Origin of the sequence: Bacillus tequilensis KCTC 13622, assembly GCF_000507145.1 — a bacterium.
GTDB classification, from domain to species: domain Bacteria; phylum Bacillota; class Bacilli; order Bacillales; family Bacillaceae; genus Bacillus; species Bacillus tequilensis.
In genome coordinates, this window is record NZ_AYTO01000034.1 from 173,015 (window position 1) to 230,685 (window position 57,671).

General features: G+C 40.3%; 56 protein-coding genes and 8 pseudogenes (2 of these 64 running past the window's edge). 38 read left to right on the top strand and 26 right to left on the bottom strand.

The genetic code is table 11. The annotated features are described in order from the left end of the window. Positions 1 to 2,492 carry the 5' portion of a formate dehydrogenase subunit alpha gene (fdhF, locus tag V756_RS0112345; RefSeq protein ID WP_081719877.1) on the bottom strand. It extends 451 nt beyond the left edge of the window, so only the first 2,492 of its 2,943 coding nucleotides appear in the window; the start codon lies at positions 2,490 to 2,492; the stop codon falls past the left edge of the window. A gap of 312 nt (positions 2,493 to 2,804) precedes the next feature. On the opposite strand from fdhF, the gene V756_RS0112350 reads away from it, so the two are divergent. The 7 genes from V756_RS0112350 (at position 2,805) to cypB (ending at position 9,810) form a co-directional block, all read left to right on the top strand. Then, the gene (locus tag V756_RS0112350; protein ID WP_024714924.1) at positions 2,805 to 3,173 is read left to right on the top strand and encodes a Na-translocating system protein MpsC family protein; all 369 of its coding nucleotides are present in this window, start codon (positions 2,805 to 2,807) and stop codon (positions 3,171 to 3,173) included. A gap of 261 nt (positions 3,174 to 3,434) precedes the next feature. Next, entirely contained in the window at positions 3,435 to 4,235 is an 801-nt protein-coding gene (locus V756_RS0112355; protein WP_024714925.1) for a formate/nitrite transporter family protein, read from the top strand. A gap of 388 nt (positions 4,236 to 4,623) precedes the next feature. Further along, on the top strand, positions 4,624 to 4,773 hold the full coding sequence (locus V756_RS01000000122320; protein ID WP_032682094.1) for a YrzI family small protein: 150 nt from the start codon (positions 4,624 to 4,626) through the stop codon (positions 4,771 to 4,773). Positions 4,774 to 4,930: 157 nt separating this feature from the next. After that, positions 4,931 to 5,089, top strand: a complete 159-nt coding sequence (locus V756_RS1000000123910) for a hypothetical protein (RefSeq protein WP_142675242.1) — start codon at positions 4,931 to 4,933, stop codon at positions 5,087 to 5,089. A gap of 188 nt (positions 5,090 to 5,277) precedes the next feature. Further along, positions 5,278 to 5,820: a class I SAM-dependent methyltransferase gene (locus tag V756_RS0112370; RefSeq protein WP_024714926.1), complete on the top strand. Its 543-nt coding sequence runs from the start codon at positions 5,278 to 5,280 to the stop codon at positions 5,818 to 5,820. A 222-nt stretch (positions 5,821 to 6,042) separates the two neighbouring features. Beyond that, positions 6,043 to 6,633 (top strand): transcriptional regulator FatR, encoded by a 591-nt coding sequence (fatR, locus tag V756_RS0112375; RefSeq protein WP_024714927.1) that lies wholly within the window; start codon positions 6,043 to 6,045, stop codon positions 6,631 to 6,633. 15 nt (positions 6,634 to 6,648) lie between these two features. Then, positions 6,649 to 9,810, top strand: a complete 3,162-nt coding sequence (gene cypB, locus V756_RS0112380) for a bifunctional cytochrome P450/NADPH--P450 reductase CypB (protein WP_024714928.1) — start codon at positions 6,649 to 6,651, stop codon at positions 9,808 to 9,810. Positions 9,811 to 10,032: 222 nt separating this feature from the next. On the opposite strand, the pseudogene V756_RS1000000124430 reads toward cypB, so the two are convergent. Together V756_RS1000000124430 and V756_RS0112385 are read right to left on the bottom strand one after the other, a co-directional pair. Further along, positions 10,033 to 10,313 (bottom strand): annotated as a pseudogene (locus tag V756_RS1000000124430) (YrhK family protein). 351 nt (positions 10,314 to 10,664) lie between these two features. Then, on the bottom strand, positions 10,665 to 11,492 hold the full coding sequence (locus V756_RS0112385) for a TrmB family transcriptional regulator (protein ID WP_024714929.1): 828 nt from the start codon (positions 11,490 to 11,492) through the stop codon (positions 10,665 to 10,667). Between the two features lie 134 nt (positions 11,493 to 11,626). Here V756_RS0112385 and V756_RS0112390 point away from each other — a divergent pair, with 134 nt between their 5' ends. Then, positions 11,627 to 12,259, top strand: a complete 633-nt coding sequence (locus tag V756_RS0112390; RefSeq protein WP_024714930.1) for a LysE family transporter — start codon at positions 11,627 to 11,629, stop codon at positions 12,257 to 12,259. A gap of 86 nt (positions 12,260 to 12,345) precedes the next feature. Here V756_RS0112390 and V756_RS0112395 read toward each other — a convergent pair whose 3' ends face one another. Next, positions 12,346 to 13,728, bottom strand: a complete 1,383-nt coding sequence (locus V756_RS0112395; RefSeq protein ID WP_024714931.1) for an amino acid permease — start codon at positions 13,726 to 13,728, stop codon at positions 12,346 to 12,348. Between the two features lie 255 nt (positions 13,729 to 13,983). On the opposite strand from V756_RS0112395, the gene V756_RS0112400 reads away from it, so the two are divergent. From V756_RS0112400 to sacC, 7 genes are all read left to right on the top strand, one after another. After that, positions 13,984 to 14,610 (top strand): hypothetical protein, encoded by a 627-nt coding sequence (locus V756_RS0112400; protein WP_024714932.1) that lies wholly within the window; start codon positions 13,984 to 13,986, stop codon positions 14,608 to 14,610. A 375-nt stretch (positions 14,611 to 14,985) separates the two neighbouring features. Beyond that, complete coding sequence (levR, locus tag V756_RS0112410) at positions 14,986 to 17,793, top strand: transcriptional regulator LevR (protein WP_024714933.1); 2,808 nt, start codon at positions 14,986 to 14,988, stop codon at positions 17,791 to 17,793. A 190-nt stretch (positions 17,794 to 17,983) separates the two neighbouring features. Beyond that, a complete protein-coding gene (gene levD / locus V756_RS0112415; protein WP_024714934.1) occupies positions 17,984 to 18,424 on the top strand; it encodes a PTS fructose transporter subunit IIA in 441 nt (146 codons plus the stop codon). After that, positions 18,424 to 18,912, top strand: coding sequence for a PTS fructose transporter subunit IIB (levE, locus tag V756_RS0112420; RefSeq protein WP_024714935.1), 489 nt, complete (start codon positions 18,424 to 18,426; stop codon positions 18,910 to 18,912). The genes levD and levE overlap by 1 nt, the downstream gene beginning before the upstream one ends. 16 nt (positions 18,913 to 18,928) lie before the next feature. Continuing rightward, positions 18,929 to 19,738, top strand: coding sequence for a PTS fructose transporter subunit IIC (levF, locus tag V756_RS0112425; protein WP_024714936.1), 810 nt, complete (start codon positions 18,929 to 18,931; stop codon positions 19,736 to 19,738). A 21-nt stretch (positions 19,739 to 19,759) separates the two neighbouring features. Further along, positions 19,760 to 20,587 (top strand): PTS fructose transporter subunit IID, encoded by an 828-nt coding sequence (gene levG, locus V756_RS0112430; RefSeq protein ID WP_024714937.1) that lies wholly within the window; start codon positions 19,760 to 19,762, stop codon positions 20,585 to 20,587. Positions 20,588 to 20,747: 160 nt separating this feature from the next. Further along, complete coding sequence (gene sacC, locus V756_RS0112435; RefSeq protein ID WP_024714938.1) at positions 20,748 to 22,781, top strand: levanase SacC; 2,034 nt, start codon at positions 20,748 to 20,750, stop codon at positions 22,779 to 22,781. Between the two features lie 41 nt (positions 22,782 to 22,822). Here the strand turns inward: sacC and yraA are convergent, their stop codons facing one another. The 3 genes and pseudogenes from yraA to V756_RS1000000123475 form a co-directional block, all read right to left on the bottom strand. Next, positions 22,823 to 23,332: a cysteine protease YraA gene (gene yraA, locus V756_RS0112440; RefSeq protein ID WP_024714939.1), complete on the bottom strand. Its 510-nt coding sequence runs from the start codon at positions 23,330 to 23,332 to the stop codon at positions 22,823 to 22,825. A 513-nt stretch (positions 23,333 to 23,845) separates the two neighbouring features. Next, a complete protein-coding gene (locus V756_RS1000000123470; RefSeq protein ID WP_024714940.1) occupies positions 23,846 to 23,938 on the bottom strand; it encodes a YjcZ family sporulation protein in 93 nt (30 codons plus the stop codon). Between the two features lie 38 nt (positions 23,939 to 23,976). Beyond that, positions 23,977 to 24,054, bottom strand: a pseudogene (locus V756_RS1000000123475) (YjcZ family sporulation protein); the annotation flags it as partial. A gap of 391 nt (positions 24,055 to 24,445) precedes the next feature. On the opposite strand from V756_RS1000000123475, the gene csn reads away from it, so the two are divergent. Beyond that, positions 24,446 to 25,282: a chitosanase gene (gene csn / locus V756_RS0112455; protein ID WP_024714941.1), complete on the top strand. Its 837-nt coding sequence runs from the start codon at positions 24,446 to 24,448 to the stop codon at positions 25,280 to 25,282. Between the two features lie 263 nt (positions 25,283 to 25,545). Here csn and V756_RS0112460 read toward each other — a convergent pair whose 3' ends face one another. Next, a complete protein-coding gene (locus V756_RS0112460) occupies positions 25,546 to 26,649 on the bottom strand; it encodes a 2-methylaconitate cis-trans isomerase PrpF family protein (protein WP_024714942.1) in 1,104 nt (367 codons plus the stop codon). Positions 26,650 to 26,790: 141 nt separating this feature from the next. On the opposite strand from V756_RS0112460, the gene V756_RS0112465 reads away from it, so the two are divergent. The 3 genes from V756_RS0112465 (at position 26,791) to aadK (ending at position 29,998) form a co-directional block, all read left to right on the top strand. After that, positions 26,791 to 27,660 (top strand): LysR family transcriptional regulator, encoded by an 870-nt coding sequence (locus V756_RS0112465; RefSeq protein ID WP_024714943.1) that lies wholly within the window; start codon positions 26,791 to 26,793, stop codon positions 27,658 to 27,660. 114 nt (positions 27,661 to 27,774) lie between these two features. Continuing rightward, the gene (locus V756_RS0112470) at positions 27,775 to 29,091 is read left to right on the top strand and encodes a citrate:proton symporter (protein ID WP_024714944.1); all 1,317 of its coding nucleotides are present in this window, start codon (positions 27,775 to 27,777) and stop codon (positions 29,089 to 29,091) included. Positions 29,092 to 29,143: 52 nt separating this feature from the next. Further along, the gene (gene aadK / locus V756_RS0112475) at positions 29,144 to 29,998 is read left to right on the top strand and encodes an aminoglycoside 6-adenylyltransferase AadK (RefSeq protein WP_024714945.1); all 855 of its coding nucleotides are present in this window, start codon (positions 29,144 to 29,146) and stop codon (positions 29,996 to 29,998) included. A gap of 326 nt (positions 29,999 to 30,324) precedes the next feature. Here aadK and V756_RS1000000123480 read toward each other — a convergent pair whose 3' ends face one another. Next, complete coding sequence (locus tag V756_RS1000000123480) at positions 30,325 to 30,411, bottom strand: YjcZ family sporulation protein (protein WP_081719797.1); 87 nt, start codon at positions 30,409 to 30,411, stop codon at positions 30,325 to 30,327. Positions 30,412 to 30,902: 491 nt separating this feature from the next. Between V756_RS1000000123480 and V756_RS0112480 the strand changes: the two genes are divergently transcribed. Beyond that, positions 30,903 to 31,400 (top strand): DinB family protein, encoded by a 498-nt coding sequence (locus V756_RS0112480; protein ID WP_024714946.1) that lies wholly within the window; start codon positions 30,903 to 30,905, stop codon positions 31,398 to 31,400. 482 nt (positions 31,401 to 31,882) lie between these two features. Continuing rightward, the gene (locus V756_RS0112490; protein WP_032682096.1) at positions 31,883 to 32,311 is read left to right on the top strand and encodes a hypothetical protein; all 429 of its coding nucleotides are present in this window, start codon (positions 31,883 to 31,885) and stop codon (positions 32,309 to 32,311) included. A gap of 393 nt (positions 32,312 to 32,704) precedes the next feature. Here V756_RS0112490 and V756_RS0112495 read toward each other — a convergent pair whose 3' ends face one another. From V756_RS0112495 to rapE, 3 genes are all read right to left on the bottom strand, one after another. Then, a complete protein-coding gene (locus V756_RS0112495; RefSeq protein WP_024714949.1) occupies positions 32,705 to 32,830 on the bottom strand; it encodes a YjcZ family sporulation protein in 126 nt (41 codons plus the stop codon). A 565-nt stretch (positions 32,831 to 33,395) separates the two neighbouring features. Next, complete coding sequence (gene phrE, locus V756_RS0112505) at positions 33,396 to 33,530, bottom strand: phosphatase RapE inhibitor PhrE (protein ID WP_024714950.1); 135 nt, start codon at positions 33,528 to 33,530, stop codon at positions 33,396 to 33,398. Continuing rightward, positions 33,520 to 34,647, bottom strand: a complete 1,128-nt coding sequence (gene rapE, locus V756_RS0112510; RefSeq protein WP_024714951.1) for a response regulator aspartate phosphatase RapE — start codon at positions 34,645 to 34,647, stop codon at positions 33,520 to 33,522. The genes phrE and rapE overlap by 11 nt, the downstream gene beginning before the upstream one ends. A 448-nt stretch (positions 34,648 to 35,095) precedes the next feature. Here rapE and V756_RS0112515 point away from each other — a divergent pair, with 448 nt between their 5' ends. The 11 genes and pseudogenes from V756_RS0112515 to V756_RS0112565 all read left to right on the top strand — a co-directional run bounded on the left by V756_RS0112515 (position 35,096) and on the right by V756_RS0112565 (position 44,460). Then, positions 35,096 to 36,031: a cation diffusion facilitator family transporter gene (locus V756_RS0112515; protein WP_024714952.1), complete on the top strand. Its 936-nt coding sequence runs from the start codon at positions 35,096 to 35,098 to the stop codon at positions 36,029 to 36,031. 56 nt (positions 36,032 to 36,087) lie between these two features. Beyond that, positions 36,088 to 36,193, top strand: a pseudogene (locus V756_RS1000000124820) (oxidoreductase); the annotation flags it as partial. Between the two features lie 265 nt (positions 36,194 to 36,458). After that, positions 36,459 to 37,475: an FUSC family protein gene (locus tag V756_RS0112520; RefSeq protein WP_024714953.1), complete on the top strand. Its 1,017-nt coding sequence runs from the start codon at positions 36,459 to 36,461 to the stop codon at positions 37,473 to 37,475. Between the two features lie 67 nt (positions 37,476 to 37,542). Further along, positions 37,543 to 38,559, top strand: a complete 1,017-nt coding sequence (locus V756_RS0112525) for an XdhC family protein (RefSeq protein ID WP_024714954.1) — start codon at positions 37,543 to 37,545, stop codon at positions 38,557 to 38,559. After that, entirely contained in the window at positions 38,556 to 39,176 is a 621-nt protein-coding gene (locus V756_RS0112530) for a nucleotidyltransferase family protein (protein WP_024714955.1), read from the top strand. Before V756_RS0112525 ends, V756_RS0112530 begins: the two co-directional genes overlap by 4 nt. A 5-nt stretch (positions 39,177 to 39,181) precedes the next feature. Beyond that, positions 39,182 to 41,512 carry a xanthine dehydrogenase family protein molybdopterin-binding subunit gene (locus V756_RS0112535; protein WP_024714956.1) on the top strand — a complete coding sequence of 777 codons (2,331 nt, stop codon included), beginning with the start codon at positions 39,182 to 39,184 and terminating at the stop codon, positions 41,510 to 41,512. Further along, entirely contained in the window at positions 41,499 to 42,341 is an 843-nt protein-coding gene (locus V756_RS0112540) for an FAD binding domain-containing protein (protein ID WP_024714957.1), read from the top strand. The genes V756_RS0112535 and V756_RS0112540 overlap by 14 nt, the downstream gene beginning before the upstream one ends. Continuing rightward, positions 42,334 to 42,798 carry a (2Fe-2S)-binding protein gene (locus tag V756_RS0112545; RefSeq protein WP_024714958.1) on the top strand — a complete coding sequence of 155 codons (465 nt, stop codon included), beginning with the start codon at positions 42,334 to 42,336 and terminating at the stop codon, positions 42,796 to 42,798. Before V756_RS0112540 ends, V756_RS0112545 begins: the two co-directional genes overlap by 8 nt. A 233-nt stretch (positions 42,799 to 43,031) precedes the next feature. Beyond that, on the top strand, positions 43,032 to 43,157 hold the full coding sequence (locus tag V756_RS1000000124435; protein ID WP_255210029.1) for a hypothetical protein: 126 nt from the start codon (positions 43,032 to 43,034) through the stop codon (positions 43,155 to 43,157). Positions 43,158 to 43,495: 338 nt separating this feature from the next. Continuing rightward, positions 43,496 to 43,750: an ASCH domain-containing protein gene (locus V756_RS1000000124440; protein WP_050585657.1), complete on the top strand. Its 255-nt coding sequence runs from the start codon at positions 43,496 to 43,498 to the stop codon at positions 43,748 to 43,750. A gap of 125 nt (positions 43,751 to 43,875) precedes the next feature. Then, a complete protein-coding gene (locus tag V756_RS0112565) occupies positions 43,876 to 44,460 on the top strand; it encodes a cupin domain-containing protein (RefSeq protein WP_024714959.1) in 585 nt (194 codons plus the stop codon). A 672-nt stretch (positions 44,461 to 45,132) separates the two neighbouring features. Here the strand turns inward: V756_RS0112565 and V756_RS01000000122345 are convergent. Next, positions 45,133 to 45,531 (bottom strand): annotated as a pseudogene (locus V756_RS01000000122345) (sigma-70 family RNA polymerase sigma factor); the annotation flags it as partial. A gap of 24 nt (positions 45,532 to 45,555) precedes the next feature. Next, positions 45,556 to 45,697 (bottom strand): annotated as a pseudogene (locus V756_RS1000000123495) (ImmA/IrrE family metallo-endopeptidase); the annotation flags it as partial. Between the two features lie 205 nt (positions 45,698 to 45,902). On the opposite strand from V756_RS1000000123495, the gene V756_RS0112575 reads away from it, so the two are divergent. Further along, positions 45,903 to 46,439, top strand: a complete 537-nt coding sequence (locus V756_RS0112575; RefSeq protein ID WP_024714960.1) for an ATP-binding protein — start codon at positions 45,903 to 45,905, stop codon at positions 46,437 to 46,439. A 355-nt stretch (positions 46,440 to 46,794) separates the two neighbouring features. After that, entirely contained in the window at positions 46,795 to 46,962 is a 168-nt protein-coding gene (gene ynzI, locus V756_RS01000000122355) for a small membrane protein YnzI (RefSeq protein WP_032682097.1), read from the top strand. Between the two features lie 259 nt (positions 46,963 to 47,221). On the opposite strand, the gene V756_RS0112585 is transcribed toward ynzI, so the two are convergent. Together V756_RS0112585 and V756_RS0112590 are read right to left on the bottom strand one after the other, a co-directional pair. Continuing rightward, a complete protein-coding gene (locus tag V756_RS0112585; protein WP_024714961.1) occupies positions 47,222 to 47,749 on the bottom strand; it encodes a PadR family transcriptional regulator in 528 nt (175 codons plus the stop codon). Then, a complete protein-coding gene (locus V756_RS0112590; protein ID WP_024714962.1) occupies positions 47,746 to 48,588 on the bottom strand; it encodes a sialate O-acetylesterase in 843 nt (280 codons plus the stop codon). The genes V756_RS0112585 and V756_RS0112590 overlap by 4 nt, the downstream gene beginning before the upstream one ends. 276 nt (positions 48,589 to 48,864) lie before the next feature. Here V756_RS0112590 and V756_RS1000000123500 point away from each other — a divergent pair. Both V756_RS1000000123500 and V756_RS0112595 read left to right on the top strand, forming a co-directional pair. Further along, positions 48,865 to 49,186, top strand: a pseudogene (locus V756_RS1000000123500) (ribonuclease domain-containing protein); the annotation flags it as partial. Positions 49,187 to 49,203: 17 nt separating this feature from the next. Next, positions 49,204 to 49,479 (top strand): barstar family protein, encoded by a 276-nt coding sequence (locus tag V756_RS0112595; RefSeq protein ID WP_024714963.1) that lies wholly within the window; start codon positions 49,204 to 49,206, stop codon positions 49,477 to 49,479. Between the two features lie 282 nt (positions 49,480 to 49,761). Here the strand turns inward: V756_RS0112595 and V756_RS01000000122360 are convergent. From V756_RS01000000122360 to V756_RS0112620, 5 genes and pseudogenes are all read right to left on the bottom strand, one after another. Further along, positions 49,762 to 50,337, bottom strand: a pseudogene (locus V756_RS01000000122360) (suppressor of fused domain protein). Positions 50,338 to 50,691: 354 nt separating this feature from the next. Next, the gene (gene cdiI / locus V756_RS0112605; protein WP_024714964.1) at positions 50,692 to 51,051 is read right to left on the bottom strand and encodes a ribonuclease toxin immunity protein CdiI; all 360 of its coding nucleotides are present in this window, start codon (positions 51,049 to 51,051) and stop codon (positions 50,692 to 50,694) included. A 130-nt stretch (positions 51,052 to 51,181) separates the two neighbouring features. Continuing rightward, complete coding sequence (locus V756_RS0112610; protein ID WP_024714965.1) at positions 51,182 to 51,622, bottom strand: SMI1/KNR4 family protein; 441 nt, start codon at positions 51,620 to 51,622, stop codon at positions 51,182 to 51,184. A 9-nt stretch (positions 51,623 to 51,631) separates the two neighbouring features. Further along, complete coding sequence (locus tag V756_RS0112615) at positions 51,632 to 52,024, bottom strand: immunity 50 family protein (protein ID WP_014477420.1); 393 nt, start codon at positions 52,022 to 52,024, stop codon at positions 51,632 to 51,634. A 20-nt stretch (positions 52,025 to 52,044) separates the two neighbouring features. Then, positions 52,045 to 53,655: a T7SS effector LXG polymorphic toxin gene (locus V756_RS0112620; RefSeq protein ID WP_024714966.1), complete on the bottom strand. Its 1,611-nt coding sequence runs from the start codon at positions 53,653 to 53,655 to the stop codon at positions 52,045 to 52,047. A gap of 586 nt (positions 53,656 to 54,241) precedes the next feature. On the opposite strand from V756_RS0112620, the gene V756_RS1000000124450 reads away from it, so the two are divergent. After that, positions 54,242 to 54,442: a hypothetical protein gene (locus V756_RS1000000124450; protein WP_024714967.1), complete on the top strand. Its 201-nt coding sequence runs from the start codon at positions 54,242 to 54,244 to the stop codon at positions 54,440 to 54,442. Positions 54,443 to 54,591: 149 nt separating this feature from the next. On the opposite strand, the gene V756_RS0112630 is transcribed toward V756_RS1000000124450, so the two are convergent. Beyond that, the gene (locus V756_RS0112630; RefSeq protein WP_024714968.1) at positions 54,592 to 55,035 is read right to left on the bottom strand and encodes a MerR family transcriptional regulator; all 444 of its coding nucleotides are present in this window, start codon (positions 55,033 to 55,035) and stop codon (positions 54,592 to 54,594) included. A gap of 171 nt (positions 55,036 to 55,206) precedes the next feature. On the opposite strand from V756_RS0112630, the gene V756_RS0112635 reads away from it, so the two are divergent. Continuing rightward, positions 55,207 to 56,058 (top strand): aldo/keto reductase, encoded by an 852-nt coding sequence (locus V756_RS0112635; protein ID WP_024714969.1) that lies wholly within the window; start codon positions 55,207 to 55,209, stop codon positions 56,056 to 56,058. Between the two features lie 198 nt (positions 56,059 to 56,256). Here V756_RS0112635 and V756_RS1000000123505 read toward each other — a convergent pair whose 3' ends face one another. The 4 genes and pseudogenes from V756_RS1000000123505 to V756_RS0112645 form a co-directional block, all read right to left on the bottom strand. Further along, positions 56,257 to 56,394 carry a hypothetical protein gene (locus tag V756_RS1000000123505; protein WP_081719879.1) on the bottom strand — a complete coding sequence of 46 codons (138 nt, stop codon included), beginning with the start codon at positions 56,392 to 56,394 and terminating at the stop codon, positions 56,257 to 56,259. 190 nt (positions 56,395 to 56,584) lie between these two features. Continuing rightward, complete coding sequence (locus V756_RS0112640; protein ID WP_024714970.1) at positions 56,585 to 57,142, bottom strand: GNAT family N-acetyltransferase; 558 nt, start codon at positions 57,140 to 57,142, stop codon at positions 56,585 to 56,587. A 239-nt stretch (positions 57,143 to 57,381) separates the two neighbouring features. Beyond that, positions 57,382 to 57,612: pseudogene (locus V756_RS1000000124825) on the bottom strand (hypothetical protein). Continuing rightward, positions 57,531 to 57,671: the end of a DUF418 domain-containing protein gene (locus tag V756_RS0112645; protein ID WP_024714971.1), read on the bottom strand. Its footprint extends 1,059 nt past the window's final position; only the last 141 of its 1,200 coding nucleotides appear in the window; its start codon lies beyond the right edge, outside the window; it ends in the stop codon at positions 57,531 to 57,533. The pseudogene V756_RS1000000124825 and the gene V756_RS0112645 overlap by 82 nt, the downstream one beginning before the upstream one ends.

Sequence of the window (57,671 nt, forward strand, 5' to 3'; positions counted from 1 at the left end):
CCGTTATTGATATGAAGGTCATATTCTTCCGGAAATGCCGCCGGCTCAGTCCAATCAGAAAGGGCAAAGCGGGCTTTTTTGTCAGGGAAATTAAACCCGTCTTCATACAGAAGCGGTGTGCTTTCACCTGTGAAACTGCCCCATAGGAAGCTGTTCCAGCCTTCAAGCACCTCATAGCTTGCTTTGCCAAACAGAGGAGAAAGGCTAGCCATTTCTGAGAAAATGTCACTCGGATGGCTGTAATTCCAGTTTGCTCCTAAGCGGTTCGCCACCTCTTGAATAATCCACCAGTCCGGTTTCGCATCACCAAGCGTTGGAAGCGCCTGATACAATCGCTGCACGCGGCGTTCTGTATTGGTAAATGTCCCGTCCTTCTCAAGAGAAGGAGTGGCAGGCAAGATGACATCGGCATATTGAGCTGTTCTTGACATGAAGATGTCCTGAACGACAAAGAAATCAAGGCTTGATAAAATATCATGCACACGGTTTGCGTTTGAATCGACAAGCGCCATATCTTCACCGACAAGGTACATTGCTTTCATATTGCCATCTTCAATGGAATGAAGCATTTGAATATTATCTAAACCAGGCTTACCGTCAATTGTGACACCATATGCCTCTTCAAATTTTGCACGGGCCATGTCATCCGTAATATGCTGATATCCCGGCAGCCAGCCTGGCAGTGTACCCATATCACAAGCGCCTTGGACGTTATTATGACCGCGCAAAGGATAAGCGCCTGCGCCAGGACGGCGATAGTTGCCTGTAGCGAGAAGCAGGTTTGAAATCGCTGCTGATGTATCAGAACCGCCTGTATTTTGTGTGACACCCATTCCCCAAAGGATACAAGTGCCGTCAGCGTCACGAATCATTTCAGCCATTTCAATCATGTTTTCTTTTGAAAGGCCTGTGACGCGCTCTGCATATTCAAGTGTATACGTTTTAAGCGTTTCTTTATAATCTTCAAAGTAATTCACGTTCTCATCAATAAATGCCTGATCGTGCCAGCCTTGGTCAATCATATATTTCGTTACAGCCATGAGCCAAACTTGGTCTGTGCCTTGTTTAGGGCTGATGAACAAATCAGACCGCTCAGCCATCTCGTTTTTACGCAGATCGGCCACAATCAGTTTTTGCCCGTGGAGCTTGTGAGCCCGTTTGACACGCGTTGCAAGCACTGGATGTCCTTCCGCCGGATTGGCGCCGACGATGATGACGAGGCCGGCTTTGGCAATATCTTTAATCGTGCCTGCGTCACCGCCCATGCCGACAGTGCGGAATAATCCGTCTGTAGCAGGAGACTGGCAGTAGCGTGAGCAGTTATCGACGTTATTCGTCTCAAATACCTGCCGCGCTAATTTTTGGATAACATAGTTTTCTTCATTCGTAATTTTAGAAGAAGAAATAAATCCGACAGAGCCATTGCCGTGCTGCTCTTTAATCGTTCCTAATCTGCTTGCGACAAGGTCAAGGGCTTCTTCCCAAGAAGATTCAACAAAAGCGCCGTTTTTACGAATTAAAGGTTTTGTGATCCGCTCTTCAGAATTGACAAAATCCCATCCGAATTTCCCTTTGACACATGTGGAAATTGCGTTTACTGGAGCATCAGAAACAGGCTGGATTTTTAAAATATCCCGTCCTTTTGTCCATACTTCAAAAGAGCATCCGACACCGCAGAACGTACATACCGTTTTTGTTTTCTTCGTTCTTGTTTCGCGCATTGCCGCTTCGACCTCAGAAATGGCAAAAATGCTGCTATACCCCGGTTCAACGTTTTTTACGAGGTCAATCATCGGCTCCATGACATCTTCTTTGATGCCTGTCATAAAGCCAGCCTGTCCGAGCATTGATTTTTCCATCAGCGCATTACATGGGCATACAGTGACACATTGGCCGCAGCTGACACAAGAAGACTCATTAATCGAAACTCCCTCATCCCAAATGACGCGCGGACGTTCGCGCTCCCAGTCAATTGAGAGTGTTTCATTTACCTGAAGGTTTTGACATACCTCAACACACTGGCCGCAGGCAATACATTGGTTTGGATCATAGCGGTAAAACGGGTGAGACATATCAACCGCGCAAGATGGATCTTCTTTTGGCGTATAAGGGTATTTTTGATGCTCGATTCCCATCATTTCCGCTGTATTATGCAGCGTACAGTTCCCGTTGTTATTATCGCAAACCGTGCAATATAGCAAATGATTTTCAAGAAGGCGGTCCATTGCTTCCGTTTGCGCTTCTTTTACCCGGTTGCCCGAAAGGTCAATTGACATTCCATTTTCTGCGACAGTAGAACATGAACGAACCAGTTTGCCGTCCGCTTCTACAATACAAGTATCACAAGTTTGAATTGGATCAACCTCTGGGACGTGGCAAATCTGCGGGTAATCAATCCCATTTTCATTTAAAATATCTAAAATTGTGGCCCCTGCCCGTGCTTGGATTTCTGTTCCGTCTACACGGACACTGATCGACTTAACGTCCATCATATTCATATTCCCCTCCATCTTTCTTCCAAGAAGTCAAAAAAGCCATGTATAGATACACCTGTCTTTTATTCTGAGAAGGTGTAAACACACATGGCGGAATAGTTCACTAGCAAGTCTTACTAACAGACCAATCCTTGATTTTTATAAAACGATAGACTCATAACAAGACCTATTACAAATCCATCAACACTGCTTTTATTATAAAGTGATATTTATTATAATACAATATGGCAGGAAAATTTTAACCAAGTGAAATGTCCTGAGGGGAACCGGGAAAAACCTTATGAGGCAATGTCGGAAGGGGTAACCAGCATGTCTAAAAAAATTCATGAGTTTAACGATATTATTCGAAAACTTCGCAAAGAACTGTTCGGAAAAGGACCTGAAAGGATTCATACTGTATTTGTAGAAAACATGGCTGTCTCCACACTATATGGAAATTTGAGTGCAAGCGAGCAATTTATCGCCCGCACACCAGAAGGAAGAGAAATGGTGCATGCGGCCCGGACAAGCCTGATTCAAGATCTTTATTCCAAACAAACGCCTGAAGGAATGGAGGAACTGATCGGGGCTAAGCTTGTCCATTTGTTTTCTGATATCAAAATTGAGGAAAATATCGCTGTATCTGTGTTTGTCTTTGATCAAAAAATAGATGATCAAAAAGAAGCTCTGCAAAGCTAGCATATTTGTCATTGACACAATTTTGTCACATTTGATATGATGTTTCTACAGTTATAGAAGGCTTAAAGCAATGGAATGTATGCACGAACTGTATATATTCTCTTTCAATATCTTACATTCTGCTTGATATTGTTGTATGGGTATGCATACAAGTTAGGCAGCATTCAAACGCCTGGATCGCACAGGCTATTTGAGTGCTGCCTTTTTTATTGCCTTTTTGCTGTAACTGGAGAATAGAAGAAATAATGGAGGCGTTTTAGTATGGCTTTTCGGAAACCGGATGAAATAGCAGATGCAGCAATTGAAGCAGGGATGAATAAAATAAAGCTCCCGCTGCCGTCCCTGCTTGTGCTGGGATTTTTAGGAGGCGCATTTATCGCGCTTGGGTACTTGCTTGATATCAGAGTCATTGGCGATCTTCCGAAAGAATGGGGAAGCCTGTCCAGCTTGATTGGAGCTGCGGTATTTCCCGTCGGTCTGATCCTTGTGGTTCTTGCTGGCGCTGAACTGATTACAGGAAATATGATGTCAGTTGCGATGGCTTTATTTTCGAGAAAAATATCAGTCAAAGAATTAGCGGTTAACTGGGGAATCGTCACGATTATGAACTTAATCGGCGCATTGTTTGTTGCTTACTTTTTCGGGCATTTGGTTGGATTGACTGAAACAGGCCCTTATTTAGAGAAAACAATTGCCATTGCGCAAGGAAAGCTTGATATGAGCTTCGGCAAGGTTCTCATTTCCGGCATCGGCTGTAACTGGCTTGTATGTCTTGGTGTGTGGCTTTCTTTCGGCGCTCAAGACGGAGCGGGAAAAATCCTTGGTATTTGGTTCCCGATTATGGCTTTTGTGGCAATCGGATTTCAGCACGTTGTCGCCAACATGTTTGTGATTCCCGCTGCGATTTTTGCAGGCTCATTCACGTGGGGGCAGTTTATCGGAAACATCATTCCGGCTTTTATCGGGAATGTCATCGGCGGAGCGGTGTTTGTCGGTTTTATTTATTTTATCGCATATCATAAGAAAAACAGCTCCAGAAAAGAAATGAAGCAGGTGTCATGACCAACGTGCAAATCCATTCGATGATTCGCACAATTTCTGTCCATTTTTAGAAAAAGATGTTTACAAAATGGAATTTCGTGGATATACTTACAAAGTAAGAAAAAGCAAAGGAGGCTGAACAAAATGACAATGAGACAACAACGTCAACCTGTACGTGATACACAAGTAACAGTTCATGATTCATTCAGCCTGTGGAAGAGTTTGTGTCCTTCCTTAACCGATGCTTATCGCACGCATTAAATTCGGAATAGTCGGACATACGCAACTCCCCGCAGGCAGCAGAGACATTTGTGTCTTCTTTTGTCTGCGGTTTTTATTTGCCCGCGGCAGAAAGAATGATGCCGCGGGCTATTTCGCTTGAAGCGGACTTTGAAAGGGGGTGAGCGATATGACGATAAACCTATTCTTTTTAACATTAACGATTAACAAACGGGTTAAAAGCCCGGATGAAATCGAACGAGAACAGCAGATTGAGCAGATTTATGATGAATTGAAAGAGTCTCAGCTAAAGCATCTTTATTTAACAAACTGGCGCTAAAAACAATGAAAAAAACTGAAGGAGGAGATGGCATATGTTTAGAATGGAATTATTGATGCATTATACGATGGAGAAGGACCAAGTTTAGCGAAACAGCTGTCAAGAAAATGACGGCCTGCATATGATAAATCAACGTTACGGTAAGGCAGGTGATGGCATGATGAACGATGATCAAAAAAGGCTGCCGTCGATAGGCCATGGTTATGCGTCCATCCCGCATTCCTTCAAACATGGTTATGGAAACCCATTCCGACAGCAGAGGCTGATGGCCATGCAGCAGCAAAGGCTGTATGTATCCCCTTATCATTGGTATTAGAACGAGGGCAGAAAACATGTTGTTTTCTGCTTTTTTTTTGCGAAAAAATGAAAAAGTTCAGTTCTATTGAAACATTTTTAAACACATTGCCGTCTAGTTGATACCTTCATTCGCTTTTAGAAAAGAAGGGAATATTTATTTTTTTAATATAATAAATAAACATAGGAAACCAAAAGCAGGTGTTTAAAATGCTAGAAAATAGACTCTATAAACGATCGGTTTTTTGGAAATTATTTTCTCGGAAATATAAGCAAGCTAAAACAATTGAGCATATGATGATTGACTCTATAGACATACAAGGAAATGACAGAATTTTAGAAATTGGAATCGGAAATGGCACTGTCTTTAAGAACATAACCGACAAACTGGATAAGGGAAGCCTAAAAAGCATTGATCCTTCAAAGCGAAAGGTAAGACAGATATCACGTGCGACTCGAAAAAACATGGGGAAAGGGGAAGTTTTTCATGGCTATCCAGAGAATATTCCCTTTGCTGACCGTACCTTTAATAAAGTGTTTTCTTTACATACGGTTCAGAGCTGCACTGATATTAAGCTTGCCTTAAGAGAAATTTACCGGGTGCTTCAAATTGACGGCCGGTTTTATATCAATATTGATGAAAACACCGGTGAGAAAGAGAAAATGTATATTCAATTGCTGAAAGACCAGCATTTCAGGGATCTTTCTGTCGTCAGACGTGATACTTGTCTTTGTGTTGTGGCCGTTAAATAAAATCATTTCTCGGGAAATATATCCAGATCGCCTCCTTTTGGGATTTGGGTATATTTTCTTAATTTTTTATTTTTTGCATATTCTTTATATTAAAAAAAGTTTTTTTCATATAAACTGATAACATAAGAACGGGCAAAGAGGTGATAGCGGACGATTAGACAGACATGATGAACGAGCGGAATGAATATTCATTCCGCAAGAAATCGGAGGTTGTAACATTACATGTTATCCGCATCCAGCAGTAAATACGACATGATTATGAAAGCGTCGGTCTCACTATTTACGGAAAGGGGATTTGACGCTACCACTATCCCAATGATAGCTGAACGAGCCCGTGTGGGGACTGGAACGATCTACCGCTATTTTGACAGCAAAGAAACACTTGTCAACGTATTGTTTCAAGAAAGCATCCAGCGCTTTACGGAAAAGCTAAAGCAAGATTTTTCGGAATTGCCTGTCAGAGAAGGCTTTCACCACGTATTTTGCTGTCTCGTTCAATTTACGAATGAGAGCGACTATGCGCTTTTTTTTCTTGAAATGAAGAAAGACGCTCATTATTTAAATGACACAAGCAGAAAAATGATTGAAAATCTGATGCACATGCTTGATGACTATTTTAACAAGGGAAAAGCGGAAGGCGTGATTCGCAGCCTGCCCTCTAATGTGTTAATAGCGATTGTGTTAGGGGCGTTTCTCAAAATATATCAGCTTGTTCAAACGGGCGATATACAGATGGACATGGATCTAATGACCGAATTGGAACAATGCTGCTGGGACGCCATTAAGCTTCATTCATTTACTTCACAAAAATAGGAAAGGAAGATGTTAATGAAACAGGCAAGCGCATTACCACAGCCCAAAACATACGGACCTTTAAAAAATCTTCCGCATCTGGAAAAAGAGCAGCTTTCGCAATCCTTATGGCGGATCGCTGATGAATTGGGGCCGATTTTCCGGTTTGATTTTCCAGGCGTATCCAGTGTTTTTGTATCCAGCCACGATCTTGTGGCGGAGGTGTGTGATGAAAGCCGCTTTGACAAAAACCTTGGCAAGGGCTTGTTAAAGGTGCGCGAGTTTGGAGGAGACGGCTTATTTACAAGCTGGACCCACGAACCAAATTGGCAAAAAGCCCACCGCATTTTGCTGCCGAGCTTCAGCCAAAAAGCGATGAAAGGCTATCATTCTATGATGCTGGATATCGCGACCCAGCTGATTCAAAAATGGAGCCGGCTTAATCCCAATGAGGAAATAGACGTAGCGGATGACATGACCCGTCTGACGCTTGATACGATCGGGCTATGCGGGTTTAATTATCGCTTCAACAGCTTTTATCGTGATTCTCAGCATCCGTTTATCACCAGCATGCTTCGTGCTTTAAAAGAGGCAATGAATCAATCGAAAAGATTGGGCCTGCAAGATAAGATGATGGTGAAAACGAAGCTGCAATTCCAAAAGGATATAGAGGTCATGAACGCCCTTGTCGATAGAATGATTGCGGAGCGAAAAGCGAATCCGGATGAAAACATTAAGGATCTTTTATCACTGATGCTTTATGCAAAAGATCCAGTAACGGGTGAAACGCTGGATGATGAAAACATCAGATACCAAATCATTACGTTTTTAATTGCAGGGCATGAAACAACAAGCGGTTTGCTTTCATTTGCGATCTACTGTCTGCTTACACATCCCGAAAAACTGAAAAAAGCTCAGGAGGAAGCCGATCGTGTGCTAACGGATGACACGCCGGAATATAAACAAATCCAGCAGTTGAAATACATTCGAATGGTTTTAAATGAAACGATCAGGCTGTATCCAACAGCTCCGGCCTTTTCTCTCTATGCTAAGGAAGATACTGTTTTAGGCGGGGAATATCCGATCAGCAAAGGGCAGCCTGTCACCGTTTTGATTCCAAAGCTGCACCGAGATCAAAACGCATGGGGGGAGGATGCGGAAGATTTTCGCCCGGAACGGTTTGAAGACCCTTCGCGTATTCCTCACCATGCGTATAAGCCGTTTGGAAACGGGCAGCGCGCTTGTATCGGCATGCAGTTTGCTCTCCAAGAAGCGACGATGGTCCTCGGTCTTGTATTGAAGCATTTTGATTTGATGAACCATACTGGATACGAACTGAAAATCAAAGAGGCATTAACGATCAAGCCTGATGAATTTAAAATTACGGTGAAACCGCGGAAAACAGCGGCAATCAATATACAGAGAAAAGAACAGGCTGACATCAAAACAGAAATAAAGCCAGAAACAAAACCTAAGCACGACACACCTTTACTCGTTCTTTACGGTTCAAACCTAGGAACAGCAGAAGGAATCGCCGGTGAACTGGCTGCCAACGGCCGCCAGATGGGCTTTACAGCCGAAACAGCCCCGCTTGATGATTATGTCGGCAAGCTTCCTGAACAAGGCGCAGTCGTCATCGTTACCGCTTCTTATAATGGGGCGCCGCCTGATAATGCGGCCGGCTTTGTAGAGTGGCTGGATGAGCTTGAGGAAGGACGATTGCAAGGCGTCACATATGCGGTATTCGGCTGCGGAAACCGGAGCTGGGCCGGCACGTATCAGCGGATTCCCCGCCTCATAGATGACATGATGAAAGCAAAGGGAGCATCACGTTTAACAGCGATTGGGGAAGGCGATGCGGCTGATGATTTTGAAAGCCATCGCGAATCGTGGGAAAAGCGCTTCTGGAAGGAAACGATGGAGGCATTTGATATAAACGAAGTATCTCAGAAAGAAGACAGGCCTTCATTATCAATTACTTTTCTTAATGAAGCGACGGAAACACCGCTTGCCAAAGCCTATGGCGCGTTTGAAGGGAATGTTTTAGAGAACCGGGAGCTTCAGACGGCTGACAGTCCGCGTTCCACCCGCCATATTGAATTGCAGCTTCCTGATGGCAAAACATATAAAGAAGGCGATCATATCGGGATATTGCCAAAAAACAGCCAAAAGCTTGTTCAGCGGGTCCTCAGCCGATTCGGTCTGCAGTCTAGTCATGTGATAAAAATAAGCGGAAGCCTTCATATGGCTCATCTTCCGATGGATCGGCCCATTAAAGTGGCAGATTTGTTGTCGTCTTACGTGGAGCTGCAGGAACCGGCTTCAAGGCTTCAGCTTCGGGAACTGGCTTCTTATACAGTTTGCCCGCCGCATAAAAAAGAGCTGGAACAGCTTGTGTCAAATGATGGGATTTATAAAGAGCAGGTATTGGCAAAACGTCTCACCATGCTTGATCTTTTAGAGGATTACCCTGCCTGCGAAATGCCGTTTGAGCGGTTTTTAGAGCTCTTGCCATCACTTAAACCAAGATATTATTCCATTTCAAGCTCACCGAAGATCCATGCCAATATCGTGAGCATGACGGTAGGCGTTGTGAAAGCCTCAGCATGGAGCGGGCGAGGCGAATACCGGGGCGTCGCCTCTAATTATTTAGCAGAGCTGGGTACAGGTGATGCAGCAGCCTGCTTTATCAGAACGCCGCAATCCGGATTCAAGATGCCAGATGACCCTCAAACGCCTATGATTATGGTCGGGCCGGGTACAGGAATTGCGCCATTCAGAGGCTTTATTCAGGCAAGATCTGTTTTGAAGAAGGAAGGAAGCACGCTTGGTGAAGCACTTTTATACTTCGGCTGCCGCTGCCCAGACCATGACGACCTTTACAGAGAAGAGCTGGATCAAGCGGAACGGGATGGCTTGGTTACAATCCGCCGATGCTACTCACGCGTTGAAAACAAACCAAAAGAATATGTACAGCACCTGCTCAAACAAGATACGCAGAAATTGATATCGCTCATTGAAAAAGGGGCTCACATTTATGTCTGCGGTGATGGATCGCAAATGGCTCCTGATGTAGAGAATACGCTGCAACTGGCATATGAAGCTGAAAAAGGAGCAAGCCAGGAAGAATCAGCCGAATGGCTGCAGAGGCTGCAATCCCAGAAACGTTATGTAAAAGACGTTTGGACAGGTATGTAAAAAACAAAATCCCGCCATCAGATTGGCGGGATGTTTTTGTATGTGTGAAAACCGGCACGATAATGAAATCTACTGAAAAGGATGTTATAGGGAGTATCGCGCCGGCCTTACTGTTAATATCGACATATAGGGACAAAAGTTTAGGTTTTTTCCTTGTTTTTTAGAAATTTTATAGTTCTAAAGACTTATTTTCAATTCGGATATTTTGTTTTCCACTATTCCTTAAAACCGCCCACCTCTTGGTGATTGATGTTTCAATTGACTTTCTACATGTTTTCGATAATGGAAGTCATGAATCAGCCAAATCGTGGGCTGATTAACAGCATGATGCTTTCGATCACAAACAGCCATATCCCTGCCGATATTAATCGGTTATAAAACCCCGACGAGAAACAAAGCTCCAATGATAACATGTTTACTGTATAAAGAACCTTATATCGTTTTTTTTTTAGCTCGTATCGATCGAGTTTGTTTTTGATCTCGTTTTTTGCGTGAGGTGCAATTATTATTCCTTCATTCAATCAATCATTCCTTACCCCTGCTATAAATTCTAGGTAAACATAACAGATGAAAGGAAATCACCTTTATTTCTTTTCTAGCAGGCATTAAAACTCGAGCAGAAACCCTGCGTACTCACCAACTGACCGCGAAGGCTACCCTTTATATAATTGAAATCAGATGAAATCGTTTGTCGGTTCAATGCAGACAGAATGCAGGATAAACAAATGTCTTACAGCTGCGTAATAGACTGATCAATCTGTAAAAAAGGGGCAAAAAAAGCTTGCCGAAAAAACATAGTTTTCTCAGGCAAGCCCTATGACTTTGGTTAAATGATGGCTTGAAACACCATCGCTCTATTCCAAATAATGTTTTTTGAAATCAGAGTGGATAGAAAATTTGCGGCGCAACTTGATGAGATTTTCTCCAAAGCTTTCTTCTAAAAGCCCTCTATGCTTTTTCAGAATTTCCATAAGGTACAGATCATGAATAATGACTTCAGTAATAGGCATGACCAAACCTACATGCATTGTCCATGCAGCACGGCTGTCGCTGCCAAGAGAGACAATACCCGCTACTACTTCTGAATCATCTCCGCTATAGACAAGCCACCGCCCGTCATACTCCTCTGTAATTTCACTGCTCATATCATGAAGGTAAACAGCCGCAAAATCAGATATGATGTCGCCGTATGCAATAATGGTGACGATTACACCTTGATTTGCCGCCTGTCTCAGCTCTGATTCTATCTCTTCATAATCTTCTTTCCATATTTCTAAAAGAATTCTTTTTTTGGCGGATAAGATACAAGCCTTCACCTTTTCTAGAATGTCACTGCGTCCGGTGATATTCCAGATATTTTCCCGGTCATTTGCAGTATGCTCGAATTTTTCAAAGTATTTCTCAGCCTGATCAAAATGCTCTTCCGCTTTGAGCCGGCGGTTTTTAATCAGTTCCTTAGCGGGGACAGGGACATACTGAGGCGTATTTCCGTGACTTACAAAAACATCTCCTCTTAGAACAAGACTTTCCAATACTTCATAAATTTTAGAGCGGGGCACTCCGGATTTTTTGGCGACGGCATAGCCAGTTAAAGGTGATTCTTGCAATAAGGCCAAATAAGCTTTTGATTCATATTCTGTAAAATTAAGGTTTTTTAAAATATCTAACATGTTTTCCTTCATACATCCTCCAATATAAAAACAGTCGCTGTCTTTGTAATCGCTATTTTAACAAACCATATTGATTTATTCCAAACGCATTGATACAATTTTATAAGTAGTTACTATTGTAGTCACTATATGAAGGAGGAGAAGAAATGCACAGCTTACTCGCATACATACCAATCGCTGCCATGATGGTCATTATACCGGGTGCAGATACGATGCTTGTTATGAAAAATACCCTTAGATATGGCGCGAAGGCTGGCCGTTATAACATTCTCGGATTGGCAACAGGGCTTTCCTTTTGGACGGTTATTGCCATTTTAGGTTTATCAGTTGTTATTGCAAAGTCGGTGTTGCTTTTCACTACAATCAAATATTTGGGAGCGGCATATTTGATTTATTTAGGAATCAAAAGTTTTTTTGCCAAAAATATGTTCTCTATCGATGACATGCAATCCCAAGCAGCAACCGCGGAAAAGTCTCCGAAACGTTATTATAAAACGTCCTTTATGCAAGGGTCACTTAGTAACATTCTCAATCCTAAAACTGTTTTGGTTTATGTGACAATCATGCCCCAATTTATCAATCTGAACGAAAATATAAACCAGCAGCTCATCATTTTGGCTTCCATCTTAACTTTATTAGCGGTGCTGTGGTTCCTTTTTCTCGTTTATATAATTGATTTTGCAAAAAAATGGATGAAAAACTCGAAATTCCAAAAAGCTTTTCAAAAAGTAACCGGAATGATATTAGTTGGTTTTGGCATTAAAACGGGCTTGAATTAATCCCCGTCTTCTTTTCGTTTCGGCAGTGTCATTTTATCAGTGTGTGGTGACAAAAAAAGACAAGGGAGTGAGCCCTTGTCTTTTTGTTATTTTTGTCCTCTCATGGTCAGTAGCTTATACATCATCATCAATAAAATAAACCAGACTGGAGTGACAAACAAAGCAACACGCGTATCATTCGCCAATGCCAATATGACAAGAATAAACACGAGAAAGGCGAGAGTTAAGTAGTTGGATAATGGGTAAAAAGGCATTTTAAATTTGCTTTTCTTCGCTGCTTGCGGCCTTGTTTTTCGATATTTCAAATGGCAAATCAACGTAATGCCCCAAATAAAAATGAAGCATATTGTAGAAACACTTGTAATCAGTGTAAAGACTTGCTCCGGCATCACATAATTCAGACTAACGCCAATCAGAATGGCGATGGTTGAAAAAAACAGCGCATTACTTGGCACTTTAGAGGAAGTCAGCTTCTTCAATAATCCAGGTGCGTGATGATCCTTTGCAAGAGAATAGACCATTCGGCTTGTGCTGAATAAAGCGCTGTTAGCCGCTGATGCCGCTGAGGTTAGTACAACAAAATTGATCATACTGGCAGCGGCAACGATGCCTACTGCAGAAAAGACTTGAACAAATGGGCTTTCATTTGGATTCAAAACATTCCAAGGATAGATACACATGATTACAAAAAGTGCGCCGACATAAAAAAGTAAAATCCGGACAGGAATTTGATTGATAGCTTTAGGGATCACTTTCTGGGGATTATCTGTTTCACCTGCTGTCAGTCCAACAAGTTCAATTCCCACAAAAGCGAAGACAACCATTTGAAATGAAAGGATAAACCCATGCCATCCATTTGGAAACATGCCGCCGTGGCTCCAAAGATTTGTGAGGCTGGCTGAGCCGGAAGCCGCGGAAAATCCTTTCGCAATCAAGACAATACCAGTTACGATAAGAGCCAGTATGGCAATGATTTTGATTAATGCAAACCAGAATTCTAATTCCCCGAACAGTTTAACCGTGGCAAGATTCATGATCAGCAGGATGATAAGCGCAAGAAGACCCGGCAGCCATTGAGGCACATCGGGAAGCCAATATTGCGTATAAATCCCGACCGCCGTTAAATCAGCCATTGCGAGAGAAATCCAGCAGAACCAGTAGGTCCAGCCAGTAATAAACGCTGCCATATTGCCTAAATAGTCCCTCACAAAATCAACGAAAGAGTGATAGCCCGAATTTGATAGGAGCAATTCTCCGAGTGAACGCATAATGAAAAAGCAAAAGACTCCAGTGATCAAGTAAGCAAATAAAATGGATGGCCCCGCAAAGTGGATGGATTTTCCTGAACCCAAGAATAAGCCTGTTCCGATTGCACCCCCAATCGCCATTAGTTGTATATGCCTGTTTTTAAGGCCTCTAGACAATTTTTGCTGTTGTTCCAAATTGTCTTCATTAGAATTGCCTGTCAATTTTCTTTTCCCCCAAGAATTAAAGTTTTTTATCGGATATTATAACATTTAAAAGAATAGATTGTTTACATTTTAAATTTTAAAAATATTTTTAAGTTTATTACTAAACTTAAAGGGGTTCAGATTTTGATGAAAAGATGACAATGATCTAAAAGGCTGTTTTGACGATGTCTTTGTTGGTTTGCTAGGATATATGATGACCGTATGCTTATTATAGGATACAGGTGAAATGTATGACACGAGGCAGGGCATAGAATGAAATTACAAACAGCACAGCTATTCACCATCTTACCAGAATATCAGTTTTTTGATTGGGAGGACCATGAGAATAATAAGCATCTCATGATGATAGGGCTTCCGGAGAATATGCTTGAGATAAAAGGTTTTTATCAATCATTCGGTTTTGAATCAGTCGAAAATCCGTATTCGAACATAAAAATCTCGAAAAAACAGTGGGTCCAAATGGAGGATTTATTTTTTTCATGGATATCTCCTTATCTATCGACTTTCGGCCAAACGGTAGTTACGCCATTTTTAAGTAATGACTGGGAAGGAGAATGTGACCTGGACGATATAATGTATGATGAGTTTGCTCACGCTTATAAAGCGTATAAGGCTTTTCTAATAAACAACGATTTGTATGTTCATGGGCCCGCTTTGATTGAGACCAGCAGGGGGTATCAAATCGATCATATCGGAGATTTTTCAATTCTGGGCAGGATGGCCGCAAGAAATCATCGTTATTTATTCTTTGCTGATGGAGATAAAGTTTTTATGTTTACAGATTCATTGACTTTGCAGATGTATTGTAAAAATGAAGAAGTGCTGCATCAAGAAAAGAAAAAAATCAAGCAGATGCTGCATCCTGATTTTTTATCATGAAATGGCGGACACATAGATGTCCGCCATTTCTTTATTTTCAGATGCTGTGGGAACGCTTTTGGGTAAATGGTCCTGATCTTTATGATTCATTTTTGGGCATTCATGATTTTGCCATCATTCCATTCCTTAAGAATGATAAACTGTTTACTGATTATTACTTTGGAAGGGGACCGGCCTTGAAGACTTCGAATCTAAAATACTAATATAAGACGTAAATGATTCGGAATAATATACAATTAAGCATAAGAGGCAACGTTGTCAATCTGCTATAGAGACCTTTTTGGCAGTATCAATAGATAAAACCATGCTGTCCGCCATAAAGTTTCGGAATATTCTTGTTAAGGGCTTATCTAATAAGGACAAAGGATGATAGATGTGAAAAGGATAGACAAAATATACCATCAGCTCATACATAATTTTCGTGACTCCAGCTTAGATCATCTGTTAAAAGTACAGGGAAACTCAGCAAAGGAAATTGCTGAGCAGCTGAAAATGGAGCGGTCCAATGTCAGTTTTGAATTAAATAATCTTGTTCGGTCTAAGAGAGTCATAAAAATCAAAACGTTTCCAGTGCGATATATCCCGGTCGAAATAGCGGAAAGATTATGCAACAGGAAATGGGATACAGAGATGATGGAAGTGAAAGACCTGAAGCCGTTTTCCGGGGATGAAAAACAGAGTCATCAATCGATTTCCACGAATCCTCTAGAGCTTATGATTGGGGCAAAAGGCAGTTTGAAGAAAGCAATCTCCCAGGCGAAAGCAGCTGTCTTTTATCCGCCGAATGGCCTGCATATGCTCCTTTTAGGGCCGACGGGTTCTGGTAAATCCCTTTTCGCGAACCGGATTTACCAGTTTGCCATATACTCTGACATTTTGAAGGCCGGCGCACCGTTTATTACATTTAACTGTGCAGATTACTACAACAATCCTCAATTATTGCTTTCTCAATTATTCGGACACAAAAAAGGTTCGTTTACAGGTGCCGGCGAAGATAAGGCGGGGTTAGTCGAACAGGCCGATGGGGGCATTCTTTTTATGGATGAAATCCATCGTCTCCCTCCAGAGGGACAGGAAATGCTGTTTTATTTTATTGACAGCGGCTCTTATAACAGGCTTGGCGAATCTGAACATAGACGCACATCGAACGTATTGTTTATTTGCGCCACTACGGAAAATCCAAGCTCTGCACTATTAAAAACATTTTTGCGAAGGATTCCAATGACCATTCATATCCCTTCGCTTGAAGAACGATCGCTAAAAGAAAGAGTGGATCTGACGACGTTTTTATTAGGGAAAGAAGCAGAGCGAATTAAGAAAAACCTGAGTGTGCACATCGATGTCTATAATGCGCTTATTCATTCCGCCAAATTCGGAAATGTCGGACAGCTGAAATCAAATGTCCAGTTAGTCTGCGCACACGGGTTTTTACATAATCTCGATCGAAGTGAGATGATTGAACTGACTGTTCGGGATCTTCCGGATGAAATCAAGCAAGAATGGATGTCCAGCAGTAAAAACATGCAAAGAAGCAAAGCCATTTCTGAATATGTCAATATTACAACGATCATATCTCCGATTGTAGAAGATGAAACGACAAAAATTGACGAAGACCTCTCGTTTAACTTATATCACTTGATCGAGGAAAAAGTGAAAACCCTCAAGAAAGAAGGATTAACCAAAAAGGATATTAATCAATACATCCTGACTGATGTCCATTTGCATGTCAGAAGTTTTTTTCATCACCGGGCGTTTCAAAAGGACAGCCTGCTGACATTCGTTGAAGACGACGTGATTCAATTGACAAAACAGTTAAAAGAAATAGCTGAACATGAGCTTGATTGCACGTTTGACCGTAAATTTATTTATTTCTTAAGCATGCATATTGACGCGTTTTTAAAGCGCGGAAAGCAAATTGATGTATTAAATACACAGGAAACTGATGAAATCCGTGAGACTCATGTAAATGAATATCGGGTGGCGATGATTTTTAAAGATAAAATTCAAGAACATTTTAAAGCAGCCATCCCGGAAATAGAGGTCATCTACTTAACGATGCTGATTCATTCCATCAAATCGTTAAGGGAGAACAAAAGAGTCGGTATTATTGTGGCTGCGCATGGAAACAGCACAGCGAGTTCAATGGTTGAAGTCGCAACAGAGCTGCTAGGGAGCACTCCGATTGCGGCAGTTGATATGCCGCTTACGGTTTCACCTTCAGAAATCACAGAATGCCTAGCTGAAAAAATGAAGCAGGTTCATGAAGGCGAAGGTGTTTTAATGCTGGTAGACATGGGGTCACTTGCGATGCTTGAAAGCAAACTGGAGGAAAAGACAGGCATCCCCATCAAAACCATCAGCAATGTTACAACCTCAATGGTGCTTGATGCTGTCAGAAAGGTGAACTATTTGAATTTGAATTTGCATGCGATTTATCAATCGGTCACGAAGGATTTTATTGAGTTATGGGAGCGGCAGCCAGCTGCATCCGGTAAAAAGAAGGCATTGGTCTCCATCTGCACGACAGGCGGCGGAACGGCCAAAAAGCTGGAAGACATCCTGACAACGATCGTAAACAAGGCTTCAGATACTCCGATTCACATCTTGACCGTTTCATCTCTTAAATTAGCAAACAGCATAAAAGAAATCGAAAAAGAATACGAGATCCTTGCGACAGTCGGAACGAAAAACCCTAAAATCAATGCTCCGCATGTATCTTTAGAAGTATTAATTGAAGGGGAGGGGGAGAGGCTGATTCAACAGGCGATTACAAAGGGCAGCATTCCGTTGAGCAAAGGGTTAAACGAAGCCAATATTATTGTCAGGGAGCTTTGTGAGGACAGCTTGAAAAAGTACCTTGTCTTCTTAAATCCCCACCATATGATCGCCATGTTATTAGAATGGCTGCAAGCCGTTCAGGATGAGCTCGGAGTCATTTTCAATAATGCTGTTTTGATCAAAGTCATTATGCATACGGCGTTCGCCTTTGAAAGAGTGATTAAGCAGAATCCGATTGCTTTCACAGAGGAAGAAGAAATCAATGATCAGCTGTATGAAATGATGAAAGTGGCAAGTCGGACATTAGCCCCATATGAAGAAAAGCTTGGACTTCGCATAAGTGATGATGAAAAATTATTTATAGCCGCCATATTCGCTGAAGAAATGTATGGCCAGCTGTTTTAAAACTGATTTTTTTATATGAACCTGTATTAAATAGAAACCCATTTTAATACAGGTTTATTTTTTTTGTTTCAAGTGTTTCAACAACAAACTGTCATTTGCTGAAATACAAATGAAAGCGCTTAACACAACTATGTTGGCACGATTCTTGCATGATATATGGATGTACAAAACAAAGAAAGGAGCAATGAATATGATTTCAGTTATTATCAGCGGTCATGGAGATTTTCCCGTAGCATTAAAAGAGTCTTCGAGGATGATATTCGGTGAAGAAAATAGCCTGATTGCAGTGCCGTTTTTGAAAGGGGAAGGCATTCAAACGCTGCAAGAAAAATATCATCAGGCGCTCAAAGACATTCCGAAAGAAAATGAAGTGCTTTTTTTAGTTGATATTTTTGGAGGAACCCCATACAATGCGGCCGCTTCTTTCATTGCCGAGAGTGAAAGAATGGATATGGCAGCCGGCGTCAACCTGCCGATTCTGCTGGAGGTATTAAGCCTGAGAGAACATGTGACACTGAAAGATTTATTGAACAACTTAAAAACAATGAGCCAGCAAAGCTTTCAAGTGTGCAGTGAACATTTAGAAAAAGTAAAAACAGCCAATCAAGAAACAAGAGAGGATGAATTGTAATGAACATTGTGTTAGCAAGAATTGATGACCGCTTTATTCACGGCCAGATCCTGACAAGATGGATTAAAGTCCATGCGGCAGACCGAATCATCGTTGTCTCCGACGATATTGCACAGGACGAAATGAGAAAAGCACTGATCCTTTCTGTTGCGCCTTCAAATGTAAAGGCGAGTGCCGTCTCGGTTTCTAAAATGGCAAAAGCGTTTCATAGTCCGCGTTATGAAGGAGTAACGGCAATGCTCTTGTTTGAAAATCCGTCGGATATTGTATCTCTTATAGAAGCAGGCGTGCCGATCAAAACAGTAAACGTCGGAGGAATGCGTTTTGAAAATCAACGCAGGCAAATCACAAAGTCAGTCAGCGTCACAGAGGAAGATATAAAGGCGTTTGAAACATTAAGCGGCCTGGGTGTCAAACTGGAATTGAGGCAGCTGCCTTCAGATGCCAGCGAAGACTTTGCACAGATTTTACGGAATGTAACAAAATAATCAAGGGGATGAGAATATGTCTTCAATACAAATTATTTTGTTGTTAATCATTGCAGCAATCACCGGCATTGCAAGTGTATTGGATGAAGGGCAGACACACCGGCCGCTTGTAGCCTGCACGCTAGTTGGCTTGGTGCTGGGAGATTTAAAAACGGGAATTATTCTCGGAGGCACACTGGAACTGATGGCGCTGGGCTGGATGAACGTCGGCCTTGCGATGGCGCCTGATACAGCGATTGCCTCTGTCATCTCAACCATTTTAGTCATTACCGCTGATCAGGGAATTGGCGAGGGCATTGCCGTTGCTGTTGCTTTGGCAGCTGCGGGCCAGGCGCTGACGATTTTTGTGCGGACGATCACTGTCTTTTTCATTCACCGGGCAGATCGATATGCAAAAGAAGGGAATATAAAAGGAATTGAAATTATGCATATTACTGCGATGGTGTTTCAAGCCCTGCGCGTCATGATTCCGACATTGATTGTCGCATTGATCAGTGTCAGCGCTGTTCAGGCGTTCTTGGGCAATATTCCTGATGTCATTACAAAAGGACTGCAAATAGGAGGAGGCATTATCGTTGTTGTCGGGTATGCCATGGTGATCAATATGATGAATATCCCTTATTTAAAGCCATTTTTCTATATTGGATTTTTATTAGCGGCGTTTACCGATTTCAACTTAGTCGGATTTGGAGCACTTGGTCTCTGTCTGGCGCTTTTATACCAGCAGGTGATGCAAAAACATACCGCTCACGGAGCAGTCGCCGCCGCATCAGACAGCGGCAGTGTCGCTGTTTATGATGACGATGATGATGACCTTGATGCCTAAACAATGAGGGGGGATGAAAAGATGGAAAAAGAAAAACGATTAACGAAAAAAGAAATTTTCAGCATGTTTATTCGTTCAAATTTTTTGCTCGGCTCCTTTAACTTCGAACGTGTGCAGGCCATGGGATATTGCTATGTCATGATCCCGGCAATCAAAAAATTGTACGGTCCCGGAGCGAAAAGAAATGAAGCATTGCAGCGGCATTTGGAATGGTTTAATACACACCCGTGGCTGACAGCGCCTATATTTGGCGTGACAGCTGCCATGGAAGAAGAAATGGCGAACAATAAAGGAATTGATGGAAAAGCGATAAGCGGGATGAAAATCGGTTTGATGGGCCCGATAGCGGGTGTAGGCGATCCGATTTTCTGGGGGACGGTTCGCCCGGTCTTAGCTGCGCTAGGGGCCTCACTCGCTTTAGGAGGTAACATTGCCGGCCCTTTGTTATTCTTTTTCTTACTGAACGCCATAAGATTAAGTACAAAATATTACGGATTAAAGTACGGCTATGTGAAAGGTATGGAAATTCTGCAGGATTTAGCGGGGAATCGCATTCAAAAGCTTACAGAGGGCGCTTCGATTCTCGGGTTATTTGTAATGGGAGCCCTCGTTTCCAAATGGACCACTATCAACATTCCAATCGTTGTGTCCAGAATTAAGGATGAGAGCGGAAAAGTGGATGTTCAAACCGTACAAAATGTGTTAGACAGCATCATGCCGGGTGCACTGCCTCTAGGGTTAACGTTATTGGTGGCTTGGATGCTGCGCAAAGGGGTGAATCCTCTTCTCATTATCTGCGGCATCTTTATCATCGGGATTCTTGGGTATTGGGCTGGTTTCTTAGCATAAGCTGTGTGATGTAAAGAAAAAAAGAGGGAAGCTGCAGCATTTTTTCATATATCAATCATTCGGTAACAGCAAAACAAAGGAGAATGGCCAGAAACGGTTCCAACTTGTGCAGCAGTCTCTCTTGGAGTGTTCGAACATAAAGAGAGGAGCGAAGAAACAAATGAAAAAGAGACTTTCTCAAGTCAGCATCATGTTCACCCTGCTGTTCACGATGGCATTCCCGGTAAAGGCGGCAGATTCAGGCTATTATGATGAGGATTACCGTCCTCAATATCATTTCACGCCGGAGGCTAACTGGATGAATGATCCAAACGGGATGGTGTATTATGCTGGAGAATATCACTTGTTCTATCAATACCATCCATATGGGCTTCAGTGGGGCCCCATGCATTGGGGGCATGCCGTGAGCAAAGATTTGGTGACGTGGAAGCACCTTCCTGTTGCGCTGGAACCGGATGACAAAGGCACAATCTTTTCTGGAAGCGCAGTTGTAGACAAATATAACACAAGCGGTTTTCAAACAGGCGAAGAGAAGCCGCTTGTGGCCATTTATACACAGGATCGTGAAGGTCATCAAGTGCAGAGTATTGCCTATAGCAATGACAAAGGGAGAACGTGGACGAAATACGCTGGCAATCCTGTCATTCCGAATCCGGGAGAAAAAGATTTTCGAGATCCAAAAGTATTTTGGTATGAAAAAGAAAATAAGTGGGTGATGCTGCTTGCGGCCGGTGACCGAATCCTTATTTATACATCCAAAAACCTGAAGCAGTGGACGTATGCAAGTGAGTTTGGACAGGGGCAAGGGAGTCATGGGGGAGTATGGGAGTGTCCGGACTTGTTTGAGCTCCCGGTAGACGGCAATCCGAATCAGAAAAAATGGGTGATGCAGGTCAGTGTCGGAAACGGAGCGGTTTCGGGAGGGTCAGGCATGCAATATTTTGTGGGGGACTTTGATGGAACACATTTTAAAAATGAAAATCCGTCAAACAAAGTTCTCTGGACGGATTACGGCAGAGACTTTTATGCCGCTGTATCCTGGTCTGATATCCCATCCTCAGACGGCCGGCGGCTGTGGTTAGGGTGGATGAGCAATTGGCAATATGCAAATGATGTCCCTACATCCCCATGGAGAAGCGCAGCGTCCATTCCAAGAGAGATAAAATTGAAAACGCTTACCGAAGGAGTTAGGGTCGTCCAAACTCCGGTAAAAGAGCTGCAAGCCATTCGCGGCACCTCTAAAAAATGGAAGAATCAAACCGTATCGCACGCAAGTCAAAATGTGTTGACGGGCTTATCTGGAGATGCATATGAATTACAAGCAGAATTTCAAGTGACCCCAGGATCAGCTGCCGAATTTGGTTTTAAGGTTCAAACAGGAGGAGGCCAATTTACGAAAGTCGGCTATGATCGAAAGAATGCCAAACTGTTCGTTGACCGGAGCGAGTCGGGGAACGTCACCTTTAATCCGACCTTCAACACCGGAAAACAGACAGCTCCGCTGAAGCCGGTAAATGGAAAGTTACAGATGCGTATTTTTGTCGACCGCTCTTCGGTTGAAGTATTTGGGAATGACGGACAGAAGGTCATAACCGATATCGTTCTCCCGGATCGATCAAGCAAAGGTCTTGAATTATATGCGGCGAAGGGCAGTGTAAAGGTAAAATCTTTAGCTATATACCCTTTAAAAAAGGTATGGGGAACATCACCTTTCATTTCTAATTTAGGTGAGTGGACGGTTGTTAATGGCACGTGGGCCGACACAATTGAAGGAAAACAAGGGAGATCGGACGGCGATTCCTTTATCTTGTCATCAGCATCCGGATCAGACTTCACCTATGAATCTGATATGACCATTAAGGATGGAAACGGAAGGGGGGCGGGGGCGCTTATATTCCGCTCTGACAAAGACGCAAAAAATGCTTATCTTGCCAACGTCGATGCGAAGCATGACTTAGTGAAATTCTTTAAATTTGAGAACGGTGCTGCTTCTGTCATTGCCGAATACAAGACGCCGATAGACGTGAACAAAAAGTATCATCTGAAAACTGAGGCCAAGGGCAATCGCTTTAAAATCTATTTAGATGATCGTCTTGTGATCGATGCGAATGATTCCACATTCTCAGAAGGGCAATTTGGTTTGAACGTGTGGGACGCGACCGCTGTCTTTCAGAATGTAAACAGGGAGTCTTAACATGAACAAAGGCACAGACCAAAACAGTCTGTGCCTTCTCGTTATTTCAATAAATTCAATGATTCGCGGTTAAATGCTTCCAAATCATCAGGTGTTCGGCTTGTGACAATGTTGTGGCTGACGACTACTTCTGCATCTTTGTAGTTAGCGCCGGCATTGATTAAATCTTTGCGGATGCTGCGGTAACCTGTGATATCTTTGCCTTTGAGAAGATCCGTATCAATCAGCACTTGCGGGCCGTGGCAAATTGCGAAAACAGGTTTATTGTTTTCAACAAATGCTTTCGCGAATTCACCCGGACGGTCATCGGCGCGAAGCAAATCAGGAGAGAATCCCCCAGGAATTAAAAGGGCATCAAATTCACTTGCCTCCACATCAGAGATGGCTTTGTCGATCTTTATTTTCTCACCATGCTTACCGGTTACTTCTTTGCCAGCTTCCAAATCGATAGTTGTGACACTATAGCCAGCTTCTTCGTATGCTTTTACCGGACTTGTATATTCGATATCTTCGAATTGGTCTGTAACGAGAACTGCAATTTTTTTGCTCATAAAAACCCTCCTAATCACTATCTATCCATAGAATAGCAGGAAGGTGGCACGGTCTTCAAAATATTTGCTTAAAGAGCTCGTTTTTCATTCGTTTAACAGAAAAGCGGCTCAGCCTATGGAAGGAATAATCCATTTTTAAAAGGTTACAATGTGGAAATATCATTTTGGAGGACGTTCGGATATCTTCAATATTTTCCGCATCGTTACTCAAGTTACGATCTTGTCATCAAGCACCATAAGTATTGTGAAAAACCTTGTTGTTAAAAATAAGATCTAAAACTAAGGGCTCCTGCAGGTTGCTTTAAAAATTTTACCAATGAACCTGGAATGTGATAGCAGCTTAAAAGAAAATAAAAAATAGGAGGATGTAAAATGATCCTCTCTTTATTTTTACCGCTGATTAGATACTGTGCGGCATAATAAGTTAATGACATAGCAAAACGCCATAAAAACTTCTTATGGCGTCTTCCGTACAGGAGGTATTTGCTCGCTTTGGATTGAAAAGCTTCAAGACTAATAAAGGAATGAAGCACCAACAATGATTAACAGAATGAATAGTACTACGATTAAAGCGAAGGTGCTGCCATAATTATTTGAGTTTCCCATATAGCTGCCTCCTTTAGTAGATTAGAAACATCTCAAGACTAATAAAGGAATGAAGCACCAACAATGATTAACAAGATGAATAGCACCACCACTAACACGAAGGAGCTGTTGTAACCATTTGACATGTTATCACCTCTTCCTTTGGAGATAGTATAAGATATGCAAAACAATAATTTTCGACATGGAGTTAAGTCTAATTAAGAAAAAATGAATATTTTGTCTAATTGTGTAATCAGAGAAATGTATAACTATTAAAACAAACTCAAGTGTACCGTCTATGGAAAGAAAGCGATGGAACTCGCTTATGGGAGGATGATTTGCAATCGTAGTCTTTCAAAAACTAAAACCAGACGGCCTGTCTTTTAACAAGGGTCAGTTTCAATCCGCAATCTTTTTATTATTACTTTAGATTCAAAAATTTTGACAAAACAATGTATTTTCAACAATATCGCAGCCCCTTTATGTATACTGAGTCTATCATTACAATATGTAGAAGGGGGTTATAAAATGAAAATCAGTTTGAAGAAAAAAGCGGATTTCTGGAAGAAGGCAGCGATTTTATCCCTTGTTTTCACCATGTTTTTTACCCTGATGATGAGCGAAACAGTTTTTGCGGCGGGACTGAGTAAGGATCAAAAGCGCCGGGCGGAACAGCTGACAAGTATCTTTGAAAACGGCACGACGGAGATTCAATACGGGTATGTGGAGCCATTGGATGATGGAAGAGGCTACACATGCGGCCGGGCAGGCTTTACTACGGCTACCGGAGATGCGTTGGAAGTTGTGGAAGTATACACAAAGGCGGTACCGAATAACAAACTGAAAAAGTACTTGCCTGAATTGCGCCGTCTGGCCAAGGAAGAAAGCGATGACATCAGCAATCTCAAGGGGTTCGCTTCTGTCTGGAAGTCGCTGGGTAACGATAAGGACTTCCGCGCTGCCCAAGACAAAGTAAATGACAGCTTGTACTATCAGCCTGCCATGAAACGATCAGATAACGCGGGACTGAAAACGGCACTGGCAAGAGCCGTGATGTACGATACAGTGATTCAGCATGGCGATGGCGATGACCCGGACTCCTTTTATGCCTTGATTAAACGCACGAACAAAAAAGCGGGCGGCTCACCTAAAGACGGAATTGATGAGAAGAAATGGTTAAATAAATTCTTAGATGTGCGATATGACGACCTGATGAATCCGGCAGATCCTGATACTCGTGATGAGTGGAGAGAATCTGTTGCGCGAGTGGACGTGCTTCGCTCTATCGCCAAGGAGAACAACTATCATCTAAACGGACCGATTCATGTTCGTTCAAACGAATACGGTAACTTCGTAATCAAATAAGCGGGGAGTGAAAAGAAACCGCTGCAGATGAACTAATCTAAAAGATACCAAAGATGCTGGTATCTTATTTTTTTCGCGGTAAAAAAGTATTCCATTTTCTCTATCATGATTAGGTCATGCGCAGATACCTTAAAAGATCTTGAGGTGTAATGTCCGATTCGGTTTTTGGGAAGACTGCCGCTCCAAACCTCAACATGTTTGAAGCAGACCGGATAGGAAAGAAGCTGGATGATGTAAAGGGCGGCTTATTGCAGATTTCCCCTTCACATCATTTGGTAGTTGCGATGTGTATAAACTGCTCCGTCCATAATACGCCGTGCGGTACGGACGATCTTTATCCCAGATGGCTCCAACATTGTTTCGATGATACCAGAAGAATGAGCTAGCCGAACCTTTGCAGAATGGATTTTTGCTAGTCTTGCAGGGATTGTACCTTCCAATGAAAGGGCTGTCGTCGTACATATCGCCCCAGTGACAGCCAGTGCTTGATGAGGCTTTTGCATGGACATCATCCTGATGTGTAAGTCCATCTCAACGTTTGAATGCCATACACCTGTACTATCCTTATATTTCTCTGGTTTTGATACTATAGCTAGTTTAGGGACAGCTGGTGATAACTTCGTAGCAGAAAATCGGCTGGCGAAGCCGCATTTCTCTGCAGCAATGGATCTTAATTCTTCAAATTGAGCCAGCTGCAGATCAGTAAATTCTTCTGCAAGTTCCGTTCCATTCAGGCCGATACTGCTTGCTTCCACAAAAACTAATGGATTTGCGTAGTCAATAATAGACACCTCTATTGGGCCTTGACTTGTATCTAAAAACTCCGAACGATTTCCAGTAGGCAATAATTGACCGGTAACCGAACCAGCAGCATCATGAAAGTTTAAATAGATTGGAGATCCAGATCCAGGCACTCCGGATATCGTAACGTCTCCGTCATACTTGACCTGACCGTCTTCCACCTCCACTTCTGCAATGATCATTTTATTCGTATTGGTATTCAGTATCCTTACCGCAGTCATTGGTTCAGTCGCTTTTACAAGTCCTTCTTCTATAGCAAATGGACCGACGGCGGCGGAGATATTTCCGCAGTTACCCTTAAAGTCCACTTTTTCTTCCGAAATGCTGACTTGACCGAAAGTGTAGTAAACATCAATATCCGAAGGATCTGCTTTCTTTACTATTGCCACTTTACTAGTCAGGGAATTACCGCCGCCCAATCCATCTATTTGTCTTTTATCAGGACTTCCCATGACATCAAGCAAAAAGGGCTCCCACTCGTTTTTATTGTGTGGCATGGCTGATTCATGGAAAAAAACGCCCTTGCTTGTTCCGCCTCTCATGATTGTTACATTCGTCTTAACCATCGTCATCATCCTCATCTTAAAGGTTGTATTTTATGTTTTTTAGTGTAGAAGGTAAAAAGACGAAAATAAAATATAAATTTTCTTAATATTCAATATAAAAACTTTTATAATTGTGAAGAAGAGATGGAAAGGAAGATAAAAATGGATGAAAAAGATTGGGTTTTATTGAAAATTCTTCACGAAGAACAAAATGTAACAAAAACAGCAGAACGATTATTTACGTCACAACCTTCCATAACGTATCGATTGAATAAGATTGAAGAGATTTTCAACATTAAATTATTCACCAAAAGGCATAAAGGAATTACCTTTACTGCGGAAGGAGAACACTTAGTTACTTATGCAAAAAGAATGTTACAGGAACTCCAAGATACCAAGGATAATATCTCGAATTTAAGCAAAGAGGTGCAAGGACATCTAAGGCTGGGGGTTTCAAGCAATTTCGCTCAATATAAGCTCCCTAAGTTACTAAGGGAATTTTCCATTATGTATCCAAATGTCCAATATAGTGTGCAAACAGGCTGGAGCACAGATGTCATGAAATTATTAGATGCTGGCATTGTACAAGTCGGTATACTGAGAGGAAGCCATCGCTGGAAAGGAGAGAAGGAGCGGCTGACACGGGAAAAAATACATATTATCTCAAAACAGCCAATAACGATAGATCAACTTCCTTTTTTGCCTTTTATCAAATATAAAACGGATGCTTCTTTAAAAACGATTATTGATGATTGGATGCATACGAATCTAAAACAAGCCCCCATTATTGCAATGGAAGTGGATCGACAAGAGACTTGCAAAGAGATGGTAAAGCATGACCTTGGCTACGCCATAGCACCAGAAATTTGCCTGCGGGAATCTGATCATTTGTACACAATGGACCTATATAATGCTAAGGGTAAGCCGCTAATGAGAGATACTTGGCTAATGTACGATCAAAAATCATTGGGAATCAAAATCGTTAAAGCATTCATTGAGTTCTTAAAGGATGAACAAATCGTAACTATTTAATATGATGATAGAATTTTTTTTGCAACACAGTAAAAAAATATTTATTTAACTTATTACACCGTATAGGATATGCTAATCAAAATTCATTTGAAAGCGCATTCGCGGAGGTGTAATATGCTTACTATTTTAGGTTTTTCGATGGTAACAGTTTTTACAATATTAATAATGACAAAGAAAGTCTCGCCTATTGTTGCCTTGACCATCACGCCTATTGTTTTTGCTCTTATTGGAGGTTTTGGTAAGGATATAGGTGACATGATTTTAGATGGAATACAAACAGTTGCAAGTTCAGCGGCATTGCTATTGTTTGCCATTCTTTTTTTCGGAATTTTAATAGATACAGGTTTATTTGACCCACTAATAGAAAAAATCTTATCGATAGTAAAGGGCGATCCTGTAAAAATAGCGATAGGTTCTGCCGTCTTGGCAATGCTTATCGCTTTAGATGGAGACGGTACAACTACCTATATGATAACAGTCTCAGCAATGTTGCCTTTATATAAAAGAATTGGTATGAATCCTATGGTTATGGCGACATTAGCCATGCTATCGTTGAGTATCATTAGCGGAATGACTCCATGGGGCGGACCAGCTACAAGAGCTATTTCAGTGCTAGGTTTGGATCCTTCAGATTTCTTTGTGCCATTACTTCCGACCATGCTTGGGGGAATTGCATGTGTTATCTTTCTGGCCTTTTTAATGGGTAGGAAAGAAAGGAATCGAATAGGCATAGTGAAATTAGAGCATGGAAAAATAACAGAGGACAGCTCTCAATCTTATATGGCTGCTGCCTTGGATAGCGAGCAATTGAAAAGGCCGCGCTTCATATATCTTAATTTATTCCTCGTAATAAGTATCATGGTGTTTATTGTGCTTGGAACTAAGCATCCATCCGTTTTATTTTTAATTGGTTTTGTTCTTGCCCTTACTATAAATTATCCTAATGTAAACATGCAGAAGGAGCGAATCGCCGAGCATTCTGCTAATGCAATTACTGTAGTATTATTGGTATTCTCAGCCGGAGTTTTTGCCGGCATATTATCCGGGACAAAGATGGTGGATGCCATAGCAGGATCATTAGTATCTATCATCCCCTCATCAATGGGTGAGTTATTCCCCGTTATTGTGGCACTCACCAGTATTCCGTTTACTTTTGTATTATCAAATGATGCATATTACTTTGGAATGGTGCCTATCTTTGCAGAAGCTGCCTCAGCATACGGGATAGAACCAGTGGAAATTGCAAGGGCATCTATAATGGGGCAGCCTGTTCATCTGATGAGTCCATTGGTTGCGTCAACACTGCTGTTAGTAAGCATGCTGAAAATTGACTTAGGATCCTTTCAAAGGTTTGCCGTTAAGTCGGCTGTCATTACATCAATAGTTATTACGTTGTTAGCAATCATTACAGGGGCTATCACTATTTTGTAAAGAGACAATCATTTAGACCGCAAGAAGAAAAGATCAAAACGGAGGAGACATGATGCGAAGCGAACAGGAAATGATGGATATATTTTTAGACTTTGCTTTGAATGACGAAAGAATCCGATTGGTCACTTTGGAAGGATCACGTACAAACAAAAATATTCCCCCTGACCCCTTCCAAGATTATGACATTTCATATTTTGTCACTGATATGGAATCTTTTAAAGGAAATGATCGGTGGCTTGAATTCTTTGGCACTCGCATTATGATGCAAAAACCCGAAGATATGGAGCTTTTTCCTCCCGAATTAGGTAATTGGTTTTCATACATCATTCTTTTTGAGGATGGCAACAAATTAGATCTCACCCTTATTCCAATTCATGAAGCAGAAGCTTATTTTGCTGAGAGTGATGGTTTGGTTGAGGTCTTGCTTGATAAGGATACTTTCATCAAACATAAAGTGATTCCAAATGATCGTCAATATTGGATCAAAAAGCCGACGGCAAGGGAATTTGATGATTGCTGTAATGAGTTCTGGATGGTTTCGACTTACGTAGTAAAAGGATTAGCAAGAAAAGAAATCCTTTTTGCGATTGACCATGTAAATGAAATTGTCCGTCCTAATGTATTGAGAATGGTGGCTTGGCATATCGCGTCGCAGCAAGGATATACATGTAGTATGGGGAAGAACTATAAATTTATGAATCGTTACCTTTCAAATAAAGAATGGGAAGAGCTAATGGCTACATATTCTGTGAATGGGTATCAAGAAATGTGGAAGTCTTTATTCAATTGCTATGCATTATTTAGAAAATATTCAAAAGCTGTATCAGAAAGTCTTGGATATCAGTATCCGGATTACGATGAAGGCATTACTAAGTATACGAAAAGAATTTATGAAACATTAAAGTGACTCCTTTTCCTTACAAACACTATCATTACAGGAATTTCATATGTAACGAAATACAATGAATCCACCACACTAGTTTGGTCACAAGTGGTGAGGCATATTCTATCGAATGTAAGACCTTACAGGGAGCGAAACTTTCGGTGCAGGGGCACTCGCTCATGCGTAAATAACCAACACTTCAAAGGGCCGGCGGATATTTCCCTCGTTTAGAAACTATGCCAGCATATCATGAATGACATAAAAAAAACGCCATAAAAACTTCTTATGGCGTTTACCGGACAAGGAGGTGAAATTTAAAAAAGGCGGCTTTGGATGGAAATACCTAAAGACTAGTAAAGGAATGAAGCACCAACAATGATTAACAGGATGAATAACACTACAACTAACACGAAGGAGCTGTTGTAACCATTTGTCATGTTATCACCTCTTTTTCTTGGAGATAGTATAAGATATGCCAAACAATAAATTTCGACATGGATTTATGTTTAATTATGAAAAAATGAATATTTTGTCTAAAGATGTAAAAGAGAACGCATTAAAATCCGAAAGAAGGGCTTTGCAATGATAAGACGCAAAGGATCTATGTTCGTGATAAGATCACATTCTGCTGTATCTTCTAAACATCCTTTTCAATATAGAGGTGCAGCACCGTTATTCTCAGTAACTGCTTCTATTTCAATACTCATTCTGCACTCTCCTTATTTGATCATATACACCCGCGGGTTTAAAAGCATGCTGGAGGGCGGTAATGACACTATGTCACAAATTCGTGCCCTTTATAAACATGTCGAGAGTCCTGTTCCTTGTTCTATTTTTCGCCTAATATTTTGTTCTTTTTAACAGAATGGGGAACTATAATTGAATGATAGATTCATAAATCCACTAAATTTTTATAAGGAGGATTTTTGTGTTTCAAACCTTAGACCACTTTTTCCAATCTTGGGAGTTCGAAGCTGATGCCACACAGAAACTGCTAAATAGTCTAACTGATGAATCGCTTACACAAGAAATCACTTCACAGCATTGGACTTTAGGCCGTATTGCTTGGCATACTGTTGCGGCTATTCACATCATTACCTCAAACACAGACTTAACGTTTCAAGCTCCTGCTGAGGATTATCCTGTTCCTTCTTCAGCTCAGTTTATAGCTGACAGCTATCATGAAGCCAGTGAGGCATTTGTACAGGCATTAAAAAAACAATGGACTGACCATACCCTTCAAGAACGTATCAACTTTATTGGTCAACAATTGCCAAATGGTTCACTTTTGATGTTTTTAATTCAGCATCAAGCTCATCATCGGGGACAAATGACTGTTCTTATGAGACAAGCGGGTTTAACTGTTCCGGGCATTTATGGGCCGGCAAAAGAGGAATGGGGAAAGTTTGGGTTGGAAGCCCCGTAATCAAACGCAAGCGATTACGACTTCTTTGATTTACTTTAAAAGGAATTCGAACTAACAAAGAAGATACAAAACGATAGTTTGTATTCTCTTTGTTTTTTCTTTTCAGAGTTTCTATGAAGAGGCATCTATGGCCACACGTTTCCTAATGAACGAAGGGAATTCAAAAAATAGCCATGCCGCATTTTGATGGCATATGATTGTATGTACGGAAGCTTAATATGAAGCAACATGAAAGTCGAGATGCAAAAGTGTTATGTCAAATAATTCGACTTCATGTCTATATGGCAAAATTCATGAGCGAAATCATCCCATTGTCTTGGCGCCGCGAAGCTTGTAGCAGGTTTAAACGAAAGCCTAATATAAGTTTTCAATCCAATCCTATACAGATGAAAAACCTCCTTAAAGACGACAATCTAAAAAATGGATAGAGAAGACACAACTTTTTTTATAGGAAAACGTCCATAAGATGCAGGGATATCCAAATGAAATGGATTGTTGAACGGAGTTTCTTGTTGGAGGGGTTTAATATCAATAAAAACTTATTAAAAAGGGTAATGATTGTGCCAATATTATTCATCTGTTATGTTTTATTTTTACATCCTGAAGTTATACTTGAAGAGCAATGTCCTAATAAGCCTTATAGTTTCACAATCGTAAAGCACGGGACAGGGATATTCGATAAGAAAATTGTTTTAATATATTACAAGATCAACGGAAAAACAGTAGCTGTCGGAAATTTGGTGTTTTTTGAGAATTTCAGCAGAGATATAGATGTTATTTGGGATACGAATACGGATGATGGAACTTGGTGGATAGATAAAAGCGTACATTTAACCATGACTTATGCTGAAAATTTCAAGGGGGATTTAAACAAAAAAGATATTGATTTTGATTATGGTACTGTTCAATAAGAATGTAGCAGTTTGATTTAAAAGAGGAATATACACTTAAAGAACCGCCAGTCGCAGTTCTTCCTTTCCTGACAAATACCATGATTCCTGGGATGATCATAAGTGTAGCTGGTAATCAATACAGGTAAGTTCTCCACTCCTTGAAATTCCAAAGAGGGAGAACAAAAAAGTTTCTATACAATAAATGAAATAGAGAAAGGACATCCTTAATAGAAATGATAGATGAGTAAAAAATAAAAGAGAGGAGCTAAATGCTCCTCTCTTTTATTTATTAACTCTGATTTAGAAACTTTGTCCTGATTAATGAAACATAGTAAAACGCCATAAAAACTTCTTATGGCGTTTGTAGCATTACAGGAAGGTGATTCAAAAGGCTTTAGATTAACTCTGAGATTAGTAAAGGAATGTAGCACCAACAATAATCAACAGGATGAATAACACTACGATCAATACGAAGCTGCTGCCGCCTGAATATCCGCCGCCAGAGTATCCACCAGAATAGCCACCATAGAATCCCATAACGTCACCTCCTTTAGTGGAGATAGTATAAGGTATGCCAAAGCATAATTTTCGACATAGATTTAAGGCTATAAAAAAAGAAATGAATATTTTGTCTAATAGCGCGACTGGGCACATCAACAAAAACTAGTAAAACAAACAGAAACTCAATGATGAGATCTAGAGGTGGATCAGTGTAAAGGCACAATTAAACGTAATCTGCAGCACTATCCGTAAATGGAAAGCAAACGGTAAGTGGGAAGAAAAATGAAAAGGAGCGCTCCTTTCATCCAGGCGCTCCAAAAGGGAACAAAAATGCAATAGGAAATAAAGGCGGTGCAGCTCCAGTCAGAATTCAACATGCTGTGACTCCCTTTATTTTGACCAGGTTACTTTTTACATCTTTGTATTCCTTCGCTTTGCTGCTGCGTTTCCGTCATAACAAAATATGACGGAAACGAACTGTTATGTGGGTTAAATGGCGGAAATGACTCGTTTAGGGTATAGAGCGATTCTTGAGGTCTGAAATTAGAAAAAGAAGTTAAGGAACGGCTAAAGGGAATTAAAGCTAACGTCGTTTATCGAATCAAACAAGGAATTCATGAGCAGGTGCTAGAGTTACATTTCGGGATGCTTCTTTCATTTCGCCATTTGACATAGATCCGAAAAAGGCAAGTCCAATTAAAACGGCGGATAAACTGATAAACAATTTAGATTTCATACATGCATTCCCCTTTCGATATTTGCTTTTGAGCATATACCATCTTCTTGAAACAGATGATACTATCCTCTATTTTTCCATTATAATCGAAAAGATTGCCTCCTAACAATGCCATCTCTTCCAGATAAGGGTATCCTTTGCCATTCTCTAATCGAGAAAAAATATTGAGGAGTTTAGGTGTATCGCCATTTCTTAAATAAAGAACGTCTAATGCTTCAAATAAGTTCATAAAAAGTTCGTCTTTAAAGGCTGCAGCACTTCTGATTCCCTTGTGGAAGCAATCCAATGCCAATTCTTTTTTGCCTTGTTTAAAATAAATCAACGCTAAATCATGATAGGCCTGCGGAAGTACGTCAGAGTTTATCTTTCTGTATTGAATCAAGGCTTGCTCAATATAACGTGCAGCCTTATTTAAGCTGTCCATTTTGTGATAGCAGTTGCCGAGATTGAAAAATGCAGTGGCATAGATGTGAGTATTTTTACTCTTAAGCAGCTCGGCACCCTGTAAAGCTTCTTGAAGGTGGGGAAGAGCTTTTTCATGATTTTCAAGGTCATCGTAGTTGCCGGCGATGACAAAATGGCACTGTATACGCCGGATAAGGTAAAGTTCATGTTTCTTATAGATATTGTATGAAAGCTCGGCGTAATGCATCGAGATATGTGTCATCTTCATATGATAATAGACTTCAGACAGTTTAAAATAAAACTCAGCCTTTTCAATCTTGTCGGAGATCGCAGGAATTTTGCGTTCAGCTTTTTTGTAATATGTAATGGCCTTTGTATATTTGCCATTTCTGAACTCATACATCCCGCGGAAGAAGTTATAATAATACGCGCGCATATTGTCTAGCTTCTTCTTATAGCCTTCGATTTTCTTTAAATATTCTGAAAGTTCCATTCGGTTTTCATCAGATGGCAACGTGTATTCCAGCATGATTTTATGGCGAAAGGCCATCAATTGATAATAAATAAGCAGATCTTGATCTTCTTCCATCACCTCTATGTCACGTTCTATTTCTGCCTTTAGCATTTCAGCATCAGTTACGTTGAACTTTTGAATATGCCTGTGCCATTCGTTAATCTTCATCCCCACTTCAGCAGATGTAATTGATATCAAGATATTCACCCTCCCCTTAACTCTACTAATAATGTAAATATTAACAAGTTTTCGTTTGCAGAAAAAGGCAATACGGCACCGCAATTAAAATTTTCGGTGAGACCGCAATAACTTTTTGGCCTCGTATTAGGAAGCTTGATTAACTGCAAAGGGTAACGAAACGAAGTTAGAGGAGTAAACCATGTGCTTGCTCCTCTTTTTCTGTTATCAGGTAGTCGTCGCGAGGTTGTAATCAAGTCGCAAATGTATTGAATTATTTGAATGCAAAAGAACCTTGCAGGGAGAACTTTCATAAAAAAATATTTTGACATTTCAGGAAAGGATATATATTCATATATGAATATGTAATCATGTATCGTGTTGTTTATGTGAGTTTAGAAAGCCCAATAAAAGATAAAAAATAATAAACAGATAAAATCAAGAAGCTTTAGTTAAGGAGGAGATCTTTATGGGGCACAATCATACTGAAGGATCCAATAAAAAAGTTTTATTATTCTCTTTTATCATCATTACAGGTTATATGATAATAGAAGCTGTAGGCGGATTTTTAACAAATAGTCTGGCGCTCTTATCGGATTCAGGCCATATGCTAAGCGATTCAATCTCATTAATCGTTGCCTTGCTTGCTTTTAGAGTGGCTGAAAAAAAGGCAAGTCACAATCATACATTCGGCTATAAACGATTTGAGGTTCTCGCTGCGGTGATAAACGGGGTTGCATTAATTCTTATTTCTCTTTACATCATTTATGAAGCAATTGAACGTTTCTCTCATCCGCCGGAAGTTGCTACAACTGGCATGCTTACGATTAGTATTATCGGGTTAGTTGTGAATGTATTGGTTGCATGGATTATGATGAGAGGCGGAGACACAGAGAATAATTTGAACATAAGAGGAGCTTATTTACATGTGCTAAGCGATATGCTTGGCTCTGTAGGCGCCATTTTAGCTGCTGTGCTTATCATCTTCTTTGGGTGGGGCTGGGCAGATCCATTGGCTAGTATCATTGTGGCTATTCTTGTTTTAAGAAGCGGTTACCATGTGACTAAAGATGCCATTCACGTTTTAATGGAAGGAACTCCGGAACATATCGATGTCACTGACATCATTCATACAATTAAAGAGACAGAGGGAATTCAAAACATTCATGATTTACACATATGGTCTATCACAAGCGGATTAAATGCTCTTTCTTGCCACGCTGTTGTTGACGATCAACTGACCGTTTCTGAAAGTGAAAATATTTTACGGGAAATTGAACATGAACTTGAGCATAAAGGCATTACACATGTAACTATTCAAATGGAAACAGCAGCGCATAATCACGACAATAAGATCCTTTGTCAGGCCAAAATGAAGAAGCCGCATGACCACCATCATCATTAAATTTTTTTATCTGAAGAGGTTCAGTTTTAGCCTGTCTCAAAATACCGGGACTTAATATGTATGACCCTATAGGAATTGGAGTGGTCAAGCAGGAATTTCAATAGGGTAAATCTTAAACAATCCGATCAAAAGTTTATCATTTTGAATAAAAGTCATAAGGTGTAGGAAATTTGTAAAACAAATGACTGAAAAAACTAAGCAAAATAGAGCAGTAACTCACATGTTTACTGCTCTATTTTTTGTGCTTATAAGTTTTGCTATGGTATAAAGCTGCAAAAGTATCGCTGCTGTATCTCTTTTGTATTCATAAGAAGCTGCAGCCTTCTGCCGTACTTCTCGTGTTAAATGTATAGTTTTTTATATGTATAAAATCCTTTGAGTAACAGAAACCTAATGAAAAAGGTTTTCTGAAAGGAGGCGTAATATGATGAAGAAAAAGAAAAAAATTGAAAACAAAACGTCCTTGATTTGGAAAATGGCGATTGCATCTGCTGTTTCTTGGGAAGCGGCAAAACTAGTGGGTTCTAACCACCCGTATTTAGCGCCTCTATCCGTTATTTTATGTTTGCAAACCACTATAGATCAGTCGATTCGATTTTCTCTTCATCGTATTGCGGGAACTGCAGTTGGAATCCTTTTAACAGCCTATCTCGTTAGTCATTTACATATCAACGGTTGGATGTTGGGTCTATTAATATTAGGCGGGACTTACATTGCAAAGTGGTTAAGATTAGATGAAACTGTTTTACATCAGGTAGCCCTCACCATTTTATTAGTATTTACGTTTGAAAGAAACTCTAAAGATTATGCACTTGATCGGATAGTCGATACGTTTATTGGAGTAATCATCGCTATTCTGGTTCATATGCTGCTTTTTCCGCCAGACTTTACAAAAAAGGCAGCGGAATCTTTTCAAACATTAGCCCAACAGCTTTCTGACATGCTTTTAGAACTTTCCAAATGGATTCAATTAGAGTGGGGACAAGGAAAAGGGAGCATAATGGAGTATAAAACGAACAATCTCCTGCAGGAGTTGCATACGGCAAAAGAAATATTACAAACGGCCTCAAAGAGCTTAAAATTCAACCCAGTCAGTAAAAAGCATAAAATCATCCTTTCAAGATATCAAATAGAGATGCAAAAGATGAATGCAGGATATGAGTATGTATCCAATATAGTGAAAACGTTAAAAGATTGGGAAAAAGAAGGGGTTCTATCTTCAAGTGACAAACTGGAGTTGAGCAGTAATTTAAAAGTTTTAAGTGAATGTTTTGAAGATTTTAAAGGGATAGAACAAGGTGAAATAAACAATAGGAAACAGAAGGAACAGAACATGTTATTGGCATCTCTCCGTTCAAACATGCTGTTATATCCACCGCCTAGTCATAAGGTCTATAAAGACTCTTTTTTTTTAGAAACAATGAAATTGCTGAGAAATTTATAATATTTCCCTGAAAAAAGAATATGGATATACAGATGTAGATATAACTTGGTAAAAGCGGGGAAATCAAATGGATGATATGCACAGAATTTTGGATGCAATCTCTAATTGCAAGGATGTTAAGGTGCTGGCGACCATAATTAAAGTAGAGGGGTCCGCTTATAAGAAAGAAGGGGCCTCCATGTTAATTTTAGGGGACAAAACAAGAGTCGGAATGTTATCCGCCGGTTGTCTGGAAGAAGATCTTGCTGAAAGGGCAGAGCAGGTCTGGGCTGCGGGAGAGCCGTTGATTGTCCGCTTTGATATGAGTGAGGAGGACGATTTATCCTGGGGGCAGGGCGTTGGCTGTAATGGTGTTTTGACGGTGTTACTTGAGCCTGTAAAAGGGGAATTGGAACGAAATCTGATGACAGCCAAGACATGCTTAGATGAAAAAAAGTCTGTGACCCGAGTGAAACGATTCACTGAAACGTTAGAACCGAAGGAAGATCTGTATATAGCTGAAGACGGCAGAGTGTTTGGAAGCATGGGTGTTATGGAACAAGGGTGTATTCAAAAACTGAGACAGACGGAAAAGGGAATCAAACGAGTTGAACATACATCTGATTTATTTTTTATCCAGCAGATGGTCCCAAAACCTTGTCTATACGTCTTCGGAGCAGGAGAAGATGCGAAGCCGCTAGTTTCGTTGGCAGCTCGTGCGGGCTTTCATGTGACGGTGATTGACTGGCGTCCCGCTTTATGTCATCACGGCCATTTTCCTGAAGCCGGCCAATTGATAATAGGAGCACCGGAAGAAGTCATGGAAGGCCTGAGCATGACCAAAAGGGATTTTGTAGTCATTATGACGCACAGCTTTCAAAAAGATCAGATCATTTTACATACATTTAAAAACGAGAATGTGTTTTATAAAGGTGTATTAGGCCCCAGAAGGCGCACCGAGCGGCTATTAGGCGGAGCTGAGATCCCTGCGGATATTCATTCCCCCATTGGGCTTCCCATCGGGGCACAAGGGCCTGAGGAAATTGCTGTAAGTATTGTTGGCGAGATGATTAAAAAAATGCGAAAACAAAGGTCTGCTTCATGAAAACAGCGGCCATATACCTGGCAGCGGGTACAAGCAGACGTATGGGGACGGATAAGCGCAGTTTATTTCTCAATGGCGTCTCCCTCGGAAGTATGGCGCTTAAACATGCCCTGTTATCTGAAGTAGATCATATTTTTGTTATAACGAGAAAGGGAGATTCACTTCATTGGCTTTCGGATTTTTTCTTTTTACCTCCTATCTCAAATAAGTGGAGCCAGGCAGAATGTGAGCAAGCGGGTAAGGGCCTGGGCCACTCTATACAATGCGGGGTAAAAAGAGTTGTAGAGTATGAGGCTGATGCCGTTATCATTCTCCTTGCAGATCAGCCGTTTGTCACCGCAGATATCATCAATACGTTAATTGATTCCTATCAAAGAGAGCGCCGCTATTCATTTATAGCTGCCGAAAATCAACATCTTCCTATGCCCCCTATATTATTCTCAAATCAATATTTTCCAGCATTGCATCAATTAAAGGGAGATCAAGGCGCTCGGCATGTCATCCGTGAAAGGATGATAAATAGGGGAAAATTAATCGACTTTCAAGACCCTTCGCTTTTTTATGACGTAGACACGGTTGAAGATTATACTTTCCTGCTGAATAAATTCGGGGAGTGAATGAGTTGGAGTATATCGGGAAAAGTGTGATTCGGAAAGAGGCACTTGAAAAAGTGACGGGTAAGGCGAAATATACTGATGATTTACATGAAACAGGCACATTACACGCAAAAATGCTGATCAGCCCATATGCTCATGCCGATATTGTGTCTATTGATTTTTCAGAAGCTTGGAAGATTCCCGGAGTGAAAGCGATATTGGGCGATGAACCTTTTCCGCTTGCAGGTGAAGAAATTAAAGACAGGCCGCCGATTGCTTATAAAAGGGTCAGGTACCACGGGGAGCCGGTTGCTGTTGTTGTTGCGGAAAATCCAATCATAGCTAAAAAGGCAGTGGATGCCATCAAAGTGTCCTATGAACCTCTTCCCGTCGTCAATTCCCCACGTGAGGCCTTCCAAAAGAATGCTCCCCTCGTCCATGAACATGTGGACCGCTATGAGAAGAAGGAAGGTGTGTATCCCGTTCCGAAGACAAATATCGCAAACCTGGATAAAATCAGAAAAGGAAATATTGAAGACGGGTTTAGGGAAAGTGATGTGACAGCAGAGTTTCAAATTTCTTTTCATCCTTCTGATCACGCCGCCATGGAAACAAGATGCTCGATTGTTGAAATTCGGGCGGATGAGGAGATTATCATTACCACATCCTCTCAAGCTCCTTTTGCCATTAAAAAATTAATGCAGTGGTATTTTGGAATTGAACCCGGAAAGGTTATCGTCAAAACGCCTTTAGTAGGTGGAGCATACGGGGGAAAAGCAGCCGTTCAGTTAGAGATTATTGCATATTTGGCATCAAAAGCAGTTGGTGGCCGGCCCGTCAAATTATTTAATTCGAGAGAAGAGGATATGATCACATCTCCTGTTCATATAGGATTGGACGCCATTGTCAAATTAGGGGCAACAAAGGATGGAATCTTAAAGGCGGCGGACATTCAGTTTTTATTTGATGGCGGAGCATATTCTGATAAAGGCGTTGACATCAGCCGGGCTGGAGCGGTTGATTGTACGGGTCCATACGCAATCGATCATATATCGTGTGATTCATATTGTATGTATACGAATCATCCATATCCCAGCGCATTTAGAGGCTACAGTCATGCTGAAGTGTTATTTGCCTTTGAGCGAACGATGGATGTATTGGCGGAAAAGCTAGACATGGACCCGTTAGAACTCAGATATAAAAATGCCATTCGTCCTGGTGATACGACACCCACTCAAGTTCTTCTCAATTCAAGCACGGTCGGAAATGTACCAAAATGCATTGAACGATTGAAGGAATTAATGAATTGGGACGAGGGACAGAGAATTGAAATTGATGATCGGAAGGTACGGGCAAAGGGAATGAGCTGTATTTGGAAAACGTCGACATTTGATACAAATGCAACATCTGGGGTGATTTTAACCTTTAATCCTGATGGAAGCATTAATTTAATGTCAGGGGTAGTGGAAATTGGAACAGGGACAAAAACAGTGTTAGCCCAAATCTTAGCGGAACGAATGAAAATGGATATCAATAAAATTCACGTGAAAATGCTTGTAGATACACAAACAACACCTGAGCACTGGAAAACGGTAGGCAGCAGAGGAACGCTAATGGGAGGAAGAGCTGTATTACATGCAGCGGATGAAGCCATTCGAAAGCTTAAGGACGTAGCATCATGTGTGTTAAGAGTTCCTGTCGAGGAATTAGAAGTGGCTGATGGAAAGGTGTATTTTTTAGATCATCCAAATGTACATGTTGAAATAAAAGACATTGCTTACGGATATACGTTTCCAAATGGAAATACCATTGGCGGCCAAATCATTGCAAGCGGCAATTACACATTAACCCGGATGACTCATTTAGACCGGGAAACAGGAAAAGGAAAGCCGGGACCCGAGTGGGCTGTAGGTGCTCAGGGAATTGAAGTGGAGTTAGATAAACGGGATTATACGTATCGAATTACAAAAGCCTATTCTGTTGTGGATATAGGAACCGTCTTGAATGAAAAAGCGGCAAGGGGTCAAGTGATGGGGGCGATGAGTATGGGAATTGCATTTGGAGGAAGAGAAACCTTTGTATTCGATCCATATGGAAGAGTATTAAATCCTCAGCTTAGAACATACAGACCCCTTCGCTATGGAGAGCAGCCTGAATATATCATTGAATTTGTTGAAACCCCGCATATGATTGCGCCTTATGGGGCACGCGGCGGCGGGGAACATGGCTTGTTGGGGATGCCTGCAGCTCTAGGAAATGGCCTTTCTGCCGCGTTAGGTGTCCAATTGAATCATCTTCCTCTTATTCCTGAACAATTATGGAGGGCGCAAGAGGGGTGGAAAGATGATACCATTTGATTTTGACTATTTTAAACCGAAAACAATTCAAGAAACAATCAATCTATTTCACTCTCTTGCGGCTGGAAAGAAAACACCATTGTATTATTCCGGCGGTACAGAAATTATAACGTTAGGAAGGTTGAACCTCATCTATACGGATGCAGTTATAGATATGAACGCTCTTCCAGAATTTCATGCCATCCGTTTTGATGAAAACTACCTAGTGATCGGAGCAGGTGTGTCATTAACGAAAGTGGAGGAAGAAAATCCGTTTCCGTTATTAAGTCAAACAGTAAGTGAAATTGCGGATCGGACGGCTCGAAACAAAATCAGCCTGGGGGGAAATATTTGCGGGAACATCTATTACCGTGAGGCCGTTTTGCCGTTGTTAATTTCCGATGGTTTAGTAGGGGTTGCAGGGAGAGCAGGGCTTCGTTACCATCCTATTAATAAAGTATTTAACAAGGAACTACAATTACAAAAAGGGGATTTTTTATTCCATATCCTTATAGACCGAACATATGCGGACCTGCCATTTGTCAGTATCAAAAGAAGACAACAGTGGAATGTCGGGTATCCATTGGTGACAGTTTGTGCACTAAAAAAAGATGATGAGATTAGAATGGCCTTCAGCGGTGTCTGTCCATTTCCTTTTCGTTCTGCTGAAATGGAGGCTGTGCTTAACGATAAAAGCTATTCATTAGAAGATAGAGTGCGCAGGTCTTTGCAGTATGTACCCAAACCCGTTCTTGATGATTCAGAAGGATCAAGTGAATATCGGATATTTGTCTTGCAGCATACAATCTTAGATGCCTTACAAGAATTAGAAGGAGGTTCCAATGTCTGATTCTATTACGTTGAAAGTAAATGGCGAGGAAAGACAGATTTCTGTCAGACCGGCAGATACTTTGTTATATGCTCTTCGTCTTCGCCTTGGATTAACTGGTTCAAAGCCAGGCTGCTTAAATGGGGATTGCGGCGCCTGTACGGTATTAACGGACGGGATACCGATGAAATCTTGCTTAATGCTTGCGGCAGAAGGGGAAGGAAAGGACATTACGACAATTGAAGGCCTTATCAATACGCCGATTCAAAAGGCTTTTATTGAAAAATTTGCGTTTCAATGCGGTTATTGCACATCAGGTTTTCTCATGAATTGCCATGCTTTAGTCAATACTGAGCCGAATGCTAGTGATGAAACGATTAAAGATTGGCTGGAGTCCAATATTTGCAGATGTACCGGTTATAGGGAGATTGAAGAAGCGGTTAAATCTGTTTTACATGCAGCGAAAGGAACTCATTAGCCCGTAACACGCCTGTTACGGGAAAACTGTATTAAATGGGGAAACAACCCGATACTTCAATTGAAGAAATGAAAAGCCATTATTCATGTAAAAATGTGCTCTTTTATATTTTTAAAACTTAGGCCTTGATAAACGGTGTTTGACTAGACTATGACAGCTAAAGGTGTATTGCTCTCCTCTGTGTTTATCAAAAAATGCATGAAAGGAAAAAACAATTCAGGGGGAATGCTTGAATGAATTTGAAAAAAGGCGTAATCATAATTCTTACTGCAGTGACTTTAAGTTTAGGTTTGGTTACTCCATTTACTAAAGAACACTGGGAAGCATATCATCAACTATCTGACCGGAATCAAACATGAAAGTTGATTAAACCCTCTAAAATGGAGGGTTTTTATTGGATTGGTGCACATTTGACAATTGAGTCAAAAGAAATGTTTTTTTAAAGCAGAGAAACAGACAATACTGCACTGCAATTTACATTTTCGGTGTGGCCGAATAACCTTTTAATACTCGTTCAATCAAAAAAGCTAAGAAAATTATCTGAGGACTTTTGCAAAGCTGAAATTCAGACAAACAGAAAAATGTTATGTGGACTTTATCGTTGTTTGTATTAGCACATATAGGTGAAAATAAAGAATGACTAACCTCGTTTGTTATGCTATGTAAATGTTTAAGAGCCATTTAGGAGCGAAGAATTTTGATCATTCATCATATAAAAGTGTCATCCGATGTATTGGATGACCTGTTAACAAAGGTCCGTGAAATTCAACTTGCAAAAAACGATTATAGGGTCGGCGATAAATTGTTCATTCGTGAGTCAAACGGTGATCGAACAAAACGTTACATAGAAGTAGAAATTATAGAAGCATCTAGTGCAAATATAGCAGGAGTTATGAATATAGGTTTTATGAGAATTCATAAAGGAACTTACAAAGCAGCTCTTTTTAAATGATTGTTTTACATTCTTTTAAGCACGTCCATTTTTATGTTCAATATAAATTTTCCTGATTTCGCACACTCTTTTAATAAGTGCATAGGATACTATCACAAAAATTTATAATTGTGGGGATCAAAAACATGTACTATATACCTTTTTCGCCTCAATGTTATTATTATGTGACTGTACCGATGTATAATGATGGAAGATCTGTTTATTGGACTGCTCCAAATGAGATGGATCCTGCAAACAGATGTGATGAGTTGCGCTCTTCATACGAAGATAGAAACCCTCTCTTAAAGGATTATGGACCAAAACCATTTGTTGTTAATATCAATAAAGCCACAAAACAAAACAATACATTCCGTACGGCTTTATGGACAGGAAAACATTTTCAAATTACGTTGATGAGTATCGGTATTGGAGAAGATATTGGCTTGGAAATCCATCCTAACGTCGATCAGTTCTTACGGATTGAGCAGGGTCGAGGAATCGTTAAAATGGGAAAGAGCAAAGATAATTTAAATTTTCAAAGAAATGTCTACGATGATTATGCCATTGTTGTACCTGCTGGCACTTGGCACAATGTGATAAATACAGGTAATACGCCATTAAAACTATACTCCATTTATGCTCCTCCCAACCATCCATTTGGTACGGTGCATGTGACCAAAGCAGATGCAGCGGCTGCGGAAGGTGAGCGTGAAGATTCTGCGGAATTTTGAGCAATCTGGAGTGACGCATGGGAAGAAGCAGGATCACTATGTTTCTGCCAGTAGAGGATCGAGAGTGGTGCGTGAACCACTAGCAGAGCAAGTTTCTGAGTGAATGAGCAGCCCGGTACAATCGGCTTCTGAGTTATTTTGGTATGTACAATCGTCAGAAATGGTAATTAATCTAACAGCTCAAAGACATTCATTTTTGTTTAACTATATACCCCTAAGGGTATATAGTTATTTTGTGAATAACAAAGCGTTAATAGGTGGTGTGGATAGAATTAGTTATTTTGTTATTATTACATTCCTGCTTATTTTTCTTATTGTCATTACCATGTACAGACGTTATTATCCTGTAACAGGGGATTCACAAAGAAGAAATAGAGATGATTAACATGATAATATTAGATATTCGCCATTATAACGATGTGCCCAATTTTTCGGATGATAGAATGTTACACATTCCCTATGATTGAACAATCGTTCAATCTGTAAAACTGTCTTGTTGCATTTCCTGCGAGTGTGTCAGCGGCAACACTCGTTATGCTTCCAGCTGTCGTTATAATGATATTCAATAGAGCTTATTAGTATGTAAAAACTGATTTTCATAACTCTTTCATCTAAAAGAAACTTTAGTGAAAATAGAGAAAAGCCGGAATGTCCGATCCGGCCTTTGCTAAGTTATTTCCCCTTCGCCTTCTTCCGCTTCTCCTTCTCCGCCCGATAAAACTCATGAAACATTTTCATCAGCGCCCGCTTTTCAATCCGTGATACATAGCTTCGCGAGATACCGAGTTCTTTGGCAATTTCACGCTGCGTTTTTTCCTTCTTCAAATCAAGCCCAAACCGCCCGACAATGACTTCCTTCTCACGATCATCCAAAATGTCAATGTATTGCTTCACTTTTTCAAGCTCCATATTGAGCTGGATCGTATCAATCACGTCTTCATTTTCTGATTTTAAAACGTCAATCAGGCTTATTTCATTCCCTTCCTTATCCTGCCCGATCGGATCATGAAGGGAGACGTCTTTTTTTGTTTTTTTCAATGCACGCAAATGCATGAGAATTTCATTATTCATTACAAAAGGGGGGGGGCGCAGATTTCACGTCACTGATAAATGTTGAGTCAGCTTCCTGTAATAAATGCTCAAACGTTTCTTAGCAAATGGCTGTATTTTCAATTGCAGGTGATTGTATGTACGAAAGATTAATATTACGCAACATGAAAGTGGGAATGCAAAAGTGCATACCATGTTCAAAGCATATGTTATAAATTCCGCTGTGCTTAAGTGCGAAGCTTTAACAGGTTTAAATATCTAAGTATTATGATTTTAACACACATCTGGATTTCTCTAGAAAAGTAAAGGTCTTTAGGGATTTATGTCAAAATAATAGGAAATACCTTATGCAACAAATAGGGAGTTTGTTTGCTTAATAAGGAGGGGGAACTATGAAAAGAAATATTCACATATTGGGAGCCTCTGGTGTCGGAACTTCCACCTTGGGTGTTGCATTATCAAAGCGTTTGCCTCATACGCATCTTGATACTGATGATTACTATTGGAAAGATAAATTCACTAAAAAAAGAGAAATTCCTGAAAGAAGAAAGTTGCTTGAAAAAGACTTAACAATAAATGAGAAATGGATTCTTTCTGGCGCAGTGTGCCGCTGGGGTGATGATCTAAAAAGTTATTTTGACCTTGTCGTCTTCTTATGGATTCCACAAGATATACGGCTTGAGAGATTAAGGCATAGGGAATTTAAGCGTTATGGAAATGAAGTGTTAGCCGGCGGCAGTAAATATGAACAATCAAAAGCATTTTTAGAGTGGGCTTCTTTATATGACACTGCTGGAATGGAAGTTAGAAGTAAAGCATTACACGAACATTGGATGGCAGATTTATCTTGTCCAGTGTTAAAAATTGAAGGCGATTGCTCAGTCAGCGAAAGAGTTGACCGTGTCTTGGATTATCTGAATTCTAATTAAACTAACGGACTGTATAAGAAAGGAAATTCAAAACTCAAGGACAGTTCCAGTAATGGCATTTAAGCTGAGCATGTTTTTTATACCGCTATCAGTTTGCTTACTGCAGTGATTTATTTTTGGTGGCTTCCCCACAACATAGTAGACTTTGTTGTTCGTAAGGAAGTTTTGGTTCAGTTGCAAGAAACCGAACACCAACGATTAAATACACCCTTAAACCTGTCCAGCTAGCGCTTAGCTGGTACCATTGAGTGGAAAAGCCATTGCGGATCCTATTTTTTGGTGTAATTACTTGTAAATTATTAAAATTGCAAGTAAGAGGGGCAAGGGAAATAAATGGACTTAAAGGAGTTTAATCATGAAAATGAATGATAAGATGAAAGGAGTTCAAAGAAAATATAGAGAAGAACTTAAAAAAAAGAAACAAGAGCATGAAGATGATAAAAATTATATTAAAGAAACAATGATTGTCGTAACGATAATTGTATTGTTTATTTTTTTCACTTATACCTTGCAAGGTTTTTAACAAGAAAATCCCTCCTTCCCATTTCATACTGACCGGTTTTCTTCATAATAGGTGTATCCCTTTGTATCCCCAATGAAACGGATTGTTAAACGGAGCTTGCTTGTTGGGGGGGGGCAAGTGTTGACAACCCTATTACTGATTAATGAAAGAAGGAGTATAAAACCTGTATCAATGATGTTACTAAATATCTGCGACACAGGTTTTATATGTAGATAACTAATATTCTTATTTAACATGCATTTTTTTATTATGCAATCGTTCATTCTATTTCTGCTTTCAATTTTTCGAACCATTCTAAATTAACCAAGTGATGTGAACGGGAATTTTCGTTCATACGGCGAAAGTAATTGATTGTGCCGGGAATTTCTTGAGTGATGGACAGGTATTCATCAAGGAGCTCGATTCGAGTTTTAGTCTGATCGATTTGTGATTGGATCAGATCCAGTAATTTATTTTTGTCGAATTCATCGGCAAAGAGTAACGCCCCATAAAATTGCAGGTTCACATATTCCGATTTGGTACCGTATTTGATCATTAATTTCTCGAATTCTGCCCTTCCCGATTCTGTGACGTTAAAGTTACGGATTTCACGCCCGCTGGTTGAGGGTTTCTGATGAATCTGTTCGATAAAACACTTTTCTTCAAGTTGCTGCAGATTGTAATAAAATGAACCTTTCGTGAAGTTAACAATGTATTTATAATGACGTTTTTCCATTAAGGCCAGAAGTTCATAGCCGTGAGCGCCGGGGTTTTGGATGAGCAGGCCAAGGATAAGTAAGGGAATTATGGTTTCATCACCTTCGCCATCCGCGCCTCAAATTCCGCGTACGTGATTTTGCCCGAAGCCAAATCCATACTATGAAGGTAAATCTGTTCTGTTTTAGAATAGCCACCCTTCACTTTCAGTGATTGCTCCTCTCCCGAAATAGGTTTCAGGATATGGCACTTTTTCGAAAAAGCCTCGAAATAGCGGTAACCGAATTTGCGTTGTGAAGCTGCGTCTAAATGAATGCCATCAGGATTCGCAGTCAAACCCGTTGCAGTAACAAAATAACAATTCGGTTGTTCATTAGCGAAACGCAGCAATTGTTCATTAACCTGTCGAAATTCGGTCGCATGCTGTCCAAAACCAGTCTTCCCAAGGAAGTCACCAAGCCCTCCAATCATCAACGGTACCTCATCAAGTTTCAACTCGTTTCTTAGCGTCTCGATGATAAGGGTTAATTTCTCGTAATAAGTTTCATGCAGCGAACGATAACTATCACTCTCACCCTGGTGCCAAAGGATTCCGCAAATTTGACTGGATCGGAGGGCGAAGCGGGATTCGGACAAAGCATGCTGAAAAAGGATGCCTTCCGGATGCCAGTCATTCAATGAACTGCCACCTTCCGCACAAGGGATCAAGCCAATTTCTTCATCGGGATGAGCTTTCGACCATGCATCTGCAAAAGATGCCGCCAGGCCAACGCCGGAAACCGGACGGTCGTAATTAATCGGCTCTGTCATCATCTGCCACTGTCCATTGCGCAGCATTTTTATTTTTTCGTTATAGATAGGATCTACTTCATTCAAAAATCCACGGCCCGCCATATTCGACTGCCCCAACATCAAAAAAGACTTTATCATCTGATTTTTCACTTCTTTACATCAATATTTGGTCTAATTAGACTATAGTCGATTCAGTTTGTCTTGTAAAGTTTTAACAAGGTATAGAGATGTATCTTTATATGGGTTATGACGGTAATACTCAACGGTATATCTCTGATAACTCAGGGTGGTTAACTACTTTGATATCACAGAAATCGGCGGCAGAAATCACCCGAGATTTTAGAAGGTGCTTAGCAGGAACTGTATCAAAAACTAACAAGAGGGCAAAATATGTAGACAACAGCGTTAAGGCAAAAAGTACTTAATAGCTTTACTGAAGTTTCCGATTTTGTGGCAAAACATGGCCCGTTGCCAGATAATTACATAACTAAAGGAGAAGCAAAAAAATTAGGATGGGAAAGCAAAAAAGGTAAAAGTAGCACCGGGTAAAAGTGTCGGGGGAGAGATATACAGAAACAGAGACAAACGTCTTCCTGAAGCTAAAAATAGAGTGTGGCGCGAAGCTGATATAAACTATACCACAGGTTACAGAGGGAATGACAGATTACTCTATTCGAATGATGGATTAATATATAAAACAACAGATCATTATAAAACGTTTGTTAAGATAAAATAATGGAGGACATAATTTTAATGAAAAAAATAGTTGTAGATGGAAAAGACTTTGAAAATAAAGAAGGATTACATGATGTATTAAAAGATAAATTAGACTTACCAGACTACTATGGGGAAAATTTAGACGCTTTATGGGATTGCCTTACAGGGTGGATAGAGTTGCCGCAAACTTTAGTTTGGAGAAATTTTGAGTCTAGTAAAAAGTTTTTAGGTTCATACGCTGATAATACTTTAGAAGTTTTACAAAGGGCTCAAAAGGAATTAGAAGATGAGTTTAAAATAATAGTAGAGTAGACTTTTTTGTGAATTTGAAAAGAGTACCTTAGCGGCATTACTTGGGTTCAAGAATGCTGCTGAGGTACCCTATTTTCATTAATGATGTTTATTTAGACAAAAGTAGGTACCCATAATAACATTTTACGATTCAAAAATTAAAGTGAAACTGAAGTATGATTGAAGTGAAAAAATCGTCATCTATATTTATTATGTAATGAACAAGTTTAGTTATTTTCATATAATAACATAAGCCCTCCTCATTGAGGAGGGCTTATAAAGTCACTCTTCTATATAAAGTCATTAAACAACAGATACTCTCTTTATATCAAAGATATCAATCTGCTTGGATTCTAGAATGTCTTGTAAATAATCTGGGCCGTGTTTTTCAGCTACTTGCAATTCTCCTTCGGATAGGTAAAGCCATTAGCCAAGTAACATTTTTGTTACTAAATTCAAATAGCTCTAAATCTTCCTCCCACAGAAATGGGGGAACGAACATAACATGTTTCATATCAGTTTCCTGATCATACAGACTAATCGCATCTTTAAAAATAACACCTAGTGCACAAGAGAAATTTGAGTTGATTATATTAAAGGCACAAGTTGATAAAACATTAGCATATATGTCTGAAGTTGACTCCATTGCAGCTACGATTTCTATCCGTAACGGAGTGCCATTCGCCTCTTAATTAATAGAATGATACGACAAGCCTAGAGTTGAATATGACGTGATACCTTCCTGAGGCTGGTCACTAACCGATAAAATATCTATGCTGCTATTCTCGTTATCATCCCAATATTTCGTTACTTTCGGTTTGCTCCAAAAGCTCCTAAAACTGTTCTAGCAATTACTTTATTTTCTTGTGTAACGCCCATTTGACAATCTCTCCTAATCACCCAAGTATAACCCTTTAGGACATTAAGTAATTCAGATTGATAAAGCTCTGGAATCTTGTTATTAGTTTAGGATTCGTTAACTTGAAAACCTGACCTGGAGTTAAGCTTTTTGTTAATTCTGCGAACTCCAAAAGGAACCAACATTTTTCGCGATTGAGGCTCTGTTCTTCCCTTTCTTTGAAGACTTTATTCCCGAACATATCGTGTCCAGTTATGCCCTTACCATTTGCTGAAGCGGAGCCTTATTGAAATAAAACAACGCCCCTTAGTAATTTCAGGGGGCTTCAAAACAAATAACATAACAATGTTCAATAAAGAAATTTGAGCTTTTCCTTATAGCTTAATATTATATTTCTCTTTAATGGTTCCCATGTATTTTTCTACTTTTGATTTATTTTCTGGGTGTCGTTCTACATATTGACTAACAATTTCATTTAAATATTTATAGAAATTTTCGTAATCTAATATGACTTCTACATTTTCTTCAACTGCTGGGTAATCGAAATAAAAAGCTATACCCTCATCTCCAAAGTAATCTTCTTCCCACTCTTCGTAGTCATCAGCAAATATACACCAGACATTCTCTATACCATAACCTTCTCCGTTGGAAAAATTCTCTAAAATTCGTATAAATCGTTCATCACCCATAACCTTAAAGAAATAATTAATTAATTCTTTATTTTTATTATCCATTTCATTTTCACTCCGAATTAATTAATTATTTACAGCTCTCCCGTAACGAGAAGGGCTTTCCACCTTTTAATATCGGAGAACGTATTAAAGAGCCTTTCTCCTCAAAAAGAAGGGGAAAGGCTTTATTCGTTTATTCCTCGTATAGTTTATTAACCAACTCTGTAAATGAATCACATATATGACGCAAAGCTTTATCAGGATCTTCATATGCAATCTCGTGATCCCAGAAAACTACGGACGGATTCTCTATATTCAGACGATAATCGAAGCAGATTTCGTTACCGAAAGGATCACAAGCAAAAGGAACTATCCCAGGAAGCATTCTTCCATCCTGATAATCTTCTAATACCTCTAAAGTAAAACTTGAACTATCCTCAGTTAGACCATGTAATCGATTAAAAACAGAACCTTTTGTATTTTTAAAGTCAAATATCTTTTTACTTGGGCGCGCCCCATTGTTGTTTAATATAGTTGTAACGTAATCGCTAGGGAACTTAATATCTAATGCCTTTTCGATTTTTTTAACAGTTGTTTCCCCAATAGGTTTTTCGGCAAATCTCCACTCTGTCATATTGTCCAGTTAAGAGATCCCTAATAAACCTGGAGTGATGTTTTCGATTCTGGCCCAATCAAAAAGACATTCGAGTTGCATTTGGTTATTGCACTTTATTTTTAATGAGCCATTACCATTAAGTTCACTAATTTCAAATTGATCAACAATATTATTTGTTCCGAGATTTTTTATCAGTAAATCCTGAACGCCTATAAAAGACATTTCTACATAAACAACATCCCACTTTCCCCAGCGTTTAGGTTTATTCTCAACAACTTCTTTTGTCATAAGACGCACAAATAAGCAGGGGCCATCTCTATTTAATTCAACATTCATTAATTCCGCGTCAGTAAAATTGGGCATACTCCCAAATATATTGATAATGGCTTGAGGATTCATGAATTTTTCTTCATTAATCATTTTAATGCTCCTTATTTCAATTATTTTCTGTTTCTTCTATCAAAGTAGTAATGGTCTTCCATACCATCTACTTTACCATTTCGTGTATTGTTTTCAGGTCTAACATTGTGATGGGAAGGTTGATTTCCAATGCCGCCCTCACCAAAATCATGGCCATGTGAGTGATCTTGTATTACAATTTTTTTGCCATTAATTTCGTAGGTTAATTCTCGAGTCATCACAGGTTGTTTTTTCTCATTAAGTATCCTATTACCGTTGCTGTCCGTTAGAGGAACCATTTTTTGACTAGCGGGTTGTTGCGTTCTGGGGATATTTAACTGTCGTTTGATTTCTCTTAGACTAGCACTTCTGGATTCATGATAATTTTTATTTGAGCCACTTGCAATGCCGCTGGTGGATTTAGACTTCGCATTTAGTTTCCCACTTACCCCATGGACTCCAAACGGAACAAAAGCAGACAAGGCTAAATTAATACTATTTTGTCTTTGTTCTTCAGAAACTTTATTTCCGAGCATGTCACGTCCTGTTATAGCCTCACTAAAACCATTTGCAGAAGCAAGTCCATAAAGTCCTTTGCTGGAGTTTTGAAGAGCCTGGAATGTCTTAGGTGTTTTGTATACATCGAGAGCTTTGTCTGCTCTATACAATGCTTTACTTGTTGAATAAACAGCTTTTCCACCTTTAGCTAATTTACCTGCCCATCCTACGATAGGGATGTATCCTGCCGCAGCCATTGCACCGGCAGCGACCCGTTGTCCAGCAGCTAGCTTTTCTCCGGTAACAGGATCAACCCCATCAGCGGCTCTTTTATAATCATAATATCCAGAGACCTCTCCTGTAAAATTACAAACAGCATCCCAAGACTTTTCATACCATGGTCTGTTCGCCAGTTCTTCTTGTTCTTTTGCAATTTTTCTTTGTTCCGCCTGTTGGTCCTTAAAAGAGATGTAGTCTGTTGATTGTTTCTTAACATCCTCAGTCATCTTGTGAATATCACTGTCTCTATAAGCCTTCGCATTATAGTGAATAGGAGAGGCGCTTTTGCCTTTTGCTGTCGCATTCATTAAAGCTTGATAATCAGCTTGAATCATTTGTTCATTTGCTTCTGATAGTCCGTATTCTGATGTTAAGTTTTCGTCAACTTCATCCATTTCCTCAATGGCTTCTTTTCGTTTCTTTTCGGCAGACGAAAGTTCATCTTTAAAAGTTTCTGTTGAAAACAGATCCAAAGGCAGTATATCGTTGATATCATTTAATATATCTTTCATGGCTTTTTTCTGTTCAGACATGATGGATTTTGATTTGGTGTAGGCGTTAGCAAGCTCATGCGCTAAAAAGGTTTCTTCTATGTAGGCATCTGATAAGTTGGCGTCTTCTAAGAAACCAGGAATACTCGTTAAGAAAGAAATTTTCATCTCAATTAAATCAATCCATTGGTCAGCAATGCCAGCTTGATCTTCATAAAATGATTTGATGTTATTGGCGCCTTTACCTGAAAACTCGCTATCATCTAAATCTGCAACAGCTTTGAACGCTTTCTTTAATTTGACCATTTTACTTTTTAAATCTTTGTATTCCTTTGTTCGCTTTTCAGCCTCGGAGAGCAAGGTTTTGGCTTCAAATACTTTCATGGTCATATCCTTTCAATTTAATCATATAACAAAATATTACCATGGAAGAAAGAAGAAACGAACTTAAAATTATCTTGATTAATCATATCCAAGGGTACAGACGAAAAAGTTTGCGGTTTTTTTTGCGGTTCAAATACTTTTGAAAATATCAAAATAATACATAAAAAGGAATAAGGAGGGGGGCCTGTGAATCCGTTTTACCATTTGCATATGCTATAATCGATCAAAACCCAAAAGGGAGGTAATGAGTGGTGCTCTTCTTCGCCATACTCGCAGCAGTCATCATACCGCTCTCCTAATTAATCGAAACACAGGGTATTCCACTAACATAAATCTCTAATCTAAAAGTCCGAGTTCAATTTCTCGGCCCCACCTAACTCAGTTGCTGCCAAGGGGAGTAAATTATCTGAAGTGGCTGATGCTCTGGATTATTTAAGAAAAAATTTTTCTCGCGAAATAAAGTTATACGGACTAGCTAAAAAAGTAAACCCTAGCCCAACAGCTTTGTATCATCATTTTAAACAAGTGACAACCATAAACTCCGATCCAATACCAAAGAGCTGTACGTCTTCATGAAGCAAGGAGGTTGATTATCGGAAAAGATATGAGGGTTGCTGACGTTGCCTTTCAAGTTGGCCATGAAAGTCCTTCTTATTTTAATAGAGAGTATAGAAAGATGCTCGGAAAGCCCTCAAGGAAAAATCGTAAAGAGAATCTGAATTTATATAATATGCAGTCCAGATCAAGAAGCCGCATACAGATGCGGCTTCTATCAATTTATATTTAATAGAAAGTAACCTTAAGGACTTGCAGCCCTATCGCCGTATATAAACAAATTTAATCGCTCATAACATGTCATCAAACTTAGCATATTCAATATGGATTCCAATTTAGAAGTTTAAAAGCGATTGATGGGCTCATGAATATCTCTCACATCTACCGGACAGTGGGTGAGTAAAATACGTCACTATGCATATGCTGTATTTTTTCCCAGTTGGCGGGATTAGTTGTATCAGGTGAGCGGTGCTCCATAATGGCCTGATATAGGGCGGTTTTTTGTTCCAAATGGGCAATGTGCTGTTTGGCTTCTTCGAGCTGGGCGAGCGCATCTTCTTTATGCTCCATCATGAGTGTGTACCGTTGTGGAATGGTCGAATCTCCTTCAAGACAGAGATTCACGTACGTTTTAATGACTTCAATCGGCATCCCGGATTGCCTGAGGCATTTGACGCCAAACAGCCAGTTGATTGATTCTTCGTCGAACAAACGAATATTGTTTTTATTGCGCTGTACGCTCGGCACCAGGCCTTTATCCGTGTAAAAGCGCACCGCATGCTCGGTGAGTCCGGTTATCATCGCTGCTTCTTTGACTGTATGCATGTGTAATCCTCCTTTAGAAATTTTTTGGAAAAAGTGCTTGCCTTCGTGTTACACGAAGGTAATAAGCTTATTATAACGCAAACCAGCCGTAGCGGAATTTATTCTGCAGTGCCCGATTTTCGGGATGCGTGCCGTTTGTCGTTCTACATTTGAACAATAGGAGGAATTACAATGCAAACCGTAACTTTAAACAATGGAGTGAAAATGCCAATTATCGGCTTCGGTGTATACCAAGTCCCCGATGCTCAAGAATGTGAAAACGCTGTATATGAAGCACTGATGGCCGGTTATCGCCTGATTGACACCGCTTCCGGTTACCTAAACGAGGAAGCGGTTGGACGTGCAATCAAGCGGAGCGGCGTGCCGCGTGAGGAGCTATTCATTACGACCAAGCTCTGGATTCAGGATGCCGGCTATGAAAGCGCCAAAATAGCATTTTCCAAATCATTGAGTAAGCTACAGCTGGATTATCTTGATTTATACCTTATTCACCAACCATACGGCGATTACTACGGTGCTTGGCGTGCGATGGAGGACCTGTACCGCGAAGGCAAAATCAGGGCAATCGGAGTCAGCAACTTCCACCCCGACCGTCTAATGGATCTCATCCTGCATAATGAAATCGTGCCAGCCGTCAATCAAGTCGAAACACATCCATTCTACCAGCAAAAAGAAAGTGCTGCTTTTATGAAGGAGCAGGGAGTACAACACGAGTCGTGGGCACCGTTCGCTGAAGGACGCAATAACATGTTCAGCAACGAAGTATTGACTTCCATTGCGGAAAAATACAATAAATCTGTCGCCCAGGTCGTGCTGCGTTGGCTTGTTCAGCGTGAAGTCGTTACAATTCCAAAATCGGTGCGCAAAGAACGGATTGTCGAAAACTTTGACATTTTCGATTTTGAGTTGAGCTTAGAGGATATCGAACAAATTTCCACTCTTGATAAAGGAGAAAGTCTTTTCGGATCGCACCGAGATCCTCAAATTGTAAAATCAATAAGTGCTATGAAATTCGATCTGTAACTTTTGTTTGTATCGTGAAGTCATCACTCATGTATCCTTATATTTATGAATAAAGGACAGAGGGCGCTCTGTCCTTTATTATTTGCTAGGGCAGAGGAGATAATAGTGCAATATTCATTACCATTGTATGTAGGTAGAAATAAGAAAAAGCCGTTATGCAACGGCTAAAGGGAATGAGAACTAATGTTGTTTATCAAATCAAACAAGGAATTCATGAGTAGGCGCGATGGTTACATTCCGGGATGCTTCCTTCATTTTGCCATTAGACATAGATCCGAAAAAGGCAAGTCCAATTAAAACGGCGGACAAACTGATAAACAATTTAGATTTCGATATTTGCTTTTTAGTATATACACTATTTTTGGTAAGGATAGACCTACTGCTGTTCGCGCTACGCATATCATGTTGCACCTTTTATGATGAAAACATTTTCAGAATGTTTATGAATAGTATCATACTATAAGTAATTGAGGATTTTCACAGTAAGGTGCAACAGTAAAATGCGTGAATCGCCAATTTCATATGTTTAGTCCTTTTTTTTCATCATCTTTACAAATCTGAAAAAGTCATCATCATCCGGCAGGGGCTTGTCATCTTCACGTTCATTGCGATGCATATGCGGATCAGAGTGATGTTCATTGTAGAACTCTACGATATGGAATCCACACTTATTCACATAGAAGTTGATATTTCGCTTTTCGAAATAAGGTGTTACGGTTTCCCAAAGCACAGTATCCGGATACTGTGCTTCAATGGCTTTCCAAGCAGAAAGACCAATCCCTTGGCTGTGATATTCTGGAGATATATAGAATAAGTCTAGCGAATTATGATGGGTTTGGCTGTTGATACGTACTACTGCACCGCCGACCTTCTTACCATCCTGAAGAATTTGATATACCACTGCTCCGGGAGCATTGAAAGACTCCTGAACCTCATTGTCCGATGGAATCGGTCCATCTTCGCAATCACCGAACGTTTCAATCACGGCGATCGCAAATGCTTCTTGTAATTTTTTTTTGAATTCTGGCAGATCAGGCTCCTTTGCTAGTTCCAGAATAACTTTTGGTTCCTTTTTTGTTTTCATGATTGCTCACTCCTTCATTTGCTGACATATCGAGTCCAGTCGTTCAGTAAAACATTCCAGCTGTTCTACGAGCCCTTTTCACAAAAAGTGATTCCGTCGCTTTTTCTTCCGCAGTAAATTTGGCGTTAAAATACTTGCTGCAAGGGATTAGTCATTCTTCTCAAATTTTTCCTATCGCAAATCGCATAAAATAGTCGAATGTGTTGCCCTTGACTATAGGCATGTGCAAAAGATTCATTTTAGATTCGATCACGAGTTATGCATATTGAGTAAAGCTCTGGTGAATTTTCTGTCAGAGTTAGCCCAAAGAAGCACTAAATAATATAAAAGTTTAATACCCACTTCCGTCAACAACTAATTGGAAGTCCGTGCAATCTGGGAAAAGGGGTTATTTCTGAATTGATTTTTCCGAATGCAGCGGAGTTGCTTTGGGACTCCCGTTTACTTTGCCGTACGTCAGCTTGCGCCATATCAATTCCATCGGACCGTACTTAAACTGTTTCAACCACAATGTACTAAAGCTCATAAG

What these genes read in the sequence shown, in the direction of transcription:
- V756_RS0112390 (WP_024714930.1), top strand. Translation starts at nt 11,627, where the DNA reads ATGCACAGCTTACTCGCATACATACCAATCGCTGCCATGATGGTCATT.
- V756_RS0112530 (WP_024714955.1), top strand. Translation starts at nt 38,556, where the DNA reads ATGAAAACAGCGGCCATATACCTGGCAGCGGGTACAAGCAGACGTATG.
- yraA (WP_024714939.1), bottom strand. Translation starts at nt 23,332, where the DNA reads ATGAGCAAAAAAATTGCAGTTCTCGTTACAGACCAATTCGAAGATATC.
- V756_RS0112525 (WP_024714954.1), top strand. Translation starts at nt 37,543, where the DNA reads ATGGATGATATGCACAGAATTTTGGATGCAATCTCTAATTGCAAGGAT.
- fatR (WP_024714927.1), top strand. Translation starts at nt 6,043, where the DNA reads ATGTTATCCGCATCCAGCAGTAAATACGACATGATTATGAAAGCGTCG.
- V756_RS0112465 (WP_024714943.1), top strand. Translation starts at nt 26,791, where the DNA reads ATGGATGAAAAAGATTGGGTTTTATTGAAAATTCTTCACGAAGAACAA.
- V756_RS0112470 (WP_024714944.1), top strand. Translation starts at nt 27,775, where the DNA reads ATGCTTACTATTTTAGGTTTTTCGATGGTAACAGTTTTTACAATATTA.
- csn (WP_024714941.1), top strand. Translation starts at nt 24,446, where the DNA reads ATGAAAATCAGTTTGAAGAAAAAAGCGGATTTCTGGAAGAAGGCAGCG.
- V756_RS0112565 (WP_024714959.1), top strand. Translation starts at nt 43,876, where the DNA reads ATGTACTATATACCTTTTTCGCCTCAATGTTATTATTATGTGACTGTA.
- V756_RS1000000124435 (WP_255210029.1), top strand. Translation starts at nt 43,032, where the DNA reads ATGAATTTGAAAAAAGGCGTAATCATAATTCTTACTGCAGTGACTTTA.
- V756_RS0112615 (WP_014477420.1), bottom strand. Translation starts at nt 52,024, where the DNA reads ATGATTAATGAAGAAAAATTCATGAATCCTCAAGCCATTATCAATATA.
- V756_RS0112520 (WP_024714953.1), top strand. Translation starts at nt 36,459, where the DNA reads ATGAAGAAAAAGAAAAAAATTGAAAACAAAACGTCCTTGATTTGGAAA.
- V756_RS0112350 (WP_024714924.1), top strand. Translation starts at nt 2,805, where the DNA reads ATGTCTAAAAAAATTCATGAGTTTAACGATATTATTCGAAAACTTCGC.
- levE (WP_024714935.1), top strand. Translation starts at nt 18,424, where the DNA reads ATGAACATTGTGTTAGCAAGAATTGATGACCGCTTTATTCACGGCCAG.
- V756_RS0112640 (WP_024714970.1), bottom strand. Translation starts at nt 57,142, where the DNA reads ATGAAAACAAAAAAGGAACCAAAAGTTATTCTGGAACTAGCAAAGGAG.
- levD (WP_024714934.1), top strand. Translation starts at nt 17,984, where the DNA reads ATGATTTCAGTTATTATCAGCGGTCATGGAGATTTTCCCGTAGCATTA.
- cdiI (WP_024714964.1), bottom strand. Translation starts at nt 51,051, where the DNA reads ATGGATAATAAAAATAAAGAATTAATTAATTATTTCTTTAAGGTTATG.
- levG (WP_024714937.1), top strand. Translation starts at nt 19,760, where the DNA reads ATGGAAAAAGAAAAACGATTAACGAAAAAAGAAATTTTCAGCATGTTT.
- ynzI (WP_032682097.1), top strand. Translation starts at nt 46,795, where the DNA reads ATGAAAATGAATGATAAGATGAAAGGAGTTCAAAGAAAATATAGAGAA.
- V756_RS0112370 (WP_024714926.1), top strand. Translation starts at nt 5,278, where the DNA reads ATGCTAGAAAATAGACTCTATAAACGATCGGTTTTTTGGAAATTATTT.
- V756_RS0112400 (WP_024714932.1), top strand. Translation starts at nt 13,984, where the DNA reads ATGAAATTACAAACAGCACAGCTATTCACCATCTTACCAGAATATCAG.
- aadK (WP_024714945.1), top strand. Translation starts at nt 29,144, where the DNA reads ATGCGAAGCGAACAGGAAATGATGGATATATTTTTAGACTTTGCTTTG.
- cypB (WP_024714928.1), top strand. Translation starts at nt 6,649, where the DNA reads ATGAAACAGGCAAGCGCATTACCACAGCCCAAAACATACGGACCTTTA.
- V756_RS0112610 (WP_024714965.1), bottom strand. Translation starts at nt 51,622, where the DNA reads ATGACAGAGTGGAGATTTGCCGAAAAACCTATTGGGGAAACAACTGTT.
- V756_RS1000000123910 (WP_142675242.1), top strand. Translation starts at nt 4,931, where the DNA reads ATGATGAACGATGATCAAAAAAGGCTGCCGTCGATAGGCCATGGTTAT.
- V756_RS0112620 (WP_024714966.1), bottom strand. Translation starts at nt 53,655, where the DNA reads ATGAAAGTATTTGAAGCCAAAACCTTGCTCTCCGAGGCTGAAAAGCGA.
- levF (WP_024714936.1), top strand. Translation starts at nt 18,929, where the DNA reads ATGTCTTCAATACAAATTATTTTGTTGTTAATCATTGCAGCAATCACC.
- sacC (WP_024714938.1), top strand. Translation starts at nt 20,748, where the DNA reads ATGAAAAAGAGACTTTCTCAAGTCAGCATCATGTTCACCCTGCTGTTC.
- V756_RS0112575 (WP_024714960.1), top strand. Translation starts at nt 45,903, where the DNA reads ATGAAAAGAAATATTCACATATTGGGAGCCTCTGGTGTCGGAACTTCC.
- V756_RS0112590 (WP_024714962.1), bottom strand. Translation starts at nt 48,588, where the DNA reads ATGATAAAGTCTTTTTTGATGTTGGGGCAGTCGAATATGGCGGGCCGT.
- V756_RS0112635 (WP_024714969.1), top strand. Translation starts at nt 55,207, where the DNA reads ATGCAAACCGTAACTTTAAACAATGGAGTGAAAATGCCAATTATCGGC.
- V756_RS0112460 (WP_024714942.1), bottom strand. Translation starts at nt 26,649, where the DNA reads ATGGTTAAGACGAATGTAACAATCATGAGAGGCGGAACAAGCAAGGGC.
- V756_RS0112630 (WP_024714968.1), bottom strand. Translation starts at nt 55,035, where the DNA reads ATGCATACAGTCAAAGAAGCAGCGATGATAACCGGACTCACCGAGCAT.
- V756_RS1000000123470 (WP_024714940.1), bottom strand. Translation starts at nt 23,938, where the DNA reads ATGGGAAACTCAAATAATTATGGCAGCACCTTCGCTTTAATCGTAGTA.
- V756_RS0112385 (WP_024714929.1), bottom strand. Translation starts at nt 11,492, where the DNA reads ATGAAGGAAAACATGTTAGATATTTTAAAAAACCTTAATTTTACAGAA.
- V756_RS0112515 (WP_024714952.1), top strand. Translation starts at nt 35,096, where the DNA reads ATGGGGCACAATCATACTGAAGGATCCAATAAAAAAGTTTTATTATTC.
- V756_RS0112595 (WP_024714963.1), top strand. Translation starts at nt 49,204, where the DNA reads ATGAAAAAAATAGTTGTAGATGGAAAAGACTTTGAAAATAAAGAAGGA.
- phrE (WP_024714950.1), bottom strand. Translation starts at nt 33,530, where the DNA reads ATGAAATCTAAATTGTTTATCAGTTTATCCGCCGTTTTAATTGGACTT.
- V756_RS01000000122320 (WP_032682094.1), top strand. Translation starts at nt 4,624, where the DNA reads ATGACGATAAACCTATTCTTTTTAACATTAACGATTAACAAACGGGTT.
- V756_RS0112355 (WP_024714925.1), top strand. Translation starts at nt 3,435, where the DNA reads ATGGCTTTTCGGAAACCGGATGAAATAGCAGATGCAGCAATTGAAGCA.
- V756_RS0112545 (WP_024714958.1), top strand. Translation starts at nt 42,334, where the DNA reads ATGTCTGATTCTATTACGTTGAAAGTAAATGGCGAGGAAAGACAGATT.
- V756_RS0112495 (WP_024714949.1), bottom strand. Translation starts at nt 32,830, where the DNA reads ATGGGATTCTATGGTGGCTATTCTGGTGGATACTCTGGCGGCGGATAT.
- V756_RS0112490 (WP_032682096.1), top strand. Translation starts at nt 31,883, where the DNA reads ATGAAATGGATTGTTGAACGGAGTTTCTTGTTGGAGGGGTTTAATATC.
- V756_RS0112540 (WP_024714957.1), top strand. Translation starts at nt 41,499, where the DNA reads ATGATACCATTTGATTTTGACTATTTTAAACCGAAAACAATTCAAGAA.
- V756_RS1000000123480 (WP_081719797.1), bottom strand. Translation starts at nt 30,411, where the DNA reads ATGACAAATGGTTACAACAGCTCCTTCGTGTTAGTTGTAGTGTTATTC.